Here is a 47,710-nt window from a genome sequence, read left to right as displayed (position 1 = left end):
GAGCGGGCCAGGCTGTTGGAACCGGCAGGGCTGTCGGAATGAGCCGGTACGTCCGAACGAACCGGGTCTTCGGTACGGGACGGGCCGTCGGTGAGCCGGCTTGCGGGTCGCGCGCGTTCGACACCGGTGGGGGGAGTCGATCGTGCAACTTCGGGAGCGGTTGCCGAAAGATGCTCGTCCGCAGAGGTCTCAGGCATTCGACCAGCGCCGATCACGCCGTCGACCACGACGCTGTGCGCACCCGCACCCGCACCCGCGATCGCGATCGCCGGTTCCTCGACCGACCTACCGCGATGTCCCTCGCGGCCCGACGACTGATCGTCGACCATCTCGCCGGGGTGGCCTTCGCCCGTCGTGACTCGTCCGCCGACCTCATCGTGACGTCGCTCGTCGGCAGTCCCTCGCTGTCCGGCTGCGGCGCCGCTCCGGTCCCCGTCATCGGCCGGTCGCCGATCGGCCCCCGCATCCGGGGTCCGGGTGCTGCTGAGCGCGGAGAACGACACGGCCCGCTCGGAAACCTCGGACCCCGACGGCACGGCAGTATCGGGCCCGGCGTGCCGAGAAGCAGCCGCCCCGGGCGCAGGAGACCCGTTCGAGGCGCTGTGCCCCGCCGACTGTACGGAACCGGGATCCGAAAGGCGCTGGGGTGCCGAGCGTTCGGTTGTTCCGGTATCGGTGCGAGCCGAGGCATCGACATCCTGCCGCGCGACTTCCTGTCCTCGTGTCGGCGCACCGATCCCCGCGGCCACTCCACCGGCCTTCCCTGCTTCGGCCGACGCGTCCTCCACGTCGTTGCCCGGACGTCGCGTCCCGGCATCGGAATCGATTCCGCCGGCGGCGAATCCGTTCGTCGCGGGAGCAGGGCGCCCGGTGTCGCCTCGGCGCTCCTCGGCGGTGGACCCCGCGGACGTGCCGCGCTGCGACCCGGACCGATCGAGCGACACACCGTTCCGCCGGCCGGTCCCCGTGGCGGACAGCTCATCACCGCCGGTGCCCGCAGGGGAATGCCCGGCGTGGGTGGTCGGCTCTTCGACGGGTATTGCGGCGCTGTGCCTTTCGTCCACCTCTGTGGAGAGGTCGCTGTCGCGGTCGACGGTGACCACCGCGACCCCGCTGGGCACGTGCGCCGCGCGGGGCACGGGGGTGACGGTGATCGGCCAGGTGGGATCGCCCAGGTGGTCGGTCGCGGTGGGGCGCAGGGCGGACTGCCTGCGCTCCAGTGGCGGCCGCGCGCCGTCGATATTGCGGAAGGGGTGCGGCGCAGGCGGTTCGGGTGCGACGGCTTCGGCCGCCCGCTCCGCGGCTTCGGCGGCCTCGCGCACCTCGCGGCGACTGGGGGTGGTGCGGGCGGGACCGCGGGGTCCCGGCTCGGGATCGCCGCCGTCGAGCGCGTCCAGCCGGGAACTCAACCGCGAAATGTCCTGTGACGCATGGAAAGCCCACGACTCCAGCCTGCGGATGCGGATCTGGTCGGGAACATCGTCGTCGCCGGGGAAGGGCGGAACCTCCTGCTGGACACGGGCGGCGACCACATCGAGCTTCTCGCTGACCTCACGCAGCGCCGCGGCGATACTCGCCAGCATCGACCCGATGGTTTCGTCGTGCTCCGCGTGGTTCATGCACACCCTACTTCCCGTGGTAGGCGAGCGGGCCCGCCTCGGCCGCAGCGATCATATCCACCGCTGCCGCCGCGTGCGTCGTCGTGCTGGCCTGGCCCGCCGATCGGGGACACGCCGACGCGTTTCCGGATCGGGAGGAAAAGGACACGCAACAGGCCCGGTCTGTGTATCGAAATGATCAAGATCTCGGGGACGTTCTGCGACGTCGGCACAATGAAATAGCTTGATATGCAGGTCGTGTCGCGTGTGTGATCTCGCTCACCGATCGATGACGCACCCGAGCGCGGGTCAAGGGGGCTGGCGGCGTGTCGGTCGCTGCGGGAACCTGGTGTCCAGGGCGCGGGCGAGATGCCCTTGGTGAGGGAGTGATGGTGTGAGGACGACGCGGCGCAGCGACACCCAGGTGGTGTGTGGACGACGAGCTCTGCTCGACGAGCTCGGTATCTCCGAGGGTGGTCGTCGTGCGGCTCCCGAACGAACCGGCTATGGGTGCGGCTGTCCCGAATGCGCGGCCGCGCAATGGAACACCCAGCGACTCGAGCACTGGATCTGCGGCAGGCTCACCGCCGCGGGCGCCGACGAGGCCGAAGTGGACACCCTGGTCGGCGACATCCCCGTCGACATCTACTGGCGTCGTGGCGAGCGCCGCTGCGTGGTCGAGGTGCACAGCGGGCCCCTCGACATCACCGCCGCGCGCGAACACCGGAAACGCCTGCAGGCGGCCGGAATCGACGACGTGCTGTGGGTCTGCCCGCAGGGTTACTGGGTGCCGCTGGTCCCCGCGGTCGGCGTCACCGACTTCGCTCCCGCGGCCGCGGACTACCGCATCGACCAGGGCATGCTGACCGCGGGGGAGTCGGGCTTCGCCGCTCCCGTGCAGGCGAGCACGGAATTGCGTGACTTCCTCGAGGGCTGGGTGGCCGGCGAGATCGAGTGGGGCCATCGGGATCTGACGACAGGAGGGTGGGCCGAGGTGGGCACCTGGGAACGGCATACCGCGGCGCAGGCCGCGATGATCGAGCATCAGCGCCGCGAGCTGCGCGATCAGCGCGTGGAACTGGCGGTCTCCCGCCAGACTGTGCGCGACAAGCAGAAGCTGGTGACGCGGCTGCACAACCGGATCGACCGCGCGGGGGTGAACGCCGACGCCGAGGCCATCACCCTGGCCGGGGTGCGCAGCGAACTGCTCGCCCAGCAGCGCATCGCCGCCGGTCTGCGCGCGACGATCGGGCGGATGGATCGCACCATCAATCAGTGGCAGTGGCTCACCTGCTGCGCGATGCTGCTGGTGGTCACGCTCCTGGCCGGGGCGATGGTGGTGCGCTGAGCCGCAGCGGTATCCGGTCCCACTGCCAGTCGTTGCGCAGCACCAGCCCGGCCAGGTCGAGCAGGTCCAGGCCGGTGTCGGCGCACAGCGCGGCCAGCGCGGCCCGGTCGTAGGGCGCCTGGGCCAGATCGTCGCTGACGCGCTGTTCGACCGCCGGGTCGATGGGGCGTGCGCGTAATCGGTCGGGGCCGAGCGCGCTGCCGGTCCAGGGCAGCCAGCCCCAGCCGTGCTCGTGCGCGTAGGCGCGGGCGAGGTCGCTCTCGATCCGGGTGTGGTGGAAGGCGATCCGGCCCAGCGGCACCACATCGACGAGCACGGCGCGACCGTCGGTGAGCCGCGCCGCGACCGCCGGGTAGTGCTCGTGGTCCGCGCCGTCGAAGCGATAGCTCAGCGCCACCGGTTCCTCCTGGAACGCGGCGACGGCGGGCGCGGCGTCGAGGGTGCGCAGCAGGCGGGCGGTGAGCGCGGAATCGTAGGCCACCTCGCGGCCTGCCTTGGCCAGGTAGAAGCGGCCGCGGCCGTCGTCGTCACGGTCGATGGCACGCGCCGACGCGGTGGGCAGCGGAGCGGGCGAACCCGTGGGCCACTCGATTCCGGCGAGGAGTGCGTCGAGGTCGTCGGTGTCGTCGGCAGGGGAGTGGAGTTTGGCCAGGATGCTGGCGGTCTTCTTCTGCCAGCCCAGGATTCGCTGCATCACATAGCCCGCGACCCGTTTGGCGTCGGCCTGGTCGTGCCCGGCCAGGCGCAGCTTCAGATACGACCATTCCATGGCCACCAGGTCGGTGTCGGTGGCGTAGGTCTCGGCGAGCAGCGCGTGCGTCAGCCGCAGATCGCCCGCTTCGCGCGGGTAGCGGTGGGTGAACACCGCCGCCGAACGGTGTCCGGAGCGGGCCGCTTCCCGCACGATCTGCCCGATCGCCTTGGCGTAGAGCTGGCGGACCCGGTCGCGTGCCAGGTCGTAGCGGGCGCCGATGCGGGTGAGGGTCTCCGGGCGCCTGCCGCCGATTCCCAGACGCAGCGCCACGATCCGCGCGTCGCGGGCCGCGCGCTCGGCATGGTCGACGAGCAGCTCACCGACCAGTTCGTCGAGCTCTTCCAGCTCGAACGAGACCTCGGTGGCGATATCGTGGCCGACCTCGCTCGCGGTGCTCACCGTGCAACCTCCCTCGCTCGCCTCGGGTCAGCGTAGCGGGGGACACCGACAGCTCCGGGTCAGAGCGCGGTGAGGTACTCGCTGTAGAACAGGCACAGGCCGGTCGCCGACGCGATGCCCGCCAGCACCCAGAACCGGATGATCACCGCCGTCTCCGGCCAGTTGTTGAGCTCGAAATGATGATGGAACGGGGCCATCCGGAACAGCCGGGTGTGGGTGGTCCGGAAGACCACGATCTGCAGCACCACCGACATGATCTCGGCGACGAACAGCGCGCCGAGCACCACCGCGAGCAGTTCGGTGTGGCTGGTGATCGAGAGCCCGGCGAGCAGTCCGCCCAGGCCGAGGGAACCGGTGTCGCCCATGAAGATCTTCGCCGGAGCGGCGTTCCACCAGAGGAAGCCGATGCACGCGGCGGCACCCGCGGCGCTGACCATCGCCAGATCGAGCGGGTCGCGCACGGTGTAGCAGGCGCGGCCGGGGCTGATCTCGCAGGAGTTGTCGTACTGCCACAGCGTGATCACCACGTAGGCGCCGAGGGTCAGGCTCATCGAGCCCGCGGCCAGGCCGTCGAGGCCGTCGGTGATGTTCACCGCGTTCGACCAGGCCACCACCAGCAGCACGATGAACGCGACGAAGAACAGCGAGGTGAAGGAGATGGTGCTGATGTCGCGCACATACGAAAGGTTGCGGCTGGCCGGGGTGAGCCCGGTGGCGCCGGGGAAGCGCAGCACCAGGATCGCGAACACCACCGCGGCGCCGATCTGGCCGATGTACTTGCCCGCCGCGGTGAGACCGAGGTTGCGGTGCTTGCGCAGTTTGATCGAGTCGTCGAGGAACCCGACGATGCCGAGGGCCGAGGCCAGCAGCAGCACCAGGATGCCCGACGCGCTGGGCCCGGAGGCACCCCACAGCATCCCGATCAGGTGCGACCCGAGATATCCGGCCCACACACCCGCACCGATCGCCAGCCCACCCATCGTCGGGGTGCCGCGTTTGGTGTGGTGGCTGGCCGGCCCGTCGATCCGGATCTCCTGCCCGAACCCACGCCGCGCGAACACCCGGATCAGCACCGGGGTGAGCGTGATGGTCACGACCAGTGCGATCCCCGCCGCCAACAGGATCTGCCTCAAATACTCGCCCCTCCACGTGGCCGGTCCGCGTCACCCGACCCTCCCGGCGACGCCGAGTGCCGATCCTAGGGGAGCCACCAGCACCGTGCCCGCAGAGTGACCTGCGTTACAGGCCGGTCGCCCAGCCGGGATCACCCGGTGGCTGACCAGGATGTTCGCGGGTGAAACGCAAGTAGGGCCCCGGCGGAAACCGGGGCCCTACTTGTGGTGCGCGATACTGGGATTGAACCAGTGACCTCTTCCGTGTCAGGGAAGCGCTCTCCCGCTGAGCTAATCGCGCGAGGTGGAGACGGGAATCGAACCCGTGTGCACGGCTTTGCAGGCCGTTGCCTCACCACTCGGCCACTCCACCGCGCAAAGGAGGATTGGCAAGATGCCTAACCTACCTCTCGAGCGGATGACGGGATTCGAACCCGCGACCCTCACCTTGGCAAGGTGATGCGCTACCAGCTGCGCTACATCCGCATTCACACTTCCGGAGGCTGTCGGCCTGGCGGCTTCGCTGTCCTCCGTGGTGCGATGAGAACATTAGCCGACGTTCGACGCAGACTACAAATCGCCTGGTAGACGGGCATGAATGCGAATTACACGGGTGTCGTTCAGGTCGGGGTGGGGAAGTGTTCACCGGCCTGTGGGCGCCAGATGCGCTCGCTCGGCCCTCGCGTGGTCGGATCGCGCCCAGGCGATCGACATCGAGAGACGTGGATATGCGCATCACAATATGTGTGCGCCTCGAGTGGGGGTGGAGTCGTGAGCGATCGGCGCGGACGAAAGAACGGCTGAGGATCCCGAACCCCCCGTTCACGAGGCGATTTGGTGTCATGCCGGTGCACCGTGCTAATGTTCCATCTCGTTCGAGAGGCCCGCTACGGCCACTCGAACGAAGGTTGGGTCCCATAGCTCAGCGGGAGAGCGTCCGCCTCACACGCGGAAGGTCGCTGGTTCGAAACCAGCTGGGACCACGCACAATGGCTGCCCGGACATGGTTCACATGTCCGGGCAGCCATTTTTCGTCGGCTGGTTCCGGCGCTCCCCGGCGTCGCTTGCGGGGGCATTGCGAGATGGGGAATCGGCGTCGGAGCTGGTCGTCTCCTGTCGCCGATGCGATCGTTCATAGCCCCAGTTCGGCTCCTGTTCCGCCGCGCCATGCCGGTGGACCGGAGATCGATTTGCTGAAAGTGTGCTGACGGTATCCTGTGCGCGTCCTGGACGACAGAGGCGGGCGGGCGGCCGTTCGCCTCGCGAGGTTTGGAGGTTCGCGCACACATGGTCCCGTATCGCTCGGTTCCGCGGCCGGCGGTTCTCTCGCCCGGTGTTGCACCCACGGAATTCCGTCCCGTGCTCCTGGATGCCTCGAGCCGGGAAGGGCGGCGCGATCTGGAAGCGCTGGTGGCCTCGGGTGCGGTCGGCGCGGTGCACGACACGATCGAGGATCAGCTCGACGAGCTGATCCGCAGCGAGGACCCCGCCGTCGCGCACTCGACGGATTCGCGGGCCGCGGCGCGACGGCGGATCTGTGGCGCGACCCCGCTGTGGCAGTGGGGGACGTGGGTGTTCTCCGCGTGGAACGGCCGGCTGACGCATGTGCTGCCGCGCGAGGAGTTCCAGCGGGTGCGCACCGACCGGAATCGCAACAAGATCGACCGGGCCCAGCAGCGAGACCTGCGTGCCCGGCGGATCGGGGTGGTCGGGCTGTCGGTGGGCAGCAGTGCCGCGGTGACGCTGGCCATGGAAGGGGTCGGCGGAGCGTTCCGGTTGGCCGACTTCGACACCGTGGGGCTGTCGAATCTGAACCGGCTGCGGGCCGGGATCGGTGACCTCGGGGTGTCCAAAGCGGTGCTGGCGGCGCGTCAGATGTTCGAGATCGACCCTTATCTCGACATCGAGGTGTGCGCGGACGGGCTGACCGAGGACACGATCGGGCCGTTCTTCGACGGAGTCGACGGCACCGAGCCGCTGGATCTGCTGGTGGAGGAGTGCGACACGGTGTGGGCGAAGGTCGCCGCCCGCGAGTACGCGCGCGACCGGGGGATACCGGTCCTGATGGACACCAACGACCGCGGTCTGCTGGATGTGGAGCGGTTCGATCTCGAACCCCAACGCCCCTTGCTCCACGGCCGTACCGGTGGCTCGACCTCGGCCGATGTCGCGAGAATGGACCGGGGCGAGCAGTTGTCGTTGCTGCTGACCATGGTCGACGAACCGCGGCTGAGCCCGGTGATGCGGGACGCGATCGGCGAGATGGGACGGAGCCTGTCCTCCTGGCCGCAACTCGCCTCCGGGGTGATGCTCGGCGGTGCGCTGGTGGCGGACACGGCCCGGCGGATCCTGCTCGGCGAGCTGATCCCGTCGGGGCGCACCTATATCGACCTCGACGAACTGATCCCCGCGATAGGACAGCAGCGCACTGCGGAATTCGCGCGGGTGATGGAGGCGGCCCGTTGACGGTCGACCTGCGCGATGTGGAACTGACCGGCACGCGCCTGCGGCTGCGGGACCTGCGGGCCGGCGATCTGGACGTCTACCAGCGGATCTTCACCGACCCGCGCCTCACCCGGTACATGGGCACCGACAGCATGGGCGTCCAGGCCGCCACCGCCTCGTTCGACGCGTCCCTGCGCGCGCGGGGCGAGAGCCCGCGGCGCAAGTACACGCTGGCCATCACCGCACCGGACGACGACACCATGGTCGGCACCATCGGCCTGCTGGTCGAGGACTACGGCAGCAACGCGATGATCGGCGGTCTGGTCGTGGTCCCGGAAGGGGCGCTGCGCGCGGGCGGGATCGAGGCGGGGCGACTGGTGGCTGCCTTCGCCTTCGGGCCGCTCGGGATCCATCGGGTGTGGGCGGGGCACCGCCACGATCACCCGGTGATGGACACGGTGATGTCGGGAGTGGGCTTGACACCGGAGGCTCGGCTGCGGCAGCTCTACCGCACGCAGGGCCGGTGGCACGATGTGTGCACTTATGCGGCGCTGCGACCGGAATGGGCTGCTACGGCGACCGCCGCCGAACGTCGCATCCTCGCGCTGCGGCCCACCGCGGCAAGGGAATCCGCCACCGCGGGCCGGTGAAGCCGTCGGGTGACCCTGGCGAATCGGGCTCGGGGCGTGCCGTGGCGCGATAGCATCGCGGAATCGCCCCCACCCGAAACGCGCAGCGGCCGGCGACGGGAGGCACTCCGCCGCCGGCGAGATCCGAAGTGGAGATCACCCATGGCAGTGCTGATCGACTCCGACTATTTCGCGCCGGCGGACCGCCGGGAAGCGGTCACCGCGATCCTGCAGGAGGCCGACCTCGGCGCGAACCTGCGGATGTGGGACGCGCCGGCCGAAGTGGTCAGCAGGCACCAGTCCTGGATGCTGGGGCCGATCGCGCTCACCCGCTCGGAGGTCTCCGGTCACCAGGTGTGCCGAACCAGCAGGCACGAACGCTCCACGCCCAGTGACACATTGACCGTCACCGTGCAGAACGGACAGCTGCGCAAGCACGAACAGTTCGGTACGCAGACGCTGATCGAGCCCGGCTCCTGCGAAGTGATCGACCTGGCCACCACCTTCGCCTCCGGCTGGCACGGTCTCGGCGGAACGCTGTGCCTGCAACTGTCCCGCCAGCGCCTTGGCATCTCCGTGGAAACGGTCGCCGCGGCGCACGGGCGGCTGGCCGCCTCACCGCTGTATCCGATGGTGAAGGCGCAGATCGAACATCTGGTCGGGATCGCCGACCAGCTCGAAGCCGATCCTGCCGCCGCCGCGGTAGGTGAGTCTTGCCTGGAAATGATTCGGGCACTGCTGATCTCGGCGGCGGGCCGCGGGCCCGGTGACGGCGCGGCCATCCCGGACCAGCTGCTGATCGAGCAGATCCTCGGGTACGTGCGCACACACCTGGCCGATTCGGCGCTGAAGATCCCCGGTATCGCCGCCGCCAACAACATCTCGGTGCGGCACCTGTACAAGGTCTGCGCGCAGTCGGGGATCAGCCTCGAGCAGTGGATCATCGAACAGCGCCTGGTCCGGGCCCGCGACATGCTGGTCGACCGGGGCTACGCGCACCGGTCCATCGCCGCGGTGGCCGGTGCCGTGGGTTTCCGCGACCCCGCGCACTTCACCCGGCGATTCCGGGAGGCGTTCGGGATGACGCCACGGGACTGGCGCCGCAGCGTCACCGAAGGGGACACCGCTCCGGAGTAGCCGGGGTTGCGCGCCGGGCGACGCAAGTTCGTGCGTGCAGAGTCAGTTGCCGTGCAGCCACAGCATCTTTCGTCGGCCGATTGCCCCTTATCGTTCGAATGTGGCTGCGCGAGACCGCTTCAGGAGCACGCAATCCGCCGACGGGCACCCGCTCCGATCCAGTCCGCGCCGAGGGCATCGAGAGAGAGGGGAGACCATGTCCACTATCGGCAAAGCGATTCGGGCGGCGAGGATGGCCTCCGGATTCACGCAGGCGGAGTTGGCCGACTGGATCGGGATCAGGGACGGAAACCAGATCAGCCGTTGGGAACGCGATGTGGTGACGCCCAGCGCCGACAGCGCGGGCGAGCTGAGGAGGGTACTGGGAGTGCGTCTGGACAGCTCCCCCGGAGATGCCGTGTCGTGCTGATCTGATCGCCGCTACGAAGCGACCCGGGAACTCAGGTAGCTCAGGAGGATCTGGACGTCGTCGCCGTAGTCGAGGTGGGCGGAGGAGGCGTAGAAGGTGGCCATGTCCACGCCCTGGCGGCCCAGTTGGACGAGTTCGTCGACGGTGGCGGGGTCGGTGATGCTGAGCAGGGTTCGGGTGGTCGCGCGCAGGTCCGCCCGGATGCCTGCGGCGACCGGGCCGAGCACGGAGCCGGTCAGGTCGGCGCCGGTGGTGACCAGGGTCGCCAGGTCACCGGCGGCGGCGACGGGGTCGTGGCGATCGAGGGATTCGACCGCACGCCAGAGGATTTCCTGAATGCGGCCGACTCCGTCGGCGATGCGCAGGAAATCGATGTCGACGAGGGCGTCGGCGATGACGCTGACGCCCGCGGTCCGGCCGGAGGGGTCGGCCGCGGCGGCCGCGCGGATCACCTGGGCGACCAGGACCCGATCCACGCCCGCCGCGGCCTCCACCAGCGGGGCGAGGGCGGCGTTGAGATCACGCGCGGTCTGGTGCGCGCCGCGGATGTCACCCGCGGTGACGTACTCGGGGAGCCGGGTGAGGTCGTCGAGGATGGCGGGCAGGTTCGCCGCGGTGGCGGTCCAGCCCGCGCCCAGCGTGACGGCCTGAGCGATCAGGGTGCGGGGATCGATCGTGGCGGGGACGACGTCCGCGATCGGTGCGGGATCACCGCTGAGGACCCGGCCGACCGCGGCGAGGAACGGGGAGGTGGCGGCGTCGAGGGAGCAGTACAGGTCGCCGTCGGTGCACAGGGTGCGCACCCGCTCGGTCAACGCGCCGAAGTCGCGGCTGCGCGTTCCGGCGATGCCGCGGCCGGGTTGCGGATCACCCAGCGACAGTGTCGTGCGCGGGTCGCGGTGCGGGTCGGCCAGCAGCCCGACACCGACCACGCGATCGGCATCGATCGGACCGTCGCCGTTGCCGATCTCGGTGGCCAGATCGCCGATGCCGTCCGCGCCCTGGCTGTAACCGGCGAGGACGACCCGCGTCGATCCGCACAGGCCACGCAGGATCTGACGCAAGCGGGCTTCCAGGGTGCTCAGCGACTCCGCATAGCTCAGGCCCTGGTCGAAGGCGCTGGCGGCATAGGGGACATAGAGTGCCGTGATGTCCGGGCCGAGCCGCTGGCGCAGGCCGTCGCCGACGGGCCGGAGCATGCCGACGGGCACCGCGGGATCGGCGTCCGGCGTGGTCTCCCAGGTCCCCGGCCCGAAGATCGCGGTGTACGGGGTACAGGGCTGCGCACCGGGAGACTCCGCCCGGGCGATGCCGACCGCGGCGGTCCCGACCGCGACGACGGCCGCCACGACGGTGGCCGCGGCCGATCTCGACAACCTGTTCATCGTCGGATTCCTCTGTCGCCGAAGGATATTCGCGGGCTCGGCAGCGCGCCGAGCCGTCGTGGCCAATTCTGGCGACTCGCCGCCGGTTCCGTCGGCGCTTTCAGACACAGTTTCATTTCAGAATGTCCCCGGGTCGACCGTTCGTGGCCGCTTTGTGCCGTGTGAGGTTCGTTCTGTAGTGTCACAGTGCTGGTTCGAAACCGGCCGGAACCACACCACAGGGCCAGGACCGCCGTCCTGGCGTTTTTTGTGCGCCTGAACGATGACCTCACGATCGGGGAGCCGGTTTCGGTGAAAATCGCCGGCCTCAATAGCATGGATCTGCCGTACCGATCGAAGAACCTGAGGACGCCTGTGACTACCGAACAACTTGACCGCTGGAACGCTCAGGAAGCAGCCGCCGAGGCGATGATCCCGATCATCGGGACGCTGTACCGGAGCAAGGGCGTGACCATCCTGCTGCACAGCCGCTCGCTGGTGAACAAGTCGGTGATCAGCATCCTGCGCACGCACCGCTTCGCGCGGCAGATCGAGGGCGAGGAGCTCTCGGTCGACGAGACGCTGCCCTTCCTGCAGGTGCTCAGCGAGCTCGACCTCGGCCCGTGCAAGATCGACCTCGGCCAGCTGGTGAAGGCCTACCGTGCCGAGGGTGGCGACCGCTCGATCGCGGAGTTCGCCGCCGACGTGCTGGCCGACGTGCTCGACGGCAACAAGGCGCAGCCGCAGGGTCCGCGCGACGTGGTGCTCTACGGCTTCGGCCGGATCGGCCGCCTGGTCACCCGCCTGCTCATCGAGAAGGCCGGCTCGGGCAACGGCCTGCGGCTGCGGGCCGTGGTCGTGCGCAAGAGCGGCGACGAGGACCTGGTCAAGCGCGCTTCGCTGCTGCGTCGCGACTCGGTGCACGGCGCCTTCAACGGCACGATCAAGGTCGACACCGAGAACAGCACGATCACCGCCAACGGCAACGTCATCAAGTTCATCTACAGCAACGATCCGACCACGATCGACTACACCGACTACGGCATCGACAACGCCATCCTGATCGACAACACCGGCCGCTGGCGCGACCGCGAGGGCCTGTCCCAGCACCTGCGCCCCGGTATCGAGAAGGTCGTGCTCACCGCGCCCGGCAAGGGTGACGTGCCCAACATCGTGCACGGCGTCAACCACCGCGAGCTGGACCTGTCGCAGCAGATCTACTCCTGCGCGTCCTGCACCACCAACGCCATCGTGCCGCCGCTCAAGGCGATCGACGACGAGTTCGGCATCGTGCGTGGTCACGTGGAGACGGTGCACTCGTTCACCAACGACCAGAACCTGCTCGACAACTTCCACAAGGCCGATCGCCGCGGCCGTTCGGCGCCGTTCAACATGGTGCTCACCGAGACCGGCGCGGCCTCGGCGGTCGCCAAGGCCATGCCGGACTTCAAGGCCAAGATCACCGGCAACTCGATCCGCGTCCCCACGCCGGACGTCTCGGTCGCGATCCTGAACCTGCAGCTCGAGCAGGAGACCACCAAGGAAGCGGTGCTCGCCTACCTGCGTGGCGTCTCGCTGGCCGGGCCGCTGAGCCGCAACCTCGACTACACCGCGGCCACCGACGTGGTCTCGAGCGACTTCATCGGCTCGCGCGCGGCCTCGATCATCGACGCCAACGCGACCATCGTCGAGGGCGACACCGCGATCCTCTACGTCTGGTACGACAACGAGTTCGGTTACTCCTGCCAGGTGGTGCGGACCGTGCAGTACATCTCGGGCATCGAATACCCGACCTACCCGCAGGTCACCGCGCAGTCCGAGGCGCGCGAGCCCGCCACCTCGGCGGTCTAGTCACCTCTCGCGAAACGGGACCCGGCGGACTCGCCGGGTCCCGTTCGTCGTGTCCGGGGTGGACCGGGCGGGGCCGCCTGTGCATACTGATCACATGACATCTCGTCGAAAGGGCGTTCTGCGCCCGGGCCGTTGAGCCCCCGGCCGGTCATCGAACCGGCTTCCCTTCTCCCCGATCACGGGGATTCTTCCGCTGATTCCCGGCTGTCGTTCTGGCTGCGCGTGCGCGAATACGCCGTCCCCGCCGCGATGATCGAGACCGCCACTGCCCGGCGCCGCGTCGGCGACTGGGCCGGGGCCTGCGCCACCGCCGGGGTCGATGTCGACCTCGATCTGCGGGCGCTGACCCGGAGCCACGGTCGCGAGACGGCCGCGCGTGTGCGGGCCGACCTGCGGCAGCTGGCCCCGGACCTGCTGCGCTGGCATCTGCCTCGTGTCGCGCCCGACGGGCTGCTGCGGCCGGGTCTGACGATTCCCCTGGCCCGCTACGACCCCGGCGGGGGAGCCGGCGACCGGGTATCGCTGGTGGTCCGCACCGCGCCTGCCTGGGCCGATGCCGGTCAGCGGCTCGTGCTCGCGCTGTCGGACGGAACCGGTGGGTCAGGGCATCCGCATCCACGGCCGCACCGGCGCTTCCGGCTCGACCTGCACCGGCACCTGTGGGACGCGCGGCGCGCACACGAACTGCGCATGCGCGCGGGCGTACCGCACGACACCACCGAACCGGAATCGTGGGCGCTCGGTGGTCGTGACGATTCCCCGCTCCCCGTGCAGGTGCCCGACACCTGTGCCGTGCACCGCTGGGCCGCCGAGGCCGCCCTGATGCTGCGGGCCGACGGGGCGAGCGGCGGGCTCGTGCAGGTGCGTTACGGCGCCCGGCGGCAGGTGGTGCTCGACCTCACCGGGCCGTGCGTGCGGATCGCGCCCGGCTCGCCGCGCGGCGTCCGGCTGCCGGTCCTGCCCGATGCCGCCACCTGGGTCCTGCCCGATCTGGCCCTGCTCCACGCGGGCGCGATCACCGCCGATCGGCTGCATCCGCTCGTCGCCGCGGCGCTCGTACCGGGCAGCACGCCCGTCGGCTCGCGGCCGCACGCCACGAGCGGGCAGCAGGTCGTGCTCTGCCGGGGTGAACGCCACCGCATCGGCATGGTCGACGGGGTGCTCACCGCGCTGGACCACGATCCGGCCGAGCTGCGCCGCGAGGAACTACTCGTCGCGCTGACCGGCACGCCACTGCCCTGCCTGCGGGTGATCGACCAGGCGCACCGCCGCCCCGACGGGTTGGCCGGTGTCCGCGAACGACTCGATCACGGCGATATCGCCGGGGCGCTGGCCGTCGTCGAGGGCCTGCTCGGTCCCGCGGCGGCGCTGCGCGAGGGCCCACTGCTCGACGCGCTGCGGCAGTCGGCGGATCGGCGCACCACCTACGGCCTGTTCCGGGCCGGACTGTCCGCACCCGGCCAGACCTTCCCGCTGCCGCCGCGCTCGGCCCGTCGCGTGCGCGGCGGTCATCCGCGCCACGCCGTCAGATCCTGACGCGCCTGTCGCGCACCTCCCGAACTTCCCACGACCACAAGGTGATTCACACATGTCTGTTCACGCCCCGACCCGTCCTGCCGCGCAGCTCGATGTCGCCGCCGACCTGCTCGCCCTGCTCGGTGACGTACGCACCGAACCTCGCCCCGACACCCGGCTCGAAGCCCTCACCCTGGCCGTGGCCGCCGATCTGCCGGTGCTGCTGTGGGGCGAGCCGGGAATCGGCAAGACCGCCGCGCTGACCCAGCTCGCCGACTCCCTCGACCTGCCGCTGACCACCGTGATCGCCAGTGTGCACGAGCCCTCCGACTTCGCCGGCCTGCCCGTGCTCGGCGACGACCCGGCCACCCAGGGCGTGCCGATGGCACCGCCGGACTGGGCGGTGGAGCTCGCCCGCACCGGCCGTGGCCTGCTGTTCCTCGACGAACTGTCGACCGCGCCACCCGCTGTGCAGGCCGCGCTGCTGCGCCTGGTCCTGGAGCGGCGGATCGGGGCGCTGGAACTGCCCGCCGGGGTCCGGATCGTGGCGGCGGCCAACCCGCGCTCCTCGGCGGCCGACGGCTGGGAGCTGAGCCCGCCGCTGGCCAACCGGTTCGTGCATCTGCAATGGGTGCACGACCACGACGTGGTGGTCCGCGGCCTCGGCGGCACCTGGCCCCGGGCGACCCTGCCCGCCCTCGCGCCCGAAAAGCTCTCCGAGGCAGTGGCTTTCGCACGGCGTGCGGTGTGTGAGCTGCTGGCCGCGCGGCCGAAGCTGGTCCACCAGCTGCCCAGCACCGAGACGCGTCGCGGTGGTGCGTGGCCCTCGCCGCGCAGCTGGGAGGCGACCGTGCGGCTGATCGCCTTCGCCACCGCGGCCGGTGCCGGACGCGATGTGCTCTCGCTGCTGGTGCGCGGCGCGGTCGGCGAAGGCGCCGGGTTCGAGCTGCTGACCAGCATCGACCGGATGGACCTGCCCGACCCGGAAGTGCTGCTCGCCGACCCGTCGGCCGCCGAGCTGCCCACCCGCGGCGACCTGCGTCAGGCCGCGCTCGACGCGGTGGTGGCGGCGGTGCGGCAACGGCCGGAGCGGGCGCGCTGGGACGCGGCGTGGACACTGCTGGCCACCGCCGTGGAGACCGGTGCCCCGGACCTGGTGGTGGTGCCCGCGACCACCCTGGCCGCGCTGCGCCGCGACGACTGGACCGTGCCCGCTTCGATCGAGCGGCTGGCGGGCATGGTGTCGGTATCGCAGCGGGCCGAGCGTGCCGCCGCGCGGGTGGGCCGATGACCGGGGACCTGGCCGGACTGGACTCCGGCAAGCTCTATGCCGCACGGCTGCAGGCGGTTTCGGCCCGTCCCTATCTGGCGACCGCCCTCTACGCCCTGCACCTCGTCGTCTCGCGGCAGGTTCCCACGATGGGCGTCGACCGGTACTGGCGCTGCTACGTCTCGCCCGTGTTCGTGGACCGGACCCCGGTGGAGGAACTGGCCTCGGTGCTGGTGCACGAGGTGTCGCACCTGCTGCGCGAGCACCACGCGCGCAGCGACCGGTTCGCCAGGGAACACGAGCTCAGCGGCCCGGCCGAACGACTGCGGATGAACATCGCCGCCGACGCCGAGATCAACGACGACGCCTTCGGCGACGGGCTGGTGGCGCTCGAGCACGCGGTCACCCCGGCGAGCCTGGGACTGCGCGACGGGCAGCTCATGGAGGAGTACCTGCGCGAGTTCCGGCTCGGCCCGCACACCGCGGCCATGGCCTGGCTCGACTGCGGCAGCGGTGCCGACGGCGCGGACCGCGAGTGGGAGCTCGGGCCCGACGGCGCCGACGGGCTCAGCGAGCAGGAGTGCGCCGCGGTGCGTTTCCGGGTGGCGCAGGGCATCACCGGCCGTCCGGGCAACGCGCCCCGCGGGTGGCGCCGCTGGGCCGAGCGGGCACTGCATCCGCCGCAGCCGTGGCGTCAGCTGCTCGGGGCCGCGGTCCGCTCGGCGGCCGCGGCGGCCGGTGCGGGCGCGGACTACACCTACGGGCGCCCGGCCCGGCGCTCGGCGGGGCTGCCCGGGGTGGTGCTGCCGAGTCTGCGGCGCATGCCGCCGAAGGTCAGCGTGGTCATCGACACCTCGGGGTCGGTGAGTGACGCCGAACTGGGCAGCGCGCTGCTCGAGGTCGCCGCCATCGCGCACGCGGTGGGTGGTCGCCGGGATCTGGTCACCGTGTTCTCCTGTGACGCGGCGGTGCACCTGGCCGGGCCGCTGTGCCAGGCCGAGGGGATGACGCTGATGGGTGGCGGCGGCACCGACCTGCGGACCGGGTTCACCCGAGCGTTGCGGACCACGCCGCGACCGGACGTACTGGTCGCCCTGACCGACGGGCAGACCCCGTGGCCGTCGGCCCAGCCGCCCTGCCGGACCGTGGTCGGGCTGTTCCCGCGCCCGCGGACCTGGCGCGAGGACAGTGCGTACGTGCCGGACCGGCCGCCGGCCTGGGCCCGGGTGGTCGACATCGGCTGAGGCCCACACGGATTCATGCGATGTGGCGCACGTCACATTTCCGTAGCAATTCCGCGACCGGCTTTTCGTGCGCTTGGGTAAGTCTTTACTATTGGCCCGACCCTGTGTCTCGGGTCCGTTCTCGCAGCTCAGCATCTATTGCCAGTGCCATGTTCGACCGATGAACCGGGCTCCTTCGCCCGGCGAAGGAGAATGATGACCGACAATGATCCTGGCCCGACCACGACGGCGAGCTCGCCACCGGGTTCCGCGTTGAGTTCCGTTCTACGGCAAGATCTTCCGGCGTCGCTGGTGGTGTTCCTGGTCGCGCTGCCGTTGTCGCTGGGTGTCGCACTGGCCTCCGGTGCCCCGGTCGTGGCCGGGTTGATCGCGGCGGCCGTGGGCGGTGTGGTCGCCGGGCTGCTCGGCGGATCGTCGATTCAGGTCAGTGGGCCCACGGCCAGTCTGGCCGTGGTGGTCGCGGGCGCGGTGCAGCAATTCGGCTGGGCCGCCATGTGTTTCATCACCGTCGGGGCCGGGGTGTTGCAGATCCTGTTCGGGCTGAGCCGGGTCGCGCGTGCCGCGCTCGGCATCGCGCCGGTGGTGGTGCACGCCATGCTCGCCGGGATCGGTGTGATCATCGCGCTGCAGCAGGTGCACGTGCTGCTCGGCGGGACGACGGTGGGCTCGCCGTGGGCGAGTGTGCTGGCACTGCCGCATCAGGTGATGTCGGTGCACGGCGGTGGCCTGTTCGTCGGTCTGCTCGTGATCGCCGTGCTGATCGGCTGGCAGTACCTGCCGCGGCGGGTGCGGGTGGTGCCGGGACCGCTGGTGGCGGTGGTCGCGGCGACGGTGGTGTCGCTGGTCCTGCCGCTCGGTGTCGAACGGGTGCACCTGGACGGCTCGCTGCTCGAGGGCATCGGGCTGCCCGCGCTGCCGCACGGCGGCTGGGGGCCGATTCTGCTCACCATGCTCGCCGTCGCGCTGATCGCCAGCGTGGAAACGCTGCTCTCGGCGGTCGCGGTGGACAAGATGCGGCCCGAGCGGCGCACCGACTTCGACCGGGAACTGCTCGGTCAGGGCGCGGCGAACATGACCTCGGGGTTGCTCGGTGGACTGCCCGTCGCGGCGGTCATCGTGCGCAGCATCACCAATGCCAACGCGGGGGCGCGCACCAGGGCGTCCACTGTGCTGCACGGCTGCTGGGTGCTGGTGTTCGCGCTGGCCCTGGTGGGGCTGGTGCGCCAGATCCCGACGGCGGCGCTGGCCGGGCTGCTGGTGCTGATCGGGGTGCAGCTGGTGAAGCTGGCGCACATCAAGCGCGCGCGGCGCACCGGTGATCTCTACGTCTACGTCATCACGGTGGTGGCGGTGGTGGCGCTGAATCTGTTGCAGGGCATGGTGATCGGGCTCATCGCCTCGTTCGCGCTGCTGCTGTGGCGGGTGGTGAAGGTGAGTATCGAGGCCACCCCGCGCCCCGACGGCGGCTGGCTGGTCCGCGTCGAGGGGCCGTGCACCTTCCTGGCCGTCCCCAAGCTCACCGCCGAGCTGGCCAAGGTGCCCGCCGAGGCCGAGGTGACCGTGGAACTCAGCGTGGATTTCCTCGACCACGCCGCGTGCGACCTGCTCGCCGAGTGGACGGCCGAACGCGAATCCGTCGGCGGCACCGTGCATGTGGTCGAACTGGGCACCGCGCGGATGGCGCGCGCGCAGGACGGCCCGCCCGAACGTGGACAGGCGCGCAAGGCCGTCGACGAGGCGATCCGGCCGTGGCGGCGCACCGGGGGAGTCGACCCGATCGCGGCGGGCATCGCCGCCTACCACCGCGGCCACGCGCACCTGCTGCGCCCGCACCTCGACGGGCTCCGGCACCGGCCCGACACCGACACCTTCTTCCTGACCTGCGCCGATGCCAGGATCGTGCCGAACGTGATCACCAGCAGCGGACCGGGTGACCTGTTCACCGTGCGCAATGTCGGCAATCTGGTGCCGGTCGGCGGCAGCGATGTGTCGGTGGAGGCCGCGCTGATCTACGCGCTCGACAAACTCGACGTGCGCACGGTGGTGGTGTGTGGGCACAGCGGGTGCGGGGCGATGGAAGCGCTCTACGGTCAGGTGCAGGCCGGACCCGGGCTCGACGACTGGCTGGCCCACGCCCAGCCGACACTGACCGCCTACCAGCAGGGACACCCGGTGGCCGAGGCGGCGGCGCGGGCCGGATTCGGGCCGATCGACCAGCTCGGCATGGTGAACGTGGCCAGGCAGGTCGAGACGCTGGTCGCCTATCCAGCGGTCCGCAGCGGGATGCGCGAACGCGGGGTGGTGGTCTCGGGTCTGTTCTTCGACCTGGCCACCGCGCGGGTGATCGAGGTCACCGCCGAGGGGATCGCCGAGTTCGACGACCGGCGCAGCGGGTTGGCCGCGGAGCCGGTGTGAGCCCGGCCGGTGTGGGTCACACCACAGCGGGCCTGCGGTTATGGCGAGGCCCACTCTTTGTGCGGCACACTGGTTTTGCCATTTCTTTACCAATAGTTTGGATGGCCTGCCCGGTCCATCGTCGCACCGGGATTTCGTGAGCTTCACCGTGAGAAGCCGGTTCGCGGTCTCTGCCCGTACTGGACAAGTTGATCGTCGACCGACCTCGGCCGCGCGCCGAGTCGGCGAAGGAGAGTCATGTCTGTAGAAAACGATCTCGCACCGCCTCGTCCCGAGGCCGAAGTACCCGGCGGGTCTTCCCGCCCCGCGTGGCAGCGCACGCTGCTGCGCCACGATCTTCCCGCGTCCATCGTGGTCTTCCTGGTCGCGCTGCCCCTGTCGCTGGGCATCGCGGTCGCCTCCGGCGCACCCGTCGCCGCCGGACTCGTCGCCGCCGTGATCGGCGGTGTCGTCGCCGGTCTGCTCGGTGGTTCGGTCTTGCAGGTCAGTGGCCCCGCCGCGGGCCTGACCGTCGTGGTCGCCGAATCCATCGCCACCTTCGGCTGGCGTGTCACCTGTTTCATCGTCGTCGCCGCCGGGGTGTTACAGATCCTGTTCGGCCTCAGCCGGATCGCGCGTGCCGCGCTCGCCGTCGCCCCCGTGGTGGTGCACGCGATGCTGGCCGGCATCGGCATCACCATCGCGCTGCAGCAGATCCATGTGCTGCTCGGCGGGTCCTCGCACAGCACCGCGCTGCGCAATCTGCTCGAACTGCCCGGTCAGCTGCTGGACCTGCACGGTGGTGGCGCGCTGGTCGGCGCCACCGTGATCGCGGTGATGCTGGGCTGGAAACGTATGCCGCCCAAGCTGCGTGCGGTGCCGGGACCGTTGGTCGCCGTCGTGGCGGGCACCCTGCTCTCGCTGCTGCTGCCCACCGACGTGGACCGCATCGTCATCGACGGCTCGCTCTTCGACGCGCTGCAACTGCCGCACCTGCCCTCGGGCGACTGGTCGGCGGTGGCGATGATGGTGCTCACCATCGCGCTCATCGCCAGCGTGGAGAGCCTGCTCTCGGCGGTGGCCGTCGACAAGATGCACACCGGCCCACGCACCAATTTCGACCGTGAGCTGATCGGTCAGGGCTCGGCCAATGTGCTGTCGGGCCTGGCGGGTGGTCTGCCGATCACCGGCGTGATCGTGCGCAGCGCCACCAATGTGCAGGCCGGTGCGCGCACCCGTGCCTCGGCGATCCTGCACGGCTGCTGGCTGCTGCTGTTCTCGGTGGCACTGGTGGCGCTGGTCGAGCAGATCCCGACGGCCGCGCTGGCCGGGCTGCTGATCGTGATCGGCATCCAGTTGGTGAAACTGGCCCACATCCGGCTGGCCCGGCGCACCGGTGACCTGCTGGTCTACGTGGTGACGATCCTGTCGGTGGTGTTCCTCAACCTGCTCGAGGGCGTGATCATCGGGCTGGCCCTGGCCTTCGGCCTGCTGCTGTGGCGGGTGGTCCGGGTCCAGGTGAGCGCGGTCGCCCTCGACGGGCCGCGGTGGCTGGTGAGCATCGACGGTTCCTGCACCTTCCTGGCACTGCCGAAACTCTCCGGTGAGCTGGCCAAGGTGCCCGCGGGCGCCGACGTGACGGTGGAGATGACCGTCGACTTCCTCGACCACGCGGCCTTCGAGGCCATCGAGGAATGGCAGCGTCAGCAGGAGAGCAGCGGTGGCCGTGTCGATTTCGTCGAGATCGGCAGTGCGCGGATGGCCGGTGCGGCCGCCGCGCCGCCCGCGCGCGGGTTCGGGCGTCAGGTGTGGGACGAGCTGCTCGGGCCCTGGCGCACGCCGGAGCCCGGTGGGGACGTGGTGGCCGCCGGTGTCTCGGCGTTCCATCGCAGTCACGCGCACGTGGTGCGCCCGCACCTGGACGAACTGCGCGACAGCCAGGACCCGCACTCGTTCTTCCTGACCTGCTCGGATTCGCGGATCGTGCCCAATGTGATCACCAGCAGCGGGCCCGGTGACCTGTTCACCGTCCGCAATATCGGCAACCTGGTGCCGCTGCACGGCGACGATTCCGTCGAGGCCGCACTGGAGTTCGCGCTCGAGGAACTGGCGGTGCGCTCGGTGGTGGTGTGCGGGCACTCCTCGTGCGGCGCGATGAAGGCCGTCCACGCGGGCGCCGAGACCGCGGGCGGGCTGAACTCCTGGCTCGGGCACGCCGCGCCGAGCCTGGAGCGTTTCCGCGACGGGCACCCGGTGGCCGTGGCCGCCGGGGCGGCCGGATACGGCGAGGTCGACCAGCTGAGCATGGTGAACGTCGCCGTGCAGCTCGAGACGCTGCAGCGGCATCCGGTGGTGCGCCGCGCGATCGCCGAGCGCGGGGTAGTGGTCTCGGGTCTGTTCTTCGACATCGCGGGCGCGCGGGTGGTCGAGGTGACCGCGGAGACGGTCCGCACGATCGACGGGGAGCTCCCGGTCACGCTGTGATCCGGGGTCGAGCACCCGCGGCGGTCGGCTCGTAGTCTGGAACGATGATCAGCGAGCCGACCGCCGACGCCACCCGCGCCGACCTCGACTCCGGTGACCCGGGGGATTCCACCGAGGCACCGGACCGGTGGACACGTACCAAAGACCGCCTGCGCGCCTTCCGGGAACGCATCGCCGACCGCCCTACCCTGAACTTCGGCTATCGCGTCGTGGTCGGACTGGTCGGTGGCGTGGTCCTGCTCGTCGGGATCGTCACCATCCCGTATCCCGGCCCGGGCTGGGCACTCGTCTTCGCGGGATTCGGCATCCTGGCCACCGAGTTCGTCTGGGCGCATCACACCCTGCGGTGGGTCCGCGGGAAGTACCGGACCGTCATGGACTGGTACACCTCGCGCGGCTGGACGATCAAGGTGCTCGGGGCGGTGGCGACCTTCGCCCTCGTCGTCGTGACGTTGTGGCTGCTCGGCACATATTCGATGGTGGCAGGGTGGATCGGAGTCGATTGGCCGTGGTTGCACAGTCCCCTGATGTCGTGAGCACCGTCCCCGGACAGCGGCTCACCGATCCCGCGTGGGTCGCCGCGCGCATCGACGAGATGGGCCGCACCTGGGGCACCGACGTGCCCCGGGTCGCGGGCACGCTGTGGTGGTGCATGGTCGCCTCGACGCTGGTCGGGCCGATCACGCGGGCCTACGCGGTGGGCAGCCCGGCCCCGGTCGCCGCGCTCGGCGAATTCGACTGCGAGGTCCGCCCGGACGGCGGCGTCGAGCACGCGCGGTTCCGGCGGGTGCCGGTCGACGCCGACGGGCGTGCCGTGCGCTCGGATGTCGGCGGGGAGCGCGGCGCGTGCGCGGCCGAGGAGGTCGGCGACGCGCTGCGGGCCACCCTGGCCGCCGTGATCGCCCAGGTCTCGGCCGTCTCCGGGGCGGGCATGCCCGCGCTGTGGGCGATCGTGGCCGACGCCGTGGGCAACCGCGCACTCGACGCCGGCGCCCCCGAGGTGGGCGCGCGCCTGGCCGCCGATGTGGGCGCCCGGCTGTTGGCGCCGCGGTTCGTCACCGTCGGTACGCGCACCTTCGTCAAACGGATCTCCTGCTGCCTGGTCTACGAGGTGCGCGGCTGCCAGATGTGCACGAGCTGCCCGAAACGTCCCGCCGCCGAGCGGGCCGCACTCCTGGCCGAGACCGCGGGCCCGTCCAGCTGATCCGGCCGCCGTCGCCGGTCCGGCGTCGCCGGCGCCGCGCACCGTCCGGCGGCCGCGGCGCGTGTCCGCCGCACAACACGCGGCCCCGGTCCGTCGACACAGCCGGTCGACTCGCCCGATAGCATGGGCGGGTCGCAGGATGGACCCTGCGTAACTACCGGATGGACCCGGTAGACACCGACGTCAAGGAGAGCTTCCCCGTGACCACCTCTGCACCCATCAGTCCTGTCGCCCTCGTCCGGGTGCAGGCCGGGACTACCGCGGGCGCGGCGGTGCGGGAGTCGGGACTGCCGACCAAGGGCCCGGACACCATCGTCGTCGTGCGCGACGCCGAGGGCGCGCTCAAGGACCTGTCCTGGATCCCGGACGAAGACGTCGAGGTCGAGGCCGTCGCCGCGAACACCGAGGACGGCCGCAGCGTGATCCGGCACTCGGCCGCGCACGTGCTGGCCCAGGCGGTGCAGCAGGAGTTCCCCGAGGCCAAGCTGGGCATCGGCCCGCCGATCAAGGACGGCTTCTACTACGACTTCCGGGTCGAGCGCCCGTTCACCCCCGAGGACCTGGCCAAGCTGGAGTCCCGGATGAAGAAGATCGTCAAAGGCGCGCAACGCTTCTCGCGTCGCGTGGTCGAGGTCGAGGACGCCCGCGTCGAGCTGGCGAAGGAACCGTTCAAGCTGGAGCTGATCAGCGACAAGTCCGGCATCGACGACCCGGAGATCATGGAGGTCGGCGGCAACGAGCTGACCATCTATGACAACCTCGACCCGCGCACCGGCGAGAAGATCTGGGGCGATCTGTGCCGCGGCCCGCACATCCCCACCACCAAGTTCATCCCCGCCTTCAAGCTCACCCGCTCCTCGGCCGCCTACTGGCGTGGTGACCAGGACCGCGAGGACCTGCAGCGCATCTACGGCACCGCCTGGGAATCGACCGAGGCGATGGAGGAGTACCTGCACCTGCTGGCCGAGGCCGAACGCCGCGACCACCGCAAGCTGGGTCTCGAGCTGGACCTGTTCAGCTTCCCCGACGAACTCGGCTCGGGCCTGCCGGTGTTCCATCCCAAGGGCGGCATCATCCGCAAGGAGATGGAGGAGTACTCGCGGCAGCGCCACATCGACGCGGGCTACGAGTTCGTCAACACCCCGCACATCACCAAGGGCCACCTGTTCGAGGTCTCCGGTCACCTCGACTGGTACCGCGACGGCATGTTCCCGGCCATGCACCTCGACGCCGAACTCAACGAGGACGGCACGGTACGCAAGCCCGGCCAGGACTACTTCGTCAAGCCGATGAACTGCCCCATGCACAACCTGATCTTCCGCGCGCGGGGCCGCTCCTACCGGGAGCTGCCGCTGCGGCTGTTCGAGTTCGGCTCGGTGTACCGCTACGAGAAGTCCGGCGTGATCCACGGCCTGACCCGCGTGCGCGGCATGACCCAGGACGACGCGCACATCTACTGCACCAAGGAGCAGATGCACGCGGAGCTCACCACCACGCTGCAGTTCGTGCTCTCGCTGCTGCGCGACTACGGCCTCGACGACTTCTACCTCGAGCTGTCCACCAAGGACCCGAAGAAGTTCGTCGGCTCCGACGAGCTGTGGGAGGAGGCCACCGAGACCCTGCGCAAGGTGGCCACCGATTCCGGCCTGGACCTGGTGCCCGATCCCGGCGGCGCCGCGTTCTACGGCCCGAAGATCTCCGTGCAGGCCAAGGACGCGCTGGGCCGCACCTGGCAGATGTCGACCATCCAGCTCGACTTCAACCTGCCCGAGCGCTTCGACCTCGAGTACACCTCCTCCGACGGCACCAAGCAGCAGCCGGTGATGATCCACCGCGCGCTGTTCGGCTCGATCGAGCGGTTCTTCGGTGTGCTCACCGAGCACTACGCGGGCGCGTTCCCGGCCTGGCTGTCGCCGGTGCAGGTGGTCGGTATCCCGGTGGCGGAGAACTTCGCCCCGCACCTGGACGCGGTGATCGAGCGGCTGCGTGCGGCCGGGGTGCGCGCGCAGGTCGACCGCAGCGACGACCGGATGCAGAAGAAGATCTTCAACCAGACCGCCCAGAAGGTGCCGTTCATGCTGCTGGCCGGTGCCCGTGATGTGGAGGCGGGCGCGGTGAGCTTCCGCTTCCGCGACGGCACCCAGGTCAACGGGGTGCCGGTGGACGACGCGATCGCCACCGTCCTCCAGTGGATCGGTCACCGCGTGAACACCTCGCCCACCGCCGACGGGTTCGAGGTCGTCACCGCGTCGGAGACAGCATGAGCGAGAGTATTGCCTCCGAGGCGTCGGCGGGGTCGATCGCCGACGCCGGGGCCGGGCAGCCCGACCGGTTGCAGCGGCTGTGGACGCCGTACCGGATGTCCTACATCACCGGCGCGGTCAAGCCCAAGGACGCCACCGGGCACCCGTTCACCGATATCCCCAAGATGTCGGACGAGGACGGGCTGATCATCGCCCGCGGCGAACTGGTCTACGCCGTGCTCAACTTGTACCCGTACAACCCGGGGCACATGATGGTGGTGCCGTACCGCCGGGTAGCCGACCTGGAGGACCTCACGCCCGCCGAGAGCGCGGAACTGATGGCCTTCACCCAGCAGGCCATTCGCGTGATGAAACGGGTCTCCCGGCCCGCCGGATTCAACGTGGGCCTCAACCTCGGCGGGGTGGCCGGTGGTTCGCTCGCCGACCACCTGCACCAGCACATCGTTCCGCGCTGGGGTGGGGATGCGAACTTCATCACCGTGGTCGGCGGGGTGAAAGTGATGCCGCAGTTGTTGCGCGAGACGCGGCAGCTGCTGGCGGAGGCGTGGGAGGACTGACAACCGTGCTCAGCTTCTTCGGCCGCCAGACGTTTGCGAAAGCGACTGCGCCGCTGGGCAAAGCGCTCGTCCGTACGGGGCTGACCCCGGACGCGATGACACTGATCGGCACCACCGCGACGATCGCGGCCGCGGTGACGCTGTTCCCCTCGGGACACCTGTTCTGGGGGACGATGGTCATCTGGCTGTTCGTCATGTTCGACATGCTCGACGGCGCGATGGCCCGTGCCCGCGGCGGCGGCACGAAGTACGGCGCGGTGCTCGACGCCACCTGTGACCGGGTGGCCGACGGCGCGATCTTCGCCGGGCTGGCCTGGTGGGCGGTCTATCACGAGCAGAGCGAGCAGCTGTTCGTGGCGACGCTGATCGTGCTGGTCACCTCGCAGGTCATCTCCTACGCCAAGGCCCGCGCCGAGGCCAGCGGGCTCTCGGCCGACGGCGGGCTCATCGAGCGGCCCGACCGGCTGGTCATCGTGCTGGTCGGCGCCGGGTTCACCGGCATCGGCGGGTACTGGGGCATCGAGTGGCTGACGTACGCGGTGTACGTGGCCATGTGGGTGCTGGCGGTGCTGAGCATCGTCACGGTGTTCCAGCGGGTGCTCGCGGTGCGCAATTCGCCCGGCGCGCGCGTGGTCATCCCGCCGGCTCCGCAGCAGGACGCGACCGGGGGAGCGACGCAGTGACGCTGAACGAGCGAGTGAGCGACTGGGGCTACGCCGCGGGCTGGCGGCTGGTCCGCTCGGCCCCGGAACCCCTGGTGCGCAAGGTGTTCGACCTGGGTGCGGATCGGGCGGCCAAGGACGGCGGGCCGGTCCAGCTGCGCCGCAATCTCGCGCGCGTGCTCGGGGTGACGCCCGAGGAGGTACCCGAGGACCTGATCCGCGCCAGCATGCGCTCCTACGCCCGGTACTGGCGCGAGGCGTTCCGGCTGCCCAGCATGGACCACACCACCATCGACTATCACGTCGACGGGCTCGAGCACCTCGACGCGGCGCTCGACGACGGCCGCGGCGTGATCCTGGTGCTGCCGCACTCGGGCAACTGGGACATGGCCGGGGTGTGGCTGGTGCAGCACTACTCCACCTTCACCACGGTGGCCGAACGGCTGAAGCCCGAATCGCTGTTCGAGCGGTTCGTCGCCTACCGGGAGAGCCTGGGTTTCGAGGTCTTCCCGCTGACCGGCGGCGAGCAGCCACCGTTCGAGCAGCTCGCGCAACGGTTGCGCCGCAACGGGATCGTGTGCCTGATGGGCGAGCGCGATCTGACCGGTAAGGGGGTGCCGGTCGACTTCTTCGGTGAGCGCACCTGGCTGCCCGCCGGCGCGGCGAGACTGGCCATCGAGACCGGCGCCTCGCTGCAACCGGTGCACGCGTGGTTCACCACCGAGGCCGACGGCACCGAGGGCTGGGGCCTGAAAACCAGTGTGCCACTGGATGTCTCCGGTGGCGTGGCGGCGACGACGCAAGCGCTGGCCGACGCGTTCGCCGCGAACATCGCCGAGCATCCGGCCGACTGGCACATGTTGCAGCCACTGTGGGAAGCCGATCTCTCGCCGGAGCGGCTGGCCCGGATCGCCGCGGGCCGCACCGGTGGTGTCCGGTGAAGATCGGCATGGTCTGCCCGTACTCGTTCGACGTTCCCGGCGGTGTGCAGGCCCATGTGGTCGAGCTCGCGCGGGTGTTCCTCGAACGCGGGCACAAGGTGAGCGTGCTCGCGCCCGCCTCCGACGACACCCCGCTGCCCGATTTCGTGGTGTCGGCGGGCCGCGCGGTGGCGATCCCGTACAACGGCTCGGTGGCGCGGTTGTCGTTCGGGCCGATGGCCTACACCCGCATCCGGCGCTGGATCGACAGCAACGACTTCGACGTGCTGCACATCCACGAGCCCAACGCGCCGAGCCTGTCGATGCTGGCGCTCAAGATCGCCGAGGGCCCGATCGTCGCGACCTTCCACACCTCCACCACGAAATCGCTGGTGCTGAGCACTTTTCAGGGTGTGCTGCGGCCGTATCACGAGAAGATCAGCGGACGGATCGCGGTCTCCGAGCTGGCCCGGCGCTGGCAGGTCGAGGCGCTGGGGTCCGACGCGGTGGAGATCCCCAACGGGGTCGACGTGTCGGCGTTCGCGCGCGGCCCGCTGCTCGACGGCTATCCGCGCGCGGGCAAGACGGTGCTGTTCCTCGGCCGCTACGACGAACCGCGCAAGGGCATGGACGTGCTGCTGGGCGCGCTGCCGGCGCTGGTCCGGCGGCATCCGGACGTGCAGATCCTCATCGTCGGGCGTGGCGACGAGGACCGGCTGCGCCGCGAGGCGGGCGAACTCGCCGGGCACCTGCGCTTCCTGGGGCAGGTCACCGACGCGGAGAAGGCCGCGGCCATGCGCAGCGCGGACGTCTACGTGGCGCCGAACCTGGGCGGGGAGAGCTTCGGCATCATCCTGATCGAGGCGATGGCCGCGAGCACCCCGGTGGTGGCCAGCGAACTGGACGCGTTCCGGCGGGTGCTGCGCGACGGCACGGCCGGGCTGCTCACCCCGGTGGGCGATTCGGCGGCGCTGGCCGAGGCCATTGAGACCGTCCTCACCGACGAGCAGACCAGGGACCGCCTCGTGCGCACCGCCACCCAGGTGGTCGCCGGCTACGACTGGCCGGTGGTCGCCGAGCAGATCCTGCGCGTGTACGAGACCGTCACCGTCGGCGACGCCACCGTGCGGGTGGCCGGATGATCACCTTCTCCGCCACCACCGTCCTGATCCTGGGGCTGGTGGCCCTGCTGGTCCTCGCGCTCGGTGTCTGGGCCTATTCGACCGCCAACCGGCTCGACCGGCTGCACGTGCGTTCGGATCAGTCCTGGCAGGCCCTCGACGCGGCGCTGGCCCGGCGCGCGGTGGTGGCGCGCGCGGTGGCCATGGCGGTGGCCGGACCGGTCAGCACCGATCCGCTGCGCGCGGATCGCGCCACCCAGCTCGCGAGCCTCGCCGACCGGGCCGAACGCGCCGACCGGGCCGACCGGGAGACCATCGAGAACCAGCTCTCCGCGGCGCTGTCGCTGGTCGACATCGAACAGTTGCGTCCCCAGCTGGTCGCCGAACTCGCCGACGCCGAGGCCAGGGTCCTCATCGCCCGCCGCTTCCACAACGACGCCGTGCGCGACACCCTCGCGTTGCGCACCCGCCGTCCGGTGCGCATCCTGCACCTCGGCGGTACCGCACCGCTGCCGCACTATTTCGAGATCACCGAACGCGCGACCCCGGCCGCCGCGACCGGCCTGGAGGTGCACACCACCCGCACCACCGCCCGCGTCGTGCTGCTCGACGAGCAGGACCGGGTGCTGCTGCTGCGCGGGCACGATCCGATGGTGCCCGAGGTGGCCTTCTGGTTCACCGTCGGCGGCGGCGTGGAGCCGGGGGAGACCCTGCGCGACGCCGCGGTCCGCGAGATCCACGAGGAGACCGGTCAGCGGGTCGACCCGGCCACTCTGCGCGGACCGCTGTGGCGCCGCGTCGCGGTGTTCCCGTTCAACGGCGAACTCGTGCGCTCGGAGGAACTGTTCTTCACCCTGCGCGCCCAGCGCTTCGAATGGCGGCCCGCAGCGCTCGACGCGCTGGAGCGCCGCACCATCACCGATCACCGCTGGTGCGGCCCCGCCGACATCCGCGCGCTGGAGGACAAGGGCGAGGCGGTCTACCCGTACCACCTCGACGACCTGCTCGCCGAGGCCGTCGCGGCCGCCGCCGACGACACCGAACACGTCGTACGCTCGATCCGCTGAGACGCGGGCCACTCGAGCAGGCCAGCCGGGCCCGGTCGGCGCATCGTCGCTGGTCGTGGCAAGGCCAGTGGACCTCAACTGGCTATGAAGACCGAATTCGGGCGGCTCTAGAATCGACGGTGTCCACCACCGAGCGACCTGATTGGCGCCCATGACACAGGAGACAGCCGTGACTACGCCTGAGACCACCACCACCGTCGGCACCGCCCGCGTGAAGCGCGGCATGGCCGAGATGCTCAAGGGCGGCGTGATCATGGACGTGGTCACCCCCGAGCAGGCCAAGATCGCCGAGGACGCCGGTGCGGTGGCCGTGATGGCGCTCGAGCGGGTGCCCGCCGACATCCGCGCCCAGGGCGGCGTCTCGCGGATGAGCGACCCGGACATGATCGACGGCATCATCTCCGCGGTGTCGATCCCCGTGATGGCCAAGGCCCGCATCGGCCACTTCGTCGAGGCGCAGATCCTGCAGAGCCTGGGCGTGGACTACATCGACGAGTCCGAGGTGCTGACCCCGGCCGACTACGCCAACCACATCGACAAGTGGAACTTCACCGTCCCCTTCGTCTGTGGCGCCACCAACCTGGGTGAGGCCCTGCGCCGCATCACCGAGGGCGCGGCCATGATCCGCTCCAAGGGCGAGGCGGGCACCGGCGACGTGTCCAACGCGACCACCCACATGCGCACCATCCGCGCCGAGATCCGCCGCCTGACCTCGCTGTCGGAGGACGAGCTGTTCGTGGCCGCCAAGGAACTGCAGGCCCCCTACGAGCTCGTTCGCGAGGTCGCCCAGACCGGCAAGCTGCCCGTGGTCATGTTCACCGCCGGTGGCATCGCCACCCCCGCCGACGCCGCCATGATGATGCAGCTCGGCGCCGAGGGCGTGTTCGTCGGCTCCGGCATCTTCAAGTCCGGCAATCCCGAGCAGCGTGCCGCGGCCATCGTCAAGGCCACCACCTTCTACGACGACCCGGACGTGCTGGCCAAGGTCTCGCGCGGCCTGGGTGAGGCCATGGTCGGCATCAATGTCGAGGAGATCCCGCAGCCGCACCGCCTGGCCGAGCGCGGCTGGTGATCCATCGCCCGATTCCGTTCGGGCACTGAGGGTTTCGCTCCGGCGGACGTCGCATCGCGGCGTCCGCCGGAGTCGTCTCACGGGCGTTCGAGGTCGAGCGCGTCGCCGAAGTCCTCGGCATAGCCGAGCACGAGCAGGTCGCGGTCGGGCAGCAGGACGGCGAGTTCGTGCCAGGCGATGGCGTCGGGCCTGCCGTAGAGGTGGATGAGGTCGGAGACCACGGCGGCGGCCTCCTCGGCGGAGGGCGCGCTGGGCCGGTCGAAGGCCAGCAGCGCGGCGCCGATCGCGAGGTGGCGGTAGCCGTGCCCGGCCATCCGCTGGATGACGGCGTGATTGGTGAAGATGTTCCAGTCGCCGGCGAAGTAGCCGTTCGGGATGCCCGCGAGGGCGAGGTCGTCGCGGTCCACGGGCACGCGTTGCACCAGGACGGTGGCGTCGAGGGCGCGGTCGGGGGCGCTGTTGAGCCGTACGAGATCGTCGAGGTCGGCGTCGCCGGCCGCGCGGCTGCCCGCCAGTGACGGCCAGTCGACGCGGCGGCCGGGGTCGTCCAGGAGCGCGGCGATGTGGGCGAGCGTCGCGTTCTCCGCGCGGTGCACCGCCACCGGGTCCTCGAAGTCGTAGTCCTCGGCCGGTTCCGCGTCTTCCTCGAGCCGGAGCGTGGCGTGCATGCTCGTGTAGGCGCACTGGTCGGGGTCGTCGTAGGTGCACAGCAGCCGGGCGTCGGGGTAGGCGGCGCGCAGGGTCGTCAGTGCCTCACGCAGGTCGGCGAAACCGGTGACGCCGTCGAGCCGGGCGACGGTGTTGGAATCGAGGCGATCTCGCACACCGGGCTCACGGGGTTCGCCGGGTTCGAACAGCGTTGTCTGCACCACGCCATCGTGACACGTGCCACCGACACCGGGGGAGGTCACGATGACGACTGCGATTTCGTCTCCGTCATCGGCGAATTCATCGGGGGCCGTGCGGAATTGGCGGTCGAGATGCAGCGCGGCTTCGACGGGTTCATGCACGGCACCCGCCTGGCCGACCCGCTGCTGCGCACCCTGCGCTTCCCCACCCCGGAGACCGCCGTCCTGATCACGATGACCCCGCACCCCGCGCCCCCGGGCGCACCGGCCGGACCCGAAACGCGCGTGGCGGTGTGCGAGGCGGGCCGCTGGCTGTTCACCAGCTTCCACAACACCCCCGTGCGGGCCTGAGCGAACCGGCGAGGAGCTGCTACCTGGGCGTACCGTACAGTCGGTCCGTGACCCTGCTCGACTTCTTCCTGCTGGTCGTCGCGGGGTTGTTCACCGGTTTGATCGGGTTCGTCACCGGGATGGCCTCGATCGTCTCCTACCCGGCCCTGCTGGCCGTGGGACTGCCGCCGGTCGCGGCCAATGTCACCAATACCGTCGCGCTGGTCGCCGTCGGGGTCGGGGCGACCGCGAACTCCGGGCGCGAGCTCACCGGGCGCGGGACGACGCTGGTGCGGTGGGCGGTGCTCTCGGCCATCGGTGGGCTGCTCGGCGCGCTGGCACTGCTGGTGGCTCCCGAGGGGACCTTCGAGGTGGTCGTGCCCTTCCTGGTGGCCATCGCCTCGCTCGCCCTGCTGGTGCAGCCACTGGTCCGGCGGCACGTCGGCGAGCTCAGCGCGCCCTGGATCGTCCCGCTGGGCATTCTGCTGATCTCGGTCTACGGCGGCTATTTCGGCGCGGGCGCCGGGGTGATCTACCTGTCGATGATGCTGCTGTGCACCTCGGAATCGGTGTGGAGCGCCTCGGTGCTCAAGAGCTTCCTGCTCGGCATCGCCAATCTCGTCGCCGCCGTCGGCTTCGCGGCCTTCGGGCCGGTGCACTGGGGTGCGGCGCTGGCGCTGGGCGCGGGTGCCTTCGTCGGCGGCTGGTGCGGGCCGCCGGTGGTGAAGGTGATCCCGCCGGGCGTGCTGCGGGTCGGCATCGGCATCGCGGGTCTGGGGCTGGCGGCGTACCTGGCGCTCTAGCCGCGGGTTGTCGGTACGTGGCCCTAGAGTCGTGAAACATGGGTTACGACATCAGCTTTCATCCGATCGACCTGCGGCTCGTGGAGGACCGGCTCACCCCGTTCCTGGCCGGGCGCGGCAGCGACGACGACCTCGACGACCTGGTCGCCGACGCGGTCCTCCAGGCCAAGGTGCGCTTCCGGGCGAACGCGTGGGGGCTCGGCACCCTGAAAGCCTGTGCCCGCACCGATTTCGATGCCTCCCTCTACGTCTGGGGCAGGCCGTTCTTCGTCACCGCCGACGCGCCGGAGGCCGTCGCCGAAACCGTCCTGCGCTACACGAACGCCGAGGTCGGCGAGGTCGACGAGCTGGCGCGCACCCAGCTCGCCCAGCTCGACCGGGCCCTGCTCGGCCGGGTCGAACCCGACGCGAGCGGCACCCTGCCCGCCGACGAACACCTCGCCATCGGTTTCCGCTGGAAACTCGACCTGCTGCGCGAGGCCGCCGCCGCGGTGCGCGCGGGGCGGCCGACCATCCGCAATGCCGACGGCGACGACATCGACGCCGCGGACGCGCTCACCGGCAACGCCCAGTTCAGCCTCGTCGAGTTCCTCGCCGCGCTGCTGCCCGGCTGGATCCAGCGCGGCCGGGTCTGGCCGACCGAACTGGCCGAGAACGCCGCGACCGAGGGCTACGCGCCGCTGGGTGGCAACGACCCGCTGCTGGGGGTGCTGCCCGCCGAATTCCCCACGCTGACCTGGGAATCCAACTGGACCATCCCCACCAACTACGCGATCGGCGGCTACGCGGCGCCCGGCGAGATCCGGCCGTTGCGCGACTGGCTGGCCCGCAACGCCGAGCCGCTGGAGGCGGTCGGGGACCGGTGGAACGATCGTGAACTCGTGCGCCTGGCGTTGCGCAAGACCGACGAGGCGCTGGCGCTGGCCGAGCTCACCGGGTCGGCGTTCGCCGAGGCCGCCGAGATCTACATCCCGATGGAGGGCAGCATGAACTGAAAGTTTCGCTGTCCGGATGCGCCCGAGCCCGTAGCCTGGAAGAGGTGCACCATTCGGATATCGAAATCGCCATTCGCGCAACGCAAGTCGCATCCGGAGCCATTCGGGACGCGTTCCGGGAGCCGGTCACCCGGCACGCCAAACACGGCGACGACTTCGCCACCCACGCCGACCTCGCCGCCGAGCGGGCCATTCTCGACCTGCTGAGCGGCGCCCGGCCGGGGGACCGGTTCGTCGCCGAGGAGTCCGGGGTCACCGGTTCCACGGAGGGGGAGCGCACGTGGTTCATCGATCCGCTGTGTGGCACCCGCAATTTCGCGGTCCAGACCACCGCCGCCGCGGTGAACGTCGCGCTGCGTACCGGCACCGTGGTGACCGCGGCGGCCACCGCGGATCCCTTTGCCGCCGAGGTGTTCTGGACCGCGGGCGAGGGTGCGTTCGTGCGGCGCGAGGGCCGCGACGAGCCGTTGACGCCCTCGGCGCAGAGCAGGCTCGTCGATGTCGACCTGGACAATCCGTTCCCCTGGTCGACCCCGGCGCGCCTGTTCGACGCCACCGGTTTCGCCGGGCGGTTCCACGCCAGGGTGCTGTCGACCTCGCTGGCATCGGTCTGGGTCGCCGCTGGTCGCCGCGCCGCCTACGTCACCGGGGGCGACCTGCGCGACAGCGTGCACTTCACCGCAGCCATCGCCCTGTGCCAGGCGGCGGGCTGTGTGGTCACGGGGCTGGCCGGGCAGCCCTTACACAGTGCACCGCACGGGTTGATCGCCGCCGCCGACGCGGACACCCACGCGCTGCTGGTCGGGGCGGTCGCCGGGTTACGGGAGACCCGCGCGGCCGGATAGTCCGGTGAATCCGGTTGCGCGTGCTGTGATCATGGACAGGTGAGTGCAGAGGTCGAATTCGCCGGAAACTTCGAGATCCATCTGACCGTTCGTGCCGGGAGCGCGACCGACCTCGCGGCCGTGGAGAGCTTCGCGGCGCGGCGGGAGATGAAGTTCACCCATATCGTGCTGGCCCGCGGACGCGTCGCCGACCAGCCGATGCTGACCCTGCGCCACACCGGCGACCTGGCGAGCGTCACCGCGCTCGCCCAGGCGGCGGCCGCGGACACACGCGCCGCGGGACTGACCCTCGTCCGCACGAAGATCGAAGCCGACTACCGGGCGAGCGGTATTCCGGCCACCGATCGCGCCGCGCGGGAACTAGGCGCGACGTACTACTTCGAACACCACATCAAGGTCGTGCTGCCCGCGGACGCGGACCTCGCGGCGCTGGCGGGGGCCTGCGCCGGGCATCACGCGCACGTGTCGGCCAATGCCCGGCGAACGCGCGAGGACGGCCGCACCGAGCGGTTCGTCACCCAGCGGTGCAGGCTGTCCGGCAAGCACAGTGCCCTCCACCGGCTGAATCTGCTGCGCTCGGTGCTGCGCGAGCGCGGGTACGAGATCCTGTCCACCGAACAGGAATTCGTCGTCCACGACAGCGACGAATCGGTCGACGCGGGGTGGCTGTCCGACGACCCCGGCACCGTGCCGGTGACCCCCTGGCGGCATCTGTCCAGCGGGCCGTGGCGCTCCGAACAGCAACGCGTGCCCACCGAGCCACCGTCGGCGGACCGGATCGACCCGGCGAGGTTCCCGGCGACGCTGCTGCCGGTCGGCGCCGACGACGTAGTGCAGCGGCCCGTTTTCGACCCCGCCTACGCGGATCGCTGGTTCGGCATGCGGCTGAGCGAACCGTCTTTCGCTGACGACGCCGTCGCCCGGACCTGGCGGGTGGCGCGGCGCGCCGCACTGGACCACGTCCTGGCCGGGCTGGCCGACACCCTCTGGGCCGAGCAGCTGCTCGTGCGCGGCAGTGTGCTGCTGCGTGCCTGGTTCGGCGAGAACGCCAGGGAGCCCGGCGATCTGGATTTCGTGGTGCTGGACCCGGACTGGACACTGGCCGACCCCCGCACCGCCGCGGCGTTCGACGAGATCGCCACCGCCGCGGCCGCGCGGGCGGCGCGACCGGACAGCGCGGTGCGCCTCGATCCCGCCGGCGCCGTCTCCGACCAGATCTGGACCTACGACCGGGTGCCCGGCCGCCGCCTGGTGCTGCCCTGGTCGAGTACCGAACCGGGCGTTCCCGGCGGCAGTGTGCAGCTGGACTTCGTCTTCGGTGAACAGCTGCCGGAGCCGCCGGTCCGCACCGAGATCGCCCGGATCGGATCGCCCGGGCCGGGCACGGTATTGCTCGCGGCGAGTCCGCGGCTGTCGCTGGCCTGGAAACTGCTGTGGCTGGCGACCGACATGTATCCCGAAGGCAAAGACCTCTACGATGCGGTCCTGCTGGCCGAACACACCGATCTGCCCGCGGCACTGTTCCAGGCGGTGATCGCGGAGGCCGACGACGGGCCGTGGGAGGCGGACTTCGCCGACGGTGTCCGCTGGGCGCAGGAGGCCGACTGGCCCGAATTCGCCAAGGACCACCCGCTGCTCGCCGACGAACACGACTCCTACGTCTGGCGGCTGGCCACCGCGCTCGCGGCGTTGCGGCCCGAGGGCATGGCCGGTGCCGTCGACCGGCTGGCACCCGCGGAAACCCGTGGGCTCGAAGATCAGCGCTCCGCCTACCGGACCGGCGGATTGCCCGCGCTGGGACCGCTTCTCGACCGCTACCCCCGTGCCACGGTGACCCGGCTGATGACGGTGCGCGCGGTGCTCGGGCCCGAGACGTGCACGCTGCGCGAGGCCGCAGACGTGCTGACGCGCATTCCGGTCCCCGCCGACAGCGAGCTGCCGACCCGGGTCGATCCGCGCGTGATCGCCGCGGCGCTGGAATCGGTTGCCCCGGCCTGATCCTCGCCCACCCCGCGCACCGCCCGGCATTGTGTGTGTCTCAGAGTTTCCTCAACATCACTCGGTAGCGTGCGCGCCGTGGCATCGTGGCCCGCGTCGTGAGGGCGTGCGGCCCGTGCTCTTCGCCCGCAGGGGCGAGAACGAGTGACCCAGAGAAGAAGGACGAGTGGATGAAGCTTCGTAGGACCGGACGTGTGGCGATCGCTGGCCTGGCCGTAGTCGCCGCGCTCGGCATGAGCGCGTGCAGTGACGACAAGGGCACGACCACCGCCAAGCCCAGCACGAGCACCTCGAGCTCGGCCGCGGCCACGCCCAGCGCGGACCTTCCCGCGGTGCCGACCGTGGAGCAGCTCAACGAACAGCTCAACACCGCGCTGGACCCGTCGATCCCGAACGAGCAGAAGCTGGACTTCGTCCAGGGCGTTGCCGCCGACCCGGAGCTGCCGAACCGCCTGGCCCAGGCCGCGCAGGACGCCGGGGTGCAGGTGCAGGTCACCGAGGTGACCTCCTTCGGTGACAGCGTGAACGCCAAGGCGAACTTCACCGTCAACGGCCAGACCAATGTCGTCGACGTGCCGTTCGTGGCCGACGAGGGCAAGTGGAAGGTGCAGAAGGCCTGGGCGTGCCAGATGCTGGTGAACTTCGGTCAGCAGTCTCCCGCCTGCGCCTGATTCCGGCCCGCCGGGCCCCGCACGCGACCCCTCGTGTGCGGGGCCCGGCGCGTTCAGCCCGCTCGCAGGGCGGGCCGGTCCGGGTGGTCCCAGCGCAGTGTCCACGTCGCGGTCTCGGGATGGTCCTCGGCGTGCGCGGTCAGGGCGGGCAGCGTCCACTGCTGGTCGGGCGGGGTGCGCCGACGGGCCGCCGGTGCGCTCAGTTCCAGGCGCACGGTGAGATCGAAGCCGAGGTCGCGGCCGAGCAGCATCGGCCCGGCCGCCACGACCACCAGATCGGCGGGCGCGGTGCGCACCGCGGCGCGTGCGGAACGGTCGCGCCCTTCGTCCCAGAGCGCGGGCAGCCAGCGGCCGGTGTCCCGCAGCGGGACGAGGATTTCCCGGCGCAGCGCGTCGTAGTCGAACCAGGCCGTGCGATAGGACCATTCGTCGTCGCGGCCGTACTCCCAGCGCAGCGAGGCCGGACGAACGAAATCGTGCAGCGCGACGACCTCGGCCGAGCGGCCACGGGCGCCGAGCGTCGCGGCGATCCGCCGGGCCAGGTCCTGCGGCGCGGCGGCGTCGGCCCCGTCGACGGCGACCACGCGACGGCCGGGCAGGGCGGTCAGCCGGTCGGCGACGAGCTCGGCGACGGCCGCGGGGGAGATCGGGGTGAACGACGGCACGGCCCTATCACAGCAAATTCCGTGCCACTGCGCCGAGCCGGACAGACCGGACGGTCGGCGACGGGATAATCTCGGGCGCATGGCGACTATCGAAGAGGCGCTCGAGATCGAGCAGCTGGAACGCGACATCTTCCGTGGTGCGGCGACCGAATCCCAGCTGACGCGCACCTTCGGCGGCCAGGTCGCCGGCCGGGCACTGGTCTCGGCGGTGCGCACCGTCGACCCGGACTACCAGGTGCACTCGCTGCACGGCTACTTCCTGCGGCCGGGCAATCCGGAGGCGCCGACGGTCTACCTGGTCGAGCGCATCCGCGACGGCCGCTCCTTCTGCACCCGCCGCGTCACCGGCGTGCAGGACGGGCAGGCGATCTTCATGATGTCGGCCTCCTTCCACCACGGCGACGACGGGCCCGAACACCAGGACGTGATGCCCGCGGTGGAGGCGCCCGAGGGGCTGCCCGACGCCAGCGTCACCATGAGTCCCGAGCGGCTGTGGGCCATGCGCGAATGGGAGCACTGGGACATCCGTACCGTCCCGCAGGACCAGGTCGTCGCCCGCGACGGCGCGGTCTCCCCGCAGCAGGTGTGGTTCCGGTACCGGCACCCGCTGCCCGACGACCCGCTGTTCCACGTCTGCACCCTGGCCTACATGAGCGACATGACCCTGCTCGGCTCGTCCAAGGTGGCTCACCCCGGTGTGCCCACCCAGGACGCCTCGCTCGATCACGCCATGTGGTTCCTTCGCCCGTTCCGCGCCGACGAGTGGCTGCTCTACGACCAGTCCTCGCCCTCGGCGGGCTTCGGTCGCGCGCTCACCGGCGGCAAGATCTGGGACCGCGAGGGCAACCTGGTCGCCGCGGTTGTCCAGGAGGGCCTGATCCGCACCCCGCGCCACACCTAGGGCGTGAGCGGGCGCACATCGGCGCGGCTCGTAAGCTCGGCGCCTGTGAACGCAACCCCGGCCGACCGGCCCACCATCGGTGTCCTCGCCCTGCAGGGCGACGTGCGCGAACACGTTGCCGCACTGGAGCACTGCGGTGCCGAGGCGGTACTGGTGCGCCGCGAGGCGGAGCTGGCCGCCATCGACGGCCTGGTGCTGCCCGGGGGCGAGTCCACCGCCATCTCCAAGCTCCTGGTGGCCTTCGACCTGCTCGAACCGCTGCGCGCGCGGCTGCGCGACGGGCTGCCCGCGTTCGGTTCCTGCGCGGGAATGATCCTGCTGGCCTCGGAGGTGCTCGACACCAGGGCCGACGCCCAGCACCTGTCCGGTATCGATATGACGGTGCGCCGCAACGCCTTCGGGCGCCAGGTCGATTCCTTCGAGACCGACCTGGACTTCACCGGCCTGGACAGCCCCGTGCGGGCGGTGTTCATCCGCGCACCGTGGGTCGAACGGGTGGGCGACGGCGTCGAGGTGCTCGCGCGCGTCCCGCACGGTCCGGCGCAGGGACGCATCGTGGCCGCGCGGCAGGGCAATGTCGTGGCGACCTCCTTCCACCCCGAGGTCACCGGCGATCTGCGGGTGCACGAACTGTTCGTCGACCTCGTTCGTTCGGCGCGGTAACGCCCGCGGCCACTGCTCGCGTGCGGCCCGAGTAGGCTGGTTCGAGCTTGTCCGCCCGGGCAGACGCGCAACCGACCTGAAGGAAGTAGGGCATGAGCGGCCACTCCAAATGGGCCACCACCAAGCACAAGAAGGCGGGAATCGACGCCAAGCGCGGCAAACTCTTCGCCAAGCTGATCAAGAACATCGAGGTGGCGGCCCGCACCGGTGGTAGTGACCCTGCGGGCAACCCGACGCTGTACGACGCCATCCAGAAGGCGAAGAAGTCGTCGGTCCCCAACGACAACATCGAGCGCGCCCGCAAGCGCGGCGGCGGCGAGGAAGCCGGCGGCGCCGACTGGCAGACCATCATGTACGAGGGCTACGGCCCCAACGGTGTCGCGGTGCTCATCGAGTGCCTCACCGACAACCGCAACCGCGCCGCCGGTGAGGTGCGTGTCGCGATGACCCGCAACGGCGGCAACATGGCCGACCCGGGTTCGGTGGCCTACCTGTTCGGCCGCAAGGGTGTGGTGACCCTCGAGAAGAACGGCCTGTCCGAGGACGACATCCTCGAGCACGTGCTCGACGCGGGCGCCGAAGAGGTCAACGACCTGGGCGAGGCCTTCGAGATCATCAGCGAGCCGGGCGATCTGATCGCGGTGCGCTCGGCGCTGCAGTCCGCGGGCATCGACTACGACTCGGCCGAATCCGGCTTCCAGGCGTCGGTGTCGGTCGCCGTCGACGCCGAGGGCGCGCGCAAGGTGCTCAAGCTGGTCGACGCGCTCGAGGACAGTGACGACGTGCAGAACGTCTACACCAATGTCGACATCTCCGACGAGGTCGCCGCGCAGCTCGACGACGAGTGACCCGGTAGTCTCCGTCCACCGCCCCGGCCGTGAATTCGGCTGGGGCGGTGGGCGTTTCGGGCCTCAGGCCGCGCGTTCGGTGTAGTAGGCGGCCATCGCCGGGTAGTAGTCGGCGAAGTCGGGCCGCTCGGTGTGCGTGCAGGCGGCGACGAACATGTCCGCGTAGTACTCCCAGCCCGGCCCGATCTGCGCGATCTCGGCCAGCTGGTAGGACGAGGTGAGATGGTGCACCAGGCGCACTTCGGTGGCCGCGCCCGTGTCGAGCAGGCTCACCTCCAGCCGCCACACGCCGATCTGGTCGGTCGCGGACAGGCCCAGGTGCAGCGGCGGGGCGCAGTCGTCGATATTCATGGCCGTCCACGGTTCGCCCTCCTCGAACCGCATCTGCACCCGGATCGAGTTGCCGGTCCCGCCCTCGCCCTCCCAGGTGCCGTACCAGCCCACGGTCAGATGCGGATCGGTCAGGCGGGCCCAGACCTCCTCGATCGGCAGGCCGAGCGACCGGGTGATCACCAGGTCGCGGCCGTCGGTGCTCGGCAGGATCTCGCCGGTGGGGACGGGCATGCGCGGTTCTCCTCGACTCGGGTGGAGCGACGATCGGCGACGCTGTCGACGGTACGCCGCGATAACCACTGGTGTCGTGCCCGGCCCGGTCCGCAGAATGGAGTTATGACACGGATCGAGGCGGTACGCGGGGACATCACCGAACAGCGGGTCGACGCGGTGGTCAATGCCGCGAACTCCTCGCTGCTCGGTGGCGGCGGCGTCGACGGCGCGATCCACCGCAAGGGCGGGCCGGAGATCCTGTCCGCCTGCCGTGACCTGCGCGCGAGCCACTACGGCAAGGGGCTGGCGACCGGGCAGGCCGTCGCCACCACGGCCGGACGGCTGCCCGCGCGGTGGGTCATCCACACCGTCGGCCCGGTCTGGTCGGCCACCGAGGACCGCTCGGCGCTGCTGGCCTCCTGCTACCGCGAATCCCTGCGCGTGGCAGCCGAATTGGGTGCCGCGACGGTGGCGTTCCCGGCCATCTCGACCGGAATCTTCGGCTGGCCGATGGACGACGGTGCCCGCATCGCCGTCGAGACCGTCCGCTCGGCCGGGACAACGGTGGCGCAGGTACGTTTCGTCCTGTTCGATGACCGGGCGCTGGCGGCCTTCGGTGCGGCACTGACCTGACCGGAGCGGCCGGATCCCGCGCGGCGGTGCGGTTCTCGACCGGCCGCGCGGAACGGACCGCGCCCGCGCGGCCGTCGGGGAGGGGTGTCCGGGGCTCGTGTCGCTGGTCGGCGTGCGCGGCGGAATGCTCTAGACTTTCGAACAACTGTTCGTGTCTTCGAAGGGGCTGCCGGTGCGGGTGATGGGCGTCGATCCCGGGCTCACCCGGTGCGGGCTCAGCATGGTGGACAGCGGACCCGGGCGGCGCATCGTCGCCGTCGACGTCGGGGTGGTGCGCACGCCGGTGGACGCCGAACTGGCCCATCGGCTGATGGCCGTGGCCGACGCCGCCGAGGAATGGATGGACACCCACCGGCCCGAAGCGGTCGCGATCGAACGGGTCTTCGCCCAGCACAACGTCCGCACCGCCATGGGAACCGCACAGGCGGGCGGGGTGATCGCCCTGGCGGCCGCGCGGCGCGGAATCCGGGTGGCCTTCCATACCCCCAGCGAGGTGAAGGCCGCGGTCACCGGCAACGGCACCGCCGACAAGGCGCAGGTCACCGCGATGGTGACCCGGATCCTCGGGCTGAAGGTCGCCCCGAAACCCGCCGACGCCGCCGACGCGCTCGCGCTGGCCATCTGTCATTGTTGGCGGGCGCCGCTGCTGGACCGGATGGCGGCGGCGCAGGCCAAGGCGGACGAGGTGCGGCGCCGCTACGAACAGCGGCTGGCCGAACAACGGAAGGTGGTGCGCGGGTGATCGCGTCGGTACGCGGCGAGGTACTCGAGATCGCGCTCGATCACGTGGTGATCGAGGCAGCCGGTGTCGGCTACCGGCTCAATGTCACCCCCGCGACCCTCGCGGGACTGACTCGTGGCGACGAGGCCAGGCTGTACACGGCGATGATCGTGCGCGAGGACTCGATGACGCTGTTCGGCTTCGCCGACACCGAGGCCCGCGACCTGTTCGGCCTGCTGCAGACGGTCTCCGGCGTCGGCCCGCGCCTGGCCATGGCGGTGCTGGCCGTCCTGGAACCCGAAGCCCTGCGCAAGGCACTGGCCGAGAGCAATGTCTCCGCGCTGACCCGGGTACCCGGCATCGGCAAGCGCGGCGCCGAACGCATGGTCGTGGAACTGCGCGACAAGGTGAACCTGGTCCCGGTTCCCGCGGGCCCGCCCGGCGCCCAGGCTCCGATCACGCCGGTGCGTGAACAGGTGGCCGAAGCGCTCGTCGGGCTCGGTTTCCCGGCCAAGCAGGCCGAACAGGCCGTCGATACCGTGCTGGCCGACCAGCCCGCCGCGAGCACCTCGGTCGCCCTGCGCGCCGCCCTCGGACTGCTCGGCAAGAACAGGTAGCGCATGGACCCCGAATTCGAGGACGACTCCGCCGTCACCGCGGGTTTCCTGCACTCCGACGGCGAGACCGAGACCGGCCTGCGCCCCACCTCGCTCGACGACTTCATCGGCCAGCCGCGCGTACGCGAACAGCTGGCCCTGGTACTGCGCGGCGCCCGTCAGCGCGGCGCCACCCCCGACCACGTCCTGCTCTCCGGGCCGCCCGGGCTCGGCAAGACCAGCATGGCCATGATCATCGCCGGTGAACTCGGCACCGCGCTGCGCATCACGTCGGGCCCCGCCCTGGAGCGCGCGGGCGACCTGGCCGCCATGCTGTCCAACCTGGTCGAAGGCGATGTGCTGTTCATCGACGAGATCCACCGCATGGCCCGGCCCGCCGAGGAGATGCTGTATCTGGCGATGGAGGACTTCCGCGTCGACGTGGTCGTCGGCAAGGGCCCCGGCGCCACCTCCATCCCGCTCGACATCGCCCCCTTCACCCTGGTCGGCGCCACCACCCGCTCCGGCGCGCTCACCGGCCCGCTGCGCGACCGCTTCGGTTTCACCGGCCACATGGACTTCTACGAACCCGCCGAACTACTGCGGATCCTGCAGCGCTCGGCCCGCATCCTGGGCGTGCGGATCGACGACGACGCGGCCGCCGAGGTGGCCGGGCGTTCGCGCGGCACCCCCCGCATCGCCAACCGGCTGCTGCGCCGCGTGCGCGACTTCGCCGAGGTCAGGGCCGACGGCGTGATCACCACCGAGATCGCGCGGGCCGCGCTCGAGGTCTACGACGTCGACGTGCTCGGCCTCGACCGGCTCGACCGGGCCGTGCTGGGCGCGCTGGTGCGTGGGTTCGGCGGCGGACCGGTCGGGGTGTCGACGCTGGCGGTCGCGGTGGGGGAGGAGGCCGCCACGGTCGAGGAGGTGTGCGAGCCGTTCCTGGTGCGCGCCGGACTCGTCGCCCGCACCCCGCGCGGACGGGTCGCCACGGCCGCCGCCTGGGAGCATCTGGGCCTGGTCCCGCCGCCGGATCTGGTCATCGGGGCCATCGAAGTGCGTGGGCGCGAACCACAACCGAGCGCCGAGCTGCTGGACTGACCCGCCGGGACCGGACGGGCGCGGACCGGCCGGGTCGTCTACTGTCGGCGTGGTGGCAGTCCATGCGGTGGTGCAACGCCTCCCCGAGCCGTTGCGTTCCCTGCTGTTGAAGCACCGGGAACTCCTGAAATTCGCGGTCGTCGGCGCGATCACCTGGTTCATCGACACCGGGGTGGTCTACGCGGTGAAGCTGACGGTGCTCGGCGACAAGCCGCTGACCGCGCGCCTGCTCGGCGCGCTGATCGCGACCATCGCCTCCTACATCCTCAACCGCGAGTGGTCCTTCCGCACCCGTGGCGGGCGCGGCCGCAGTCACGAGGCCGCCCTGTTCTTCACGGTCAGCGCGCTGGGCATCGTGGTCACCATGATCCCGCAGGCGCTCTCGCTCTACGTGCTGAATCTGCGGGTGCCGCACGTGGATCCGACGGTGCAGATGGTCGCCAACTTCATCAGCGGCCAGATCCTGGGCGTGCTGCTGGCGATGGCGTTCCGCTTCTGGGCCTTCCGCCGCTACGTCTTCCCCGACGACCTGCGCGCCGCCGAACTCACCAGCATCCAGGGGTGAGAGGGCGTCAGTGCCTGGCCTCGGCGCGGTCGAGGGCGGTGATGACCAGGTCGACGAAGGCGTCGACCTCCTCGCGCGAGTAACCGCGGGTGCCCAGGCGGGCGTCGGTGAACCGCACCCCGCGCACATCGGTGGCGGTCAGGCTGCCGGGGCCGTTGTGGGCCAGGGTGGCGGCGACCAGGTCGAGGAAGGCGTCCACCTCTTCCTCGTGGTAGCCGCGCCGGCCGACCGCCGACAGGCTGAAGCGCATCCGGTGCACGTCGTCGGGGGTGAGCATCTCGGCGGCGGTGTCCCCGGCGCGGGCGGCGGGCACGGGGGCGCCGCCCTTCTGCCGGTATTCGAGTTCGGTCCTGACCCGGTCGAGGAAATCGTCGACCTGGTCGGCCTGGTAGCCGCGCCCGCCGAAACGGGGGGCACCGAAGTGCACGTGGCGGATGTCGTCGGCGGTGAGCGCGCCCTGACCGTCGAGGGTGGCCGCGACCAGTTCCAGGAACGCGTCGACCTCGTCGGCATGGTAGCCGCGATGACCCAGGGTCGGCATGGCGAAGTGGGTGCGGCTCACATCGTCGGGCGTCACAGCGGTCATTGTGTCAGGAGTGCCCTTCTATCCCACGGGTTTTCGTCATCGCCACAGCGGTGCGGACCTCGCCGCCGAACAGCCGCCGCCGGGCGTGACTGTACACCGGTACAATAGTGTGTCATCTTGTAACAGACACTTGTTCTCGCGGGAGGTTCGACGTGGCACCTCAACTGGACGCGGTCGTGGTGGGTGCGGGTTTCGGCGGCATCGGTGCCGCGATCGAACTCGACCGCCTCGGTCTGCGCGATTTCGTCATCCTGGAACGGGAGGGCGACCTGGGCGGTACCTGGCATGTGAACCGGTACCCGGGCCTGGCGGTCGACATCGCTTCGGTCACCTACTCCTACTCCTTCGAGCCCAACCCGTTCTGGAGCAGGCTGTTCGCCCCGGGCGCCGAGCTGAAGAAATACGCCGAGCACGTGGCCGACAAGTACGGCCTGCGCGCGCGGATGCGCTTCGGCACCGTGGTCGACGGGGCGCGCTGGGACGAGGACAACGAGCAGTGGGTGGTGAGCATCGCCGGCGGCGAGACGTTGACCGCGCGCTATCTGCTCACCGCGACCGGATTCCTGTCCCAGCCCTACACCCCGCCGTTCCCGGGCATCGAGTCCTTCGCGGGCAAGATCATCCACACCACCGACTGGGACGACACCTACGATCTGACCGGCCGCAGGGCCGCGATCATCGGTACCGGCGCCACCGCGGTGCAGCTGGTACCCGAGGTGGCCGAGCGCGTCGCCGAGCTGACGGTGTTCCAGCGCACGCCGATCTGGGTGGTGCCCAAGATCGACGCCCCGATCCCGGGCGCGGTGCAGCAGCTCTTCGACAAGGTTCCCGTCACCCAGAAGGCGGCGCGGCTGGTCAACACCGGCATGCTCGAGGCGCTCATGGTGCTCGGCGTGCTGCACTACGCGCAGGCCAAACCGCTCAACAAGGCCGCCGCGCTGCTGGCCAAGGCGCACCTGTTCGCCCAGGTCCGTGACGCCGACACCCGGGCGCGGCTGACCCCGCACTACGACTTCGGCTGCAAGCGCCCCACCTTCTCCAACCAGTACTTCAAGACCTTCAACCAGCCGCACGTGCACCTCGAGACCAATTCGATCGACCACCTCGAACCCGACGGCATCGTCACCGCCGACGGGCACAAGACCGAGATCGACACCCTGCTGCTGGCCACCGGCTTCAACCTGTGGGACGTGAACTTCCCGGCCATCGAGATCGTCGGGCGCGACGGGGTGAATCTCGGGAAGTTCTGGCGCGACAACCGCTTCCAGGCCTACGAGGGCATCACCGTGCCCAAGTTCCCCAACTTCCTGAGCCTCAACAGCCCCTACTCCTACAGCGGGCTGTCCTACTTCACCACCATCGAGGCCCAGATGAAGCACATGGGCCGGTTGTTCGCCGAGCTGTTCCGGCGCGGCGAACACACCTTCGAGGTCACCGAGCGGGCCAACGCGCAGTTCCTCGACCGGGTCACCGAGAAGCTGGGGTCCTCGGTGTTCTACGGCGGCGACTGCTCCACCGCGCGCAGCTACTACTTCAACCAGCACGGGGAGGCCGCGCTGCTGCGGCCGACCAGCACCGCCAGCGCGCACCGCGAGGCGGTCGCCTTCCCGCTCGACGACTACCGCTACGGGCACATCGCCTGAGCTCTCTGTGACCGCGCCGACCCCGGCCCGCACCCGCGGGACCGGGGTCGTTTCGCCCGCGTGGCGGGTGTCCGGTGTGTCGGCGCGGCGGAGAACTGGCAGACTGTCAGGCGTACTTGCACGTCCACCCACTGACTAGGGACTGACTTCGACGATGGACTTCCTGTTTCCGCTGCTGATCCTGGCCCTGCTCGTGCCGATGTTCTTCGGTATCCGCAAACAGAAGCGGGAGGCCGAGAAGGTCTCGAGCATGCAGGAGGGGCTGAAGGTCGGCGACCAGGTGGTCACCACCTCGGGCCTGTACGGCACCGTCGTCGACCTCGACGATTCCACCGTCGACCTGGAGATCGCCGAGGACGTCGTCACCACCTGGCTGCGTCAGGCCATCCGTGAGGTGCGTGCCGAGGAGCAGGCCACCGACGAGACCCCGGTGACCGAGGCTCCCGTCGAGGAAGCCCCGGAGCAGACCGAGACCCGGCTGACCAAGGACTGACCCGTTCCACCCCCGCCGGGGTCGTGCGATCGGTGCGCGCCCGGCCGGGCACCGCTGTGCCCATCGATCCATCCTCGACTTCCGCCTAGGAGATGACCTGCTGTGCCACCTTCCCAGGGATCGGCGCATCCGTTCCGGCTGCTCGGCGTCTACGCCGCGCTGCTGGCCGTGATCTACGCGCTGGTGTTCTTCACCGGTGACCATTCCCCCACGCCCAAGCTCGGCATCGACCTGCAGGGCGGTACCCGCGTCACCTTGACCGCGCGCACCCCCGACGGCAGCAAGCCGAGCCAGGACAGCCTGAAGAAGGCACAGGAGATCATCGAGAACCGTGTCAACGGTCTCGGCGTCTCCGGCTCCGAGGTGGTCATCGACGGCGACAACCTCGTCATCACGGTGCCCGGCGAGGACAGCCAGCAGGCCCGTGCGCTGGCCA

Annotated in this window: 45 protein-coding genes and 4 tRNA genes (1 of these 49 only partly in view); 38 read left to right on the top strand and 11 right to left on the bottom strand. The window is 70.5% G+C overall.

The window, feature by feature from the left end:
- Positions 1-1,619, bottom strand: a 1,619-nt coding sequence (locus tag ACFC06_RS07770) for a hypothetical protein (protein ID WP_375928947.1), incomplete at its 3' end; no start/stop codon positions are given.
- A 373-nt stretch (positions 1,620-1,992) separates the two neighbouring features.
- On the opposite strand from ACFC06_RS07770, the gene ACFC06_RS07765 reads away from it, so the two are divergent.
- Positions 1,993-2,946 carry a hypothetical protein gene (locus tag ACFC06_RS07765; RefSeq protein ID WP_375928945.1) on the top strand — a complete coding sequence of 318 codons (954 nt, stop codon included), beginning with the start codon at positions 1,993-1,995 and terminating at the stop codon, positions 2,944-2,946.
- Here the strand turns inward: ACFC06_RS07765 and ACFC06_RS07760 are convergent.
- The 5 genes from ACFC06_RS07760 to ACFC06_RS07740 all read right to left on the bottom strand — a co-directional run bounded on the left by ACFC06_RS07760 (position 2,912) and on the right by ACFC06_RS07740 (position 5,697).
- Positions 2,912-4,099, bottom strand: a complete 1,188-nt coding sequence (locus ACFC06_RS07760) for a hypothetical protein (RefSeq protein ID WP_375928943.1) — start codon at positions 4,097-4,099, stop codon at positions 2,912-2,914. The two genes, ACFC06_RS07765 and ACFC06_RS07760, sit on opposite strands and share 35 nt — an antisense overlap.
- A 59-nt stretch (positions 4,100-4,158) precedes the next feature.
- Complete coding sequence (gene mraY / locus ACFC06_RS07755; protein ID WP_375928941.1) at positions 4,159-5,232, bottom strand: phospho-N-acetylmuramoyl-pentapeptide-transferase; 1,074 nt, start codon at positions 5,230-5,232, stop codon at positions 4,159-4,161.
- A 205-nt stretch (positions 5,233-5,437) separates the two neighbouring features.
- Positions 5,438-5,512: transfer RNA gene (locus ACFC06_RS07750), tRNA-Val, on the bottom strand.
- A gap of 1 nt (position 5,513) precedes the next feature.
- Positions 5,514-5,584 (bottom strand) — tRNA-Cys (locus ACFC06_RS07745).
- A 40-nt stretch (positions 5,585-5,624) separates the two neighbouring features.
- Positions 5,625-5,697, bottom strand: a tRNA-Gly gene (locus ACFC06_RS07740).
- Positions 5,698-6,122: 425 nt separating this feature from the next.
- Here ACFC06_RS07740 and ACFC06_RS07735 point away from each other — a divergent pair.
- The 5 genes from ACFC06_RS07735 to ACFC06_RS07715 all read left to right on the top strand — a co-directional run bounded on the left by ACFC06_RS07735 (position 6,123) and on the right by ACFC06_RS07715 (position 9,831).
- A tRNA-Val gene (locus ACFC06_RS07735) sits at positions 6,123-6,194 on the top strand.
- Between the two features lie 376 nt (positions 6,195-6,570).
- Positions 6,571-7,677, top strand: a complete 1,107-nt coding sequence (locus tag ACFC06_RS07730; protein ID WP_375928939.1) for a ThiF family adenylyltransferase — start codon at positions 6,571-6,573, stop codon at positions 7,675-7,677.
- The gene (locus ACFC06_RS07725) at positions 7,674-8,306 is read left to right on the top strand and encodes a GNAT family N-acetyltransferase (RefSeq protein ID WP_375928937.1); all 633 of its coding nucleotides are present in this window, start codon (positions 7,674-7,676) and stop codon (positions 8,304-8,306) included. Before ACFC06_RS07730 ends, ACFC06_RS07725 begins: the two co-directional genes overlap by 4 nt.
- A gap of 141 nt (positions 8,307-8,447) precedes the next feature.
- Positions 8,448-9,422, top strand: a complete 975-nt coding sequence (locus ACFC06_RS07720; protein WP_375928935.1) for a helix-turn-helix transcriptional regulator — start codon at positions 8,448-8,450, stop codon at positions 9,420-9,422.
- A 196-nt stretch (positions 9,423-9,618) separates the two neighbouring features.
- Entirely contained in the window at positions 9,619-9,831 is a 213-nt protein-coding gene (locus ACFC06_RS07715) for a multiprotein-bridging factor 1 family protein (protein ID WP_375928933.1), read from the top strand.
- Between the two features lie 11 nt (positions 9,832-9,842).
- Here the strand turns inward: ACFC06_RS07715 and ACFC06_RS07710 are convergent, their stop codons facing one another.
- The gene (locus tag ACFC06_RS07710; RefSeq protein WP_375928931.1) at positions 9,843-11,216 is read right to left on the bottom strand and encodes a cutinase family protein; all 1,374 of its coding nucleotides are present in this window, start codon (positions 11,214-11,216) and stop codon (positions 9,843-9,845) included.
- 315 nt (positions 11,217-11,531) lie between these two features.
- Between ACFC06_RS07710 and ACFC06_RS07705 the strand changes: the two genes are divergently transcribed.
- The 15 genes from ACFC06_RS07705 (at position 11,532) to pdxS (ending at position 30,820) form a co-directional block, all read left to right on the top strand.
- Complete coding sequence (locus ACFC06_RS07705; RefSeq protein WP_375928929.1) at positions 11,532-13,046, top strand: glyceraldehyde-3-phosphate dehydrogenase; 1,515 nt, start codon at positions 11,532-11,534, stop codon at positions 13,044-13,046.
- Positions 13,047-13,295: 249 nt separating this feature from the next.
- Complete coding sequence (locus ACFC06_RS07700; RefSeq protein ID WP_375935274.1) at positions 13,296-14,582, top strand: hypothetical protein; 1,287 nt, start codon at positions 13,296-13,298, stop codon at positions 14,580-14,582.
- A 52-nt stretch (positions 14,583-14,634) separates the two neighbouring features.
- Positions 14,635-15,852 carry an AAA family ATPase gene (locus ACFC06_RS07695; RefSeq protein WP_375928927.1) on the top strand — a complete coding sequence of 406 codons (1,218 nt, stop codon included), beginning with the start codon at positions 14,635-14,637 and terminating at the stop codon, positions 15,850-15,852.
- Positions 15,849-17,075, top strand: a complete 1,227-nt coding sequence (locus tag ACFC06_RS07690; protein WP_375928925.1) for a VWA-like domain-containing protein — start codon at positions 15,849-15,851, stop codon at positions 17,073-17,075. Before ACFC06_RS07695 ends, ACFC06_RS07690 begins: the two co-directional genes overlap by 4 nt.
- A gap of 192 nt (positions 17,076-17,267) precedes the next feature.
- On the top strand, positions 17,268-19,490 hold the full coding sequence (locus ACFC06_RS07685) for a SulP family inorganic anion transporter (RefSeq protein WP_375928923.1): 2,223 nt from the start codon (positions 17,268-17,270) through the stop codon (positions 19,488-19,490).
- Between the two features lie 237 nt (positions 19,491-19,727).
- Complete coding sequence (locus ACFC06_RS07680; RefSeq protein ID WP_375928921.1) at positions 19,728-21,953, top strand: SulP family inorganic anion transporter; 2,226 nt, start codon at positions 19,728-19,730, stop codon at positions 21,951-21,953.
- A gap of 44 nt (positions 21,954-21,997) precedes the next feature.
- Positions 21,998-22,489: a TIGR02611 family protein gene (locus tag ACFC06_RS07675; RefSeq protein WP_375928919.1), complete on the top strand. Its 492-nt coding sequence runs from the start codon at positions 21,998-22,000 to the stop codon at positions 22,487-22,489.
- On the top strand, positions 22,486-23,157 hold the full coding sequence (locus ACFC06_RS07670) for a (2Fe-2S)-binding protein (protein WP_375928917.1): 672 nt from the start codon (positions 22,486-22,488) through the stop codon (positions 23,155-23,157). Before ACFC06_RS07675 ends, ACFC06_RS07670 begins: the two co-directional genes overlap by 4 nt.
- A 161-nt stretch (positions 23,158-23,318) precedes the next feature.
- Positions 23,319-25,421 (top strand): threonine--tRNA ligase, encoded by a 2,103-nt coding sequence (thrS, locus tag ACFC06_RS07665; RefSeq protein ID WP_375928915.1) that lies wholly within the window; start codon positions 23,319-23,321, stop codon positions 25,419-25,421.
- Positions 25,418-25,978: an HIT domain-containing protein gene (locus ACFC06_RS07660; protein ID WP_375928913.1), complete on the top strand. Its 561-nt coding sequence runs from the start codon at positions 25,418-25,420 to the stop codon at positions 25,976-25,978. Before thrS ends, ACFC06_RS07660 begins: the two co-directional genes overlap by 4 nt.
- A 5-nt stretch (positions 25,979-25,983) precedes the next feature.
- Positions 25,984-26,661, top strand: a complete 678-nt coding sequence (pgsA, locus tag ACFC06_RS07655) for a phosphatidylinositol phosphate synthase (RefSeq protein WP_375935271.1) — start codon at positions 25,984-25,986, stop codon at positions 26,659-26,661.
- The gene (locus tag ACFC06_RS07650; protein WP_375928911.1) at positions 26,658-27,581 is read left to right on the top strand and encodes a phosphatidylinositol mannoside acyltransferase; all 924 of its coding nucleotides are present in this window, start codon (positions 26,658-26,660) and stop codon (positions 27,579-27,581) included. The genes pgsA and ACFC06_RS07650 overlap by 4 nt, the downstream gene beginning before the upstream one ends.
- Positions 27,578-28,702: a glycosyltransferase family 4 protein gene (locus tag ACFC06_RS07645; protein ID WP_375928909.1), complete on the top strand. Its 1,125-nt coding sequence runs from the start codon at positions 27,578-27,580 to the stop codon at positions 28,700-28,702. Before ACFC06_RS07650 ends, ACFC06_RS07645 begins: the two co-directional genes overlap by 4 nt.
- Positions 28,702-29,748, top strand: coding sequence for an NUDIX domain-containing protein (locus ACFC06_RS07640; protein WP_375935268.1), 1,047 nt, complete (start codon positions 28,702-28,704; stop codon positions 29,746-29,748). The genes ACFC06_RS07645 and ACFC06_RS07640 overlap by 1 nt, the downstream gene beginning before the upstream one ends.
- Positions 29,749-29,899: 151 nt before the next feature.
- Entirely contained in the window at positions 29,900-30,820 is a 921-nt protein-coding gene (gene pdxS / locus ACFC06_RS07635) for a pyridoxal 5'-phosphate synthase lyase subunit PdxS (protein WP_186817437.1), read from the top strand.
- Between the two features lie 77 nt (positions 30,821-30,897).
- Here pdxS and ACFC06_RS07630 read toward each other — a convergent pair whose 3' ends face one another.
- Complete coding sequence (locus tag ACFC06_RS07630) at positions 30,898-31,689, bottom strand: hypothetical protein (protein WP_375928906.1); 792 nt, start codon at positions 31,687-31,689, stop codon at positions 30,898-30,900.
- Between the two features lie 9 nt (positions 31,690-31,698).
- Between ACFC06_RS07630 and ACFC06_RS07625 the strand changes: the two genes are divergently transcribed.
- The 6 genes from ACFC06_RS07625 to ACFC06_RS07600 all read left to right on the top strand — a co-directional run bounded on the left by ACFC06_RS07625 (position 31,699) and on the right by ACFC06_RS07600 (position 37,310).
- Positions 31,699-32,019: an SgcJ/EcaC family oxidoreductase gene (locus tag ACFC06_RS07625; protein WP_375928904.1), complete on the top strand. Its 321-nt coding sequence runs from the start codon at positions 31,699-31,701 to the stop codon at positions 32,017-32,019.
- 47 nt (positions 32,020-32,066) lie between these two features.
- Complete coding sequence (locus ACFC06_RS07620; protein ID WP_375928902.1) at positions 32,067-32,801, top strand: sulfite exporter TauE/SafE family protein; 735 nt, start codon at positions 32,067-32,069, stop codon at positions 32,799-32,801.
- 38 nt (positions 32,802-32,839) lie between these two features.
- Positions 32,840-33,796 (top strand): hypothetical protein, encoded by a 957-nt coding sequence (locus tag ACFC06_RS07615; protein ID WP_375928900.1) that lies wholly within the window; start codon positions 32,840-32,842, stop codon positions 33,794-33,796.
- 44 nt (positions 33,797-33,840) lie between these two features.
- Positions 33,841-34,641: an inositol monophosphatase family protein gene (locus tag ACFC06_RS07610; protein WP_375928898.1), complete on the top strand. Its 801-nt coding sequence runs from the start codon at positions 33,841-33,843 to the stop codon at positions 34,639-34,641.
- 39 nt (positions 34,642-34,680) lie between these two features.
- On the top strand, positions 34,681-36,639 hold the full coding sequence (locus ACFC06_RS07605; protein WP_375928896.1) for a nucleotidyl transferase AbiEii/AbiGii toxin family protein: 1,959 nt from the start codon (positions 34,681-34,683) through the stop codon (positions 36,637-36,639).
- Between the two features lie 170 nt (positions 36,640-36,809).
- On the top strand, positions 36,810-37,310 hold the full coding sequence (locus tag ACFC06_RS07600) for a hypothetical protein (protein ID WP_375928894.1): 501 nt from the start codon (positions 36,810-36,812) through the stop codon (positions 37,308-37,310).
- A gap of 53 nt (positions 37,311-37,363) precedes the next feature.
- Here the strand turns inward: ACFC06_RS07600 and ACFC06_RS07595 are convergent, their stop codons facing one another.
- Positions 37,364-37,975 carry a hypothetical protein gene (locus ACFC06_RS07595; protein ID WP_375928892.1) on the bottom strand — a complete coding sequence of 204 codons (612 nt, stop codon included), beginning with the start codon at positions 37,973-37,975 and terminating at the stop codon, positions 37,364-37,366.
- A gap of 79 nt (positions 37,976-38,054) precedes the next feature.
- Between ACFC06_RS07595 and ACFC06_RS07590 the strand changes: the two genes are divergently transcribed.
- The 3 genes from ACFC06_RS07590 to ACFC06_RS07580 all read left to right on the top strand — a co-directional run bounded on the left by ACFC06_RS07590 (position 38,055) and on the right by ACFC06_RS07580 (position 40,387).
- Positions 38,055-38,876 carry an acyl-CoA thioesterase gene (locus ACFC06_RS07590; RefSeq protein ID WP_375928890.1) on the top strand — a complete coding sequence of 274 codons (822 nt, stop codon included), beginning with the start codon at positions 38,055-38,057 and terminating at the stop codon, positions 38,874-38,876.
- Between the two features lie 45 nt (positions 38,877-38,921).
- Positions 38,922-39,539, top strand: coding sequence for a pyridoxal 5'-phosphate synthase glutaminase subunit PdxT (gene pdxT / locus ACFC06_RS07585; RefSeq protein ID WP_375928888.1), 618 nt, complete (start codon positions 38,922-38,924; stop codon positions 39,537-39,539).
- Positions 39,540-39,631: 92 nt separating this feature from the next.
- Complete coding sequence (locus ACFC06_RS07580; protein ID WP_278264160.1) at positions 39,632-40,387, top strand: YebC/PmpR family DNA-binding transcriptional regulator; 756 nt, start codon at positions 39,632-39,634, stop codon at positions 40,385-40,387.
- Between the two features lie 63 nt (positions 40,388-40,450).
- Here the strand turns inward: ACFC06_RS07580 and ACFC06_RS07575 are convergent, their stop codons facing one another.
- Positions 40,451-40,951 (bottom strand): SRPBCC domain-containing protein, encoded by a 501-nt coding sequence (locus ACFC06_RS07575; protein WP_375928885.1) that lies wholly within the window; start codon positions 40,949-40,951, stop codon positions 40,451-40,453.
- Between the two features lie 105 nt (positions 40,952-41,056).
- Here ACFC06_RS07575 and ACFC06_RS07570 point away from each other — a divergent pair, with 105 nt between their 5' ends.
- The 5 genes from ACFC06_RS07570 (at position 41,057) to ACFC06_RS07550 (ending at position 44,552) form a co-directional block, all read left to right on the top strand.
- Positions 41,057-41,566: an O-acetyl-ADP-ribose deacetylase gene (locus tag ACFC06_RS07570; protein ID WP_375928883.1), complete on the top strand. Its 510-nt coding sequence runs from the start codon at positions 41,057-41,059 to the stop codon at positions 41,564-41,566.
- A 172-nt stretch (positions 41,567-41,738) separates the two neighbouring features.
- Entirely contained in the window at positions 41,739-42,308 is a 570-nt protein-coding gene (gene ruvC / locus ACFC06_RS07565; protein ID WP_278264167.1) for a crossover junction endodeoxyribonuclease RuvC, read from the top strand.
- Positions 42,305-42,904, top strand: a complete 600-nt coding sequence (gene ruvA / locus ACFC06_RS07560) for a Holliday junction branch migration protein RuvA (protein WP_375928881.1) — start codon at positions 42,305-42,307, stop codon at positions 42,902-42,904. The genes ruvC and ruvA overlap by 4 nt, the downstream gene beginning before the upstream one ends.
- Before the next feature lie 3 nt (positions 42,905-42,907).
- Positions 42,908-43,987: a Holliday junction branch migration DNA helicase RuvB gene (gene ruvB, locus ACFC06_RS07555; RefSeq protein WP_375928879.1), complete on the top strand. Its 1,080-nt coding sequence runs from the start codon at positions 42,908-42,910 to the stop codon at positions 43,985-43,987.
- A 52-nt stretch (positions 43,988-44,039) separates the two neighbouring features.
- Positions 44,040-44,552: a GtrA family protein gene (locus ACFC06_RS07550; protein ID WP_375928877.1), complete on the top strand. Its 513-nt coding sequence runs from the start codon at positions 44,040-44,042 to the stop codon at positions 44,550-44,552.
- A 7-nt stretch (positions 44,553-44,559) separates the two neighbouring features.
- On the opposite strand, the gene ACFC06_RS07545 is transcribed toward ACFC06_RS07550, so the two are convergent.
- Positions 44,560-45,138, bottom strand: a complete 579-nt coding sequence (locus ACFC06_RS07545; protein ID WP_375928875.1) for a DivIVA domain-containing protein — start codon at positions 45,136-45,138, stop codon at positions 44,560-44,562.
- Positions 45,139-45,290: 152 nt separating this feature from the next.
- On the opposite strand from ACFC06_RS07545, the gene ACFC06_RS07540 reads away from it, so the two are divergent.
- From ACFC06_RS07540 to secD, 3 genes are all read left to right on the top strand, one after another.
- Positions 45,291-46,781: a flavin-containing monooxygenase gene (locus ACFC06_RS07540; protein ID WP_375928873.1), complete on the top strand. Its 1,491-nt coding sequence runs from the start codon at positions 45,291-45,293 to the stop codon at positions 46,779-46,781.
- 154 nt (positions 46,782-46,935) lie between these two features.
- Positions 46,936-47,274 (top strand): preprotein translocase subunit YajC, encoded by a 339-nt coding sequence (gene yajC, locus ACFC06_RS07535; RefSeq protein ID WP_375928871.1) that lies wholly within the window; start codon positions 46,936-46,938, stop codon positions 47,272-47,274.
- A gap of 102 nt (positions 47,275-47,376) precedes the next feature.
- Positions 47,377-47,710 carry the start of a protein translocase subunit SecD gene (gene secD / locus ACFC06_RS07530; protein ID WP_375928869.1) on the top strand. 1,382 nt of this gene lie beyond the right edge of the window, so 334 of the gene's 1,716 nt are visible here — the first part of the coding sequence; its start codon is at positions 47,377-47,379; its stop codon lies off the right edge, out of view.

It is taken from the genome of Nocardia sp. NPDC056064 (assembly GCF_042266925.1).
In the GTDB taxonomy this organism is placed as follows: Bacteria; Actinomycetota; Actinomycetes; order Mycobacteriales; family Mycobacteriaceae; genus Nocardia.
Note: the sequence above shows the minus strand (reverse complement) of the source record. Positions and strands in the feature narration are given on the sequence as shown.

Excerpts from the sequence above, each read along its gene's own strand:
- ACFC06_RS07720 (WP_375928935.1), top strand. The coding sequence starts at position 8,448 with ATGGCAGTGCTGATCGACTCCGACTATTTCGCGCCGGCGGACCGCCGG.
- ACFC06_RS07715 (WP_375928933.1), top strand. The coding sequence starts at position 9,619 with ATGTCCACTATCGGCAAAGCGATTCGGGCGGCGAGGATGGCCTCCGGA.
- ACFC06_RS07710 (WP_375928931.1), bottom strand. The coding sequence starts at position 11,216 with ATGAACAGGTTGTCGAGATCGGCCGCGGCCACCGTCGTGGCGGCCGTC.
- ACFC06_RS07705 (WP_375928929.1), top strand. The coding sequence starts at position 11,532 with ATGGATCTGCCGTACCGATCGAAGAACCTGAGGACGCCTGTGACTACC.
- ACFC06_RS07700 (WP_375935274.1), top strand. The coding sequence starts at position 13,296 with ATGATCGAGACCGCCACTGCCCGGCGCCGCGTCGGCGACTGGGCCGGG.
- ACFC06_RS07695 (WP_375928927.1), top strand. The coding sequence starts at position 14,635 with ATGTCTGTTCACGCCCCGACCCGTCCTGCCGCGCAGCTCGATGTCGCC.
- ACFC06_RS07690 (WP_375928925.1), top strand. The coding sequence starts at position 15,849 with ATGACCGGGGACCTGGCCGGACTGGACTCCGGCAAGCTCTATGCCGCA.
- ACFC06_RS07685 (WP_375928923.1), top strand. The coding sequence starts at position 17,268 with ATGATGACCGACAATGATCCTGGCCCGACCACGACGGCGAGCTCGCCA.
- ACFC06_RS07680 (WP_375928921.1), top strand. The coding sequence starts at position 19,728 with ATGTCTGTAGAAAACGATCTCGCACCGCCTCGTCCCGAGGCCGAAGTA.
- ACFC06_RS07675 (WP_375928919.1), top strand. The coding sequence starts at position 21,998 with ATGATCAGCGAGCCGACCGCCGACGCCACCCGCGCCGACCTCGACTCC.
- thrS (WP_375928915.1), top strand. The coding sequence starts at position 23,319 with ATGGACCCGGTAGACACCGACGTCAAGGAGAGCTTCCCCGTGACCACC.
- ACFC06_RS07660 (WP_375928913.1), top strand. The coding sequence starts at position 25,418 with ATGAGCGAGAGTATTGCCTCCGAGGCGTCGGCGGGGTCGATCGCCGAC.
- pdxS (WP_186817437.1), top strand. The coding sequence starts at position 29,900 with ATGACACAGGAGACAGCCGTGACTACGCCTGAGACCACCACCACCGTC.
- ACFC06_RS07615 (WP_375928900.1), top strand. The coding sequence starts at position 32,840 with ATGGGTTACGACATCAGCTTTCATCCGATCGACCTGCGGCTCGTGGAG.
- ACFC06_RS07600 (WP_375928894.1), top strand. The coding sequence starts at position 36,810 with ATGAAGCTTCGTAGGACCGGACGTGTGGCGATCGCTGGCCTGGCCGTA.
- ACFC06_RS07590 (WP_375928890.1), top strand. The coding sequence starts at position 38,055 with ATGGCGACTATCGAAGAGGCGCTCGAGATCGAGCAGCTGGAACGCGAC.
- ACFC06_RS07580 (WP_278264160.1), top strand. The coding sequence starts at position 39,632 with ATGAGCGGCCACTCCAAATGGGCCACCACCAAGCACAAGAAGGCGGGA.
- ACFC06_RS07575 (WP_375928885.1), bottom strand. The coding sequence starts at position 40,951 with ATGCCCGTCCCCACCGGCGAGATCCTGCCGAGCACCGACGGCCGCGAC.
- ACFC06_RS07570 (WP_375928883.1), top strand. The coding sequence starts at position 41,057 with ATGACACGGATCGAGGCGGTACGCGGGGACATCACCGAACAGCGGGTC.
- ruvB (WP_375928879.1), top strand. The coding sequence starts at position 42,908 with ATGGACCCCGAATTCGAGGACGACTCCGCCGTCACCGCGGGTTTCCTG.
- ACFC06_RS07545 (WP_375928875.1), bottom strand. The coding sequence starts at position 45,138 with ATGACCGCTGTGACGCCCGACGATGTGAGCCGCACCCACTTCGCCATG.
- yajC (WP_375928871.1), top strand. The coding sequence starts at position 46,936 with ATGGACTTCCTGTTTCCGCTGCTGATCCTGGCCCTGCTCGTGCCGATG.